The sequence below is a fragment of the Paraburkholderia sediminicola genome, assembly GCF_046027355.1.
Classification (GTDB): Bacteria; Pseudomonadota; Gammaproteobacteria; order Burkholderiales; family Burkholderiaceae; genus Paraburkholderia; species Paraburkholderia sediminicola_B.
Genome location: NZ_JAQQEK010000002.1, coordinates 226,763 through 284,433, shown reverse-complemented (window position 1 = coordinate 284,433; position 57,671 = coordinate 226,763). Strand labels below are relative to the sequence as shown.

The window sequence follows — 57,671 nt, the reverse complement described above, 5'->3', positions numbered from 1 at the left end:
GGCTCGTGCTCGCGCACATGATCATCATCACGCCGTTCGTGATGCGGCTCGTGCTGGCTTCGGTGAGCGGCCTCGACCGCAGCATCGAGCATGCCGCGCACTCACTCGGCGCCGATCCGTGGACCACGTTTCGCCGCATCACCTTCCCGATGATTTTGCCGGGCATCACCGGCGGCTGGCTGCTGGCCTTCATCAACAGCTTCGACGAATTGACGATGTCGATCTTCGTCACCTCGCCGCAAACCGTCACGCTGCCGGTGCGCATGTACATGTACGCGACCGAATCGATCGATCCGATGATGGCGTCCGTCTCCGCGCTGGTGATCTTCATCACCGGTGGCGCGATGCTGCTGCTCGACCGCGTGTATGGTCTGAACCGCATTCTGATCGGCCAGCACTGATGTCTTCCTCCGACCACGCTCTCATGCCGTCCACCTTGCCGCCTACTCACGCTCCCGCGCCGCGCCGCGAGCCGCAATTCATCCGCGTGGCGGAAACGCGGCGCGAAGCGCTGCACTTTTTTCTCGACGGCCAGGAAGTCGCCGCGCTGCAAGGCGATACGCTGCTGACGGCTGTACTGATGCAGCAACGCCGCGTGCGCGAAAGCGAATTCAGCGGCTCGCCGCGTGCGGGCTTCTGTCTGATCGGCGCATGCCAGGACTGCTGGATGCGCACCGAAGACGGCAAGCGCGTGCGCGCGTGCTCGACGCTCGTGACCGAAGGCATGCGCGTGCTCACTCGGCTCGCTGCTGCGGAAGCCGGTGCCGACGCGGCGGGTGAAACCGGAGACGCCCAATGAGCGACGAACGCCGCATCGTGATCGTCGGCGCCGGGCCGGCGGGCGTACGTGCTGCCGAGACGCTGGTCGCGGCTGGCGTGAAGCCGATCGTGATCGATGAAAACGCACGCTGGGGCGGCCAGATTTATCGTCAACCGCCGGCGAACGGCGGCTTCGAACGCTCGAAAAAAACGCTCTACGGTTTCGAAGCGCACAAGGCCGAGGCCTTGCATTCGACCATGGCGGCGCTGCTGCCTCATCTCGACTATCGCCCCGACACGCTCGCGTGGGCCTGCGAAGCGGGCCGCCTCGATACCTTGCATGCGGGACGCGAGCTGCGCGTGCCGTTCTCGCATCTGATCATCGCCAGCGGCGCGACCGACCGCGTGCTGCCGGTGCCAGGCTGGACGCTGCCCGGCGTCTACACGCTCGGCGCGGCCCAGGTCGCCCTGAAGGCGCAAGGCTGCGCGATCGGCCGGCGCGTCGTGCTGGCCGGCACCGGACCGCTGTTGTATCTGGTGGCGTACCAGTACGTGAAAGCCGGCGCGCAAGTCATGGCCGTGCTCGACACGAGCCCATTCTCGCAGCAGGTCGCCGCGGCGCCGAAACTCGCGCGCCTGCCGTCCACTTTCGCGAAAGGCCTGTATTACGTCGGCTGGCTGAAAACGCATGGCGTGCGGATCGAGCGCGACGTGACGCTGGTCGGCATTCGCGGCGTGGAGGGTGTGGAAGCGCTCGAATGGCGCGCGTCGCGTGAAGGTGCGCCGACCGAAACCATTGCATGCGACGCGGTCGGCGTGAGCTTCGGCCTGAAACCCGAAACGCAACTCGCCGATCTCGCGGGCTGCCGTTTCCGTTTCGACGCGACCAATCGTTGCTGGCTGCCTGAAGTGGACCCGGCGGGACGCGGTTCCGTGCGCGGCCTCTATCTTGCCGGCGACGGCGCGGGCATCGCCGGCGCGGACGCCGCCGAACTGGCCGGACGCCGCGCCGCGCTCGCCTTGCTCGACGACCTTGGCATCGCGCATCCACGCGGTCCGGGTATGCCCGACGCGGCTTCGATCGAGCGCAGTCTGAAACGTATCGCGGTATTTCGCGAGGGCATCGAAACAGCCTTCGCGCCGCCGGCCAAATGCGCGTCGCAATGGCCCGACGACATGACCGTGTGCCGTTGCGAAGAGGTCGACGCGGGCACGTTGCGACGCTGCATCCGTGGCGGCGAAGCGAATGAGATCAACCGGCTGAAGGCGCTCACGCGTGTCGGCATGGGCCGCTGCCAGGGACGCATGTGCGGCGAAGCCGCGCTGACCCTGCTCGCCGAGGAAACCGGCAAACCGCTCGACGCGGTGGGCCGCTTGCGCAGCCAACCGCCCGTCAAACCGATTCCGCTCTCGCCGGAGATGGTTGCCGACGACGTCGCTGAAATCCCCGTGGAGGCGCGCGATGAGTGACACATTGCACTACGACGTCGCGATCGCGGGCGGCGGGCTGGTGGGTTCATCGGCTGCGCTGGCGTTGGCGAAGCGCGGCTTGCGCGTGGGCCTGTTCGAGCGGCGCTATTGCGGCGCGCAGGCGAGCGGCGTGAACTACGGCGGCGTGCGCTGCCAGGGACGCCCCGTCGAACAGATGCCGCTCGCGATCCGCGCGCGGCGTATCTGGGACCGCTTGCCGGAGTTGCTCGGCATCGACGGCGAATTCACGGTGTCGGGACATTTGCGCCTCGCTCGCAGCGAAAGCGATCTTGCCGCGCTGCAAACCTGGGCCGATATGGCGCGCGACCATGGACTGCACGCACAACTGATCAGCGGCGCGGCGTTCCGCCAACGCTACCCGTGGCTCGGGCCGGCGGCCGTCGGCGGCTCGCTGTGCGCGACGGACGGTCATGCAAATCCGCGGCTGGTGTCGCCCGCATTCGCGCGCGCCGCGCGGGCCGCGGGCGCGGACGTGCGCGAGCAAACCGAACTCACCGACATTCATCACGACGGCACGCGCTTTCAACTGCGCGCCGGCGACCTGCGCATCAGCGCCGACTGGCTCATCAATTCCGCGGGCGCGTGGGCGAATACGGTGGCGGGTTACTTCGGCGAGACCGCGCCGATGAAACCGATCTACCCGAACATGTGGGTCACCGAACCGCTGCCGCTCTTCATCACGCACAACCTGGGCGTGTATGGCGGCGGCATCTACGCACGGCAAGTGGCGCGCGGCAATTGCGTGATCGGCGGCGGACGCGGGCACGGCGACGGCGAATACGGCCAACCGTCGACGGAAACCACGCGCGCCGTGATGCGCGACGCGTGCGCGCTGCTGCCCGCCTTGCGCGAGGCGCTGCTGATCCGCACCTGGAGCGGCGTGGAAGGCGAAACGCCCGACAGCAATCCGATCATCGGTGCGAGCCGTACCGTGCCGCGTCTGTTGCATGCATTCGGTTTTTCGGGCGGCGGCTTCCTGCTCGCGCCGGGCGTCGGTGAAGTACTCGCCGACCTCGTCGTCGACGGCGCCACCGCCACGCCACTCGACGCTTTTTCGATTGGCCGCTTTGCTGCCGTCGCGACCTCGCCGGTCGCTTAAGTCTTCGTTTTAGTGAACCTCAGGAGCCCCTCAATGAAACTGTTCAAGACGCTCGCGGCGCTGGCCGCATTGTGCGCATTCGGCGCGGCCGCGCCGGCGTGGTCGCAAACCAAGACGATCTACATCGGCATGAACGGCGGTCCGATGGAGAAGGCCTATACGAGCCAGGTGCTGCCTGACTTCGAGAAAGCCAACAATGTGAAGGTGGTCGTGGTGCCGGGCACGTCGTCGGACATTCTCGCCAAGCTGCTCGCCAACAAGGCCAGCCCGCAGATCCACGTGGTGTTTCTCGACGACGGCGTGATGGCGCGCGCGGTCAGCATGGGCGTGTGCAAGAAGCTCGACGACGCACCCGTGCTCAAGGAGCTCTATCCGTTCGCGCGCATGAAGGACGACATGGGCGCGGGCGTTCAGCTCGGCATGACCGGCATTGCCTACAACAAGAAACTGTTCGCTGAAAAAGGCTGGGCGCCGCCGACCTCGTGGATGGATTTCGCCGATCCGAAATACAAGGGCAAGGTGGTGTTCCAGTCGGCTTCGAGCAGCACCTTCGGCCTGCATGGCTTTCTCGCCATCAACCGCTTGATGGGCGGCAGCGAGCAGAACGTGGAGCCGGGCTTCACGAAATGGGCGAGCACGGTCGGACCGAACGTGGTCGAGTACGTGCCGAATTCGGCGAAGATTTCCGAAATGGTCCAGACCGGCGAGGCCGGCCTGTTCCCGTTGACGCCGACCGCCGTGGGTGACCTGGCGGACAAGGGCATTCCCGTCGGCTATGTGAATCCGAAGGAAGGTCCGGTGCTGCTGCTGGTCGACCTGTGCGTGGTCAACAACAACCCTGATCCGCAACTGGCGCAGAAGCTCGCGCAATTCCTGTTGTCCGCGCCGGCGCAAACCAAGGCCGCCGAGGCCGGCCGTCAGATTCCCACCAACCGTCTCGCGAAGATGACGCCGCCCATGCAGCAAAGCCTCGGCAACGTCGACGATCTGGTGCGCAAGGTGACGGTGGTGGATTGGGATACGATCAACGCGCACCGCGCGCAGTGGGATACCCGCTGGAACCGGCAGATCGAGCGCTAAGCGCTGATTGGTTGTGCTTTAAAGAAAACGCGCGCCTTGCAACTGTGCAAGGCGCGCGTTTTTTTGTGCGTGAGCGTGGGTGTCGTTCTAGAAAATCACCGACATCGCCACCGCAAGCCAGATTCCCATCACGCCGACCAAAAACAGATGCCGCGCAATGCGAATCCGGCTATCGCTGCCTTCGGGTTCGACCGGACTCGTCGCGACCCACGGTACGAGCCCGAGGCAGCCGAAACCGATCAGCGCGGACACGAACACGAAGACGTCGGCGACTCGCCACTGTGTCGGTTCATACAAGCCCCAGTAGCCGAGAAAGACGATGCCGATCGAGAAGATCGTGGCCGAAGCGGCGCTGAGTGCGGGCACTGATCCGATTGGACTCGGCATGCTTCACCTCTGATCGTTAGGCTGTTTCGCCATGCCTGCGAAGTCCCGATTCGTGCCCGTGGCATCGCTCAGGACGTCCGGGCCTGCCTCGCTTCATACGTCTTCAGATGACTATAGGCGATACGCAGCAACGACAAGCCGTGCTCGCCCTTTTGCGCGTCGCCGCCGCGCGAAATCAGATCGCCGAGAATATGATCCGCCTCGGTATGCGAATGGTTTTCCACGTCCCGCAACATGGAAGCGGTAAGCGGCGAAGGCGTGAACAGTGTTTGCGTGGCGCGTGCGTCGAAGTCCGGGCCCATCGTGAAACCGTTGTGCTCCGCCACCGCGCGGCACTCGCCCAGCAGATTCTCGATCACGCGCTTGCCGTCCGGCGCAGCCAGAATATCGCCCACCGAACCGCGCATCAGGCACGTGCCGGCTGCCAATGTGGCCAGGAACACCCACTTCTCCCACATGCGCAGCAAAATGTTGTCGCTGACCAGCGCGTCGAAATTCGCGCCGGCCATGGCGTCGGCGATGGCCTGAACACGTTCCGACGTGCCGCCGGCCTGTTCGCCGAAAGTGATCGCGTGGGTGTCGTTCAGATGCACGATATGCTGGTCGGCGTTGAGCGTCGCGGCAATCACGCATTGGCCGCCCAGCACGCGCGCGGCACCGAACTTTTCGTTGAGCACGTCGACATGGCGCATGCCGTTGAGCATCGGCAGAATCAGCGTCGACTCGCCGACCAGCGGCGCGAAGGAATCGATGGCGTCGTCGAGACTGAAGGCTTTGCAGCTCAGCAGCACCAGATCGAACGGTTCGGCGCTGACGCCGGCGAGAATCGTTTGAGGATCGGGCAGCTTGAGATCGCCGCGCACGCTGCTGATGACGAGTCCGTCACGCTTGAGCTTTTCCGCCCGGCCTGGGCGCACGAGGAAGGTCACGTCCTGGCCCGCCGCTGCGAGACGCCCGCCGAAGTAGCCGCCCACGGCGCCCGCCCCTACTACTAGAATTCGCATCTTTGGCCTCTTGATAGATTTCGGTCACGCACTGGCGTCCATGAGCCACGGGTTCAGGAGGAGCTTATGCAGTGCGTGTGCAGAAATGTAGCAAAGATTGAAGATCGGCACCGGCCAGGATTGCCGTGGTCCGGCGTGTTGCATCGCACAGCGGCTTACGTCAGATCAATCGGCATGCCGCTTGTGCCTCCGTTATACGACAGCGTCATTCTCAAAGCGTGCCGCAAATGGTGCGCTCGTAAAGCGCCAGCATGCCCGGCACGTCCACCTCGACACACACTTTGCAGTCGGGCCGGCTATCCCAGGCCGGCGCGGGCACGGGCATGGTCGACGGCTTCTGGATGGTTTGGCCGACCGCGATGCCGTCGGTCAACACTCGCACAGGACCGCTGCGCGTCGTATAGAGTTGCGGCGCCAGCACATAGGCCACCGCCGACGAATCGTGCACATAGATGCCCGCAAGCTCCGCGCTTTGCTCGTGAAACGCCTCGTAGTGACGCGACACTTCCCACACGAACTGACCGGCCACGCCGCCGCGATCGCGCAGCGAATCCAGATACTCGTGGCTCATGATGGTGCGCTGCGTGACGTCCAGCCCGACGATCGCAACCGGCCACGCCGCGCCGAGCACGATATCGGCGGCATCCGGGTCGCCCAGGATGTTGGCTTCCGCCGCGGGCGTGACGTTGCCGAGCACGCCGTCCGTGCCGAACGCGCCGCCCATGATCACCACCTGCTTGACGAGGGAGGCGATCTGCGGATCCTCGTCGAGCGCAAGCGCGAGGTTCGTGAGCGGGCCCACGGCGAGCAGCGTCACTTCGCCGGGATGCGCGCGCACCGTGTCGATGATGAAGCGATGCGCGGGGCGCGCGTCGAGTGCGGCCTGCTCCGTTGTATCCAGTGCGATATTGCCGAGTCCGTTGTCGCCGTGAATCCACGCGAGCGGTTCGGGCGCGGTGCACTTGAGCGGCGCCGCCGCACCCTGCGCGACCGGCACGCCGGCGGCGAACCGTCCGGCGAGAAAGCGCGCGTTGCGCGTGGTCGTCTCGATCGTGGCGTTGCCGAATACGCTCGTCAGACCGAGCAGTTCGATATCCGGATGCAGCGCCTGAAACACGAGCGCCATGGCATCGTCCACGCCCGGGTCGGTGTCGTAGATGACCTTGTGCTTGCTCATAGATAGAACGCGTCCGGCAATTGTTCGCGTGCGGTGGTGTCGCGCGTGGCGCCATGCAGATTGCCGAGGCGGATCGGCAGTTCAGGGCCGCCCAGTTCGATGATCACCTGGCGGCACGCGCCGCACGGCGCGATCGGGCCGTCGGTATCGCCGATCACGGCGAGCGCGGCGAACTGGTCGCGCTGATAACCCGCCGCAATGGCGCTGAAAAACGCGGTACGTTCCGCGCAATTGCACAAACCATACGAGGCGTTCTCGACGTTGCAGCCGTCGAACACCTGGCCATCTTTCGTCAGCAGCGCCGCGCCGACCTTGAATTTCGAATAAGGCGCATAGGCCTTTTCTCGCGCGACGCCCGCGCGTTCCAACAGTTGTTCCATGTTCATCCAGCAATCCTCGATTCAATTCAGCGTAATGAACATGCCCGCAATCGTGGCGCTCATCAGGTTCGAGAGCGTCGCGGCGAGCACGACACGCAGGCCGTAACGCGCGACTTCGGCACGGCGCCCCGGCGCGACGGCGCTAAAACCGCCCGTCAGCACCGCGATCGACGAAAAGTTCGCGAAGCCGCACAACGCAAACGACAGGATAGCAATGGTACGCGGATCGAGCGCCTGCAGACCGGCCGCGGTCACGCTCGCGGCCTCTTTCAGATACGGCGACAGCGACGCATAGGCGACGAACTCGTTAAGAATCACCTTCTGCCCAAGGAAATTGCCGGCGATCGTGGCCTCGTTCCAGGGCACGCCGATCAGATAGGCAAGCGGCGCGAAGATGACGCCGAGCACCGATTGCATCGACAGTTGCGGATGGCCGAACCAGCCGCCGACGCCGCCCACGATCCCGTTGAGCAACGCAATCAGCCCGACGAACGCGATCAGCATCGCGCCGACCATCACCGCGATTTTCAAGCCCACGGTCGCGCCGGAACTCGCGGCTTCGATGATATTGGCGGGACGCTTCTCGTCGAAGTTGAGGTTGTCCAGATGCACCCGGCTCGGTTCGGTGGAAGGGTGAATGATCTTCGCGAACAGCAAGCCGCCCGGCACCGCCATGAACGACGCCGCCAGCAGATACTCGATGCGCACGCCGAGCCCCGCATAGCCCGCCAGCACCGACCCGGCGACGGCCGCCATGCCGCTCGACATCACCGCGAACAACTCGGCGCCGGTCATGTCGCGCGTGAAGGGTTTGACCACCGCGGGCATTTCGCTTTGGCCCAGGAAGATCGTGGTGACCGCGGAAAACGATTCGAGCTTCGACACGCCGAGCAGCTTCTGAAACACCGTGCCGAGCACGATCACGATCCAGCGCATCACGCCGAGGTAGTACAGCACGGAGATCAACGCCGTGACGAAGATGATGGCCGGCAACACGCGCACGGCGAACACGAAACCGCCGTCGCCGAAGACCTGGAACATCCTCGCTTGCACGAGTCCGCCGAACAGGAACTCGATGCCCGCGTTGCCGTAGCCGAGCACATGATTGACGCCGGACGCCGCGCCCGACAGGATCGACTTTCCGACCGGCACGAACAGGATGAACGCGCCGATGCCGATCTGCACCAGCAATGCGCTAATTACAGTCCGTAAGCGGATGGCGCGCCGGTTGGTGGAAAAGATGAAAGCGATCAGTAGCAGTACGGCAATACCGAGGATGTTTCTAACGATCAGTGCCATGTCTCGTGGTGTTCTTGTGAAAGTGGCAGTGATGCTAAACGAAACTGATGCCGGAATAAAAACTTTAAATATGGGACGGCACTCTAGTGCCGAAGAAATGCATCACGGTTGATGCGCTGCGCATTTCAGGAATCGCAGCGAGGTGCATCGACATGTATTTCGCACGCCGACGCACCCTGCTGCTATCGACTCAAACTCACAGCACTTCCAATGCCAGCGCAATACCCTGGCCACCGCCGATGCACAGAGTCACGATGCCGCGTTTGAGGCCATCGCGCCGCATCGAATGAAGCAGGCGCGTGGTCAGCACAGCGCCCGTTGCGCCGATCGGATGGCCATGCGCGATCGCGCCGCCTTGCACGTTGATCAGTTCGTCCGCAATGCCGAGTTTGCGCGCGACCGCGATCGGCACGGCGGCAAACGCCTCATTGATTTCGAAGCGCTCGACATCGTGCAATTGCCAACCGGCTCGCGCCAACGCCATCTCCACAGCCGGCACGGGACCGAGGCCGAACATACCGGGCTCGACCGCGGCGACGCCATAAGACACGAGCCGCGCGAATGGCGCGATGCCACGTGCTTCCGCGAAACCACGCTCGGCCACCAGCATCGCGGCCGCGCCGCTGTTCAACCCGGGCGCGTTGCCTGCGGTAATCGTGCCGTCGGGGCGAAATGCCGGACGCAGTTTCGCGAGCATTTCCACCGTGGTGTCGGGACGCGGCTGTTCATCGCGCGTGAAATGCTGCGGGCCTTTGCGCCCTGCTATTTCCACGCCAATCAGTTCGGCGTCGAAATCGCCGCGTGCCTGGGCTTCGCTGAATCGCTGCTGCGAACGCGCGGCCCAACGGTCCTGGGTTTCGCGCGTGATGTCGAATTGCGCGACGAGGTCTTCCGTGTGCCAGCCGGAATGCTCGCCGGAAAACGCGTCGTTCAGGCCGTCGCGCAACAGGCTGTCGTGGATTTGCGCGTTGCCCATGCGGTAGCCCCAGCGGCCGCCGTCGAGCAGATATGGCGCGCGGTCCATGTTTTCCATGCCGCCCGCCACGGCCGCATCGCCGAGACCCAGCAGAATTTCCTGGGCCGCCGATGCGATCGCCTGCGCGCCCGAGCCGCACACACGATTGACCGTCAATGCCGGCACGGCCACCGGCACACCGCCGCCAATCGAAGCCTGGCGCGCCGGATTCATCTTGTTGCCGGCCTGAATCACATTGCCCATCACGACCGACGCCAACTCAGCCGCGTCGAGCCCGCTGCGGCGCAACGTCTCACGCACGGCAACCGCGCCGATTTCGGTGGCGGGCACGTCCTTCAACGCTCCGCCGAATGCGCCGATCGGCGTTCTCACCGGATTGCAGATCACTACTTCTCGCTGGTTCGCCATCATTTCTCTCCAGTTGGTTCAACACCTCATTGGCCACGCCCGTGCATCAGTCGTTCGGTTAGTTGTTCGACGACACCGCCGTGACCGCGTCAGGCACATCCCAGCCGCCGCCGAGCGACCGGTACAACGCGACCGCCGAGAGCGCATGCTCGCGCTTGGCCTGGTTCAACGACTCCGCGTCACGCAGATACGCCTCCTGCGCGGTGAGCACATCGAGAAAATCCGCCGCGCCGCCCTTGTACAGTTCGCTCGACAAATGCAGCGCCTGGTTCGACGCATCGAGTGCGCCGCCAAGACGTTGCACCTGCACTGCGCCGCTCACCAGATCACTACGGTTGTCCTCGATTTCCTTCAGCGCCTGCAGCATGGTTTGCTGCAGACCGAGTTGCGATTCACGCATGCGGCTTTCGCTCGCGTCGATATTCGCGGTGATGCGGCCCGCGTTGAAGATCGGGCTCGTCGCGTTCAAAGCGGCGCTGAAGAGGTTATCGGTCAACGTCGGCATGCCGAGATAGGACGAGGCCAGCAAGCCGTCGGCGAGATTGAGCCGGAACTGCGGATAGCGCTGCGCTTTCGACACGCCCACTTCCGCCGCGCGCTGTTCGACCGTCGCGTAGGCGGTGCGCACGTCGGGACGCTGCAGGAGCGCTTCCGAGGGCAGCATCTGCGGCACGCTTTGCGCGGGCACCGGAATGTCGCGTGCGTTGGCGAGCAGCAAGCTGTCGACGCTCTCCGGCGTGCGCCCCGAATACACCGCGATCAGACTCAATTGATGCTGCACCGCCGATTGCACGCGCGGAATCTGCGCCTGCAAATCCTGGAGCTGGTTCTGCGCGCGCGCCACGTCCAGTTGCGTCGACAGCCCATAGTGCAGACGCTGCTGCGTGAGCTTCAGCGCACGTGCACGGATCTGCTCGTTATCGCTCAGAATCTGCAACTGCGATTGCGCCCAACGCAGATCGATATACGCTGCCGCGGTATTCGCCGCGAGCGCGAGGCGCACCTCGTTCAATGCCGACTGGCGTCCCGACACTTGCGCCTGCGCCGCCAGCACGGCGAGACGTTCGCCGCCGAACACGTCGGGCGTCCAACTCGCCGTCAGGCCGACACCGGCCTGGCGCACATAGCCGAGCGGCGGCGGCGTGTTCTGACGCGAGTCGGACGCGGTCGCGCTCGCGTTCAACTCAGGCAGCAGAGCCGCGCGATTCTGCTTCGCCAGATCCTGCGCCTGCCTGACGCGCTCCACCGCCGCCTGCACATCGAGGTTGCCGGTCAATACGGATTCGACCAGTTGATGCATGACCGGGTCGCCGAATTGGTCCCACCACGCGTTGGCGCTCACGCTGTCTTGCGGCGCGTCGACATTCCACGCGGCAGGCGCGACGGTCTTCACGGTTTGCGGCAAATCCGCGTGCGTTTCCGGTTGCACCGCGCACGCCGCGAGCGTCAGCAAGGCGGCGCTCGCCAGTACTTTGACAAGGATCGGTTTCATGTTGAATTCCTCAATGGGCATCGGGCGGCGGTGCGGTATTGCCGAACGGGCGCGAGAACAGCACGCTCAGCAGGCCGACCACGAAACAGAGCGACAGGGCGTAAAAGGTGTCGGAGAACGTGAGCACGAGTGCTTCGCGCATCAGCAGCGCGTGCAGTTCGCCGAGCCCGGCGTTGGCCGCGTTCAGCACGTTGCCGCCCACTGCCGCGAAATGCGCGCTTTGCTGCTGCAAGATCGATTCGACCACCGGGCGGCCCACGTTCAGATGTTCATCCAGCCGCTCGTAGTGCAGATTCAGGCGGTCGTTGAGCATCGTGCTGCTCACCGCAATGCCGATCGCGCCGCCCAGGTTACGCATCAGATTGAACAGGCCGCTTGCCGAACGAAGCCTCGACATCGGCAATGAACCCAGCGCCATCGTGACAATGGGTGGAATGCAGAACTGCTGGCCAATGCCGCGCAACGCCTGCGGGATCAGCAACTCCTGCCAGCCCCATTGATTGGTCAGCGGCACATACAGATAACAGCCGACGCCGAACAGCACCAGGCCGAACACCAGCAGGATCCGCATGTCGACGAAGCGCGCGACCATCGAATACGCCACCATCGCGACCAATTGAAAACAGCCGACCGACAGCAACGCCACGCCGATCTGCAACGAATCGAAGCCACGCACACGCGATAAAAACACCGGCGTCAGAAACACCGCGCAGAAAATCCCGATTCCGGTGATGAACGACAGCAGACTGCCAATGCCGAAGTTGCGGATCGCCAACGCGCGCAAATCGACGATCGGCTCTTTGGCGGTGAACGCATGCACGAGGAACAGGAATCCGCAGATCGCCGCTATCCAGGTACACGTCACGATCACGTCGTCGCCGAACCAGTTTTTGCGCGGCCCTTCCTCCAGCACGTATTCGAGGCAACCGAGAAAACCGGACATCAGAAGGATGCCCAAATAATCGCCTTTCTTCAGCAGCGACAGATCGACGTTGTCGAAGTGCACGTACTTCGGCACCATCAGCGTGACGACCAGACCCGGCACCAGGTTCAGATAGAACAGCCAGTGCCACGACCATTGCGACGTGATCCAGCCGCCGATCACCGGACCGACAGTCGGTGCGAGCGTCGCGAGCGCGCTGATGGTGGTGGACGCGATCAGGCGTTCCTTGCCGGGGAACAGCACGAACGCCGTGGTGAACACCGTCGGGATCATCGCGGCGCCGAGCGCGCCCTGCAAACCGCGGAACAGAATCATCGAGTTGATGTCCCACGCGAGACCGCACAACATGCTGGTGATGGTGAAGCCGAGTGCGGAAAACGCGAACACCCAGCGCGTGGAGAACACGCGGGTGAGCCAGCCGGACATCGGGATCACCAGAATTTCAGCGATCAGATAGGACGTCTGCACCCACGAGAGTTCATCCTGGCTCGCGGACAAACCGCCGCCGATATCCTTGAGCGACGACGCAACGATCTGAATATCGAGCGTCGCCATGAAAAACCCGATGCACATCAACGTGAACGCCAGGACTTTGATTCGCTTCGGCAAGTCGGCGGGGTTGGCGAGAACTTGGGTCATGATCGACTCATCCACGCGCCGGCGTGCTGCCGGCGGCATCGAGATGCACTTTCACCGTGGCCGACAGGCCGGGACGCAGGACGCCTTGCATGGCCTTCGGCACATCCAGCCGCACCCGCACCGGCACGCGCTGCACGATCTTCGTGAAGTTGCCCGTGGCGTTCTCGGCGGGCAGCACGCTAAACGTCGCGCCGGTGGCCGGCGCCAGACTTTCCACCACGCCGTGAATCGCAGTGCTCGATGCGTCGAGATCGACATCGACGCTGTCGCCGACGCGCATCTTCTTCAACTGGTCTTCCTTGAAGTTGGCGTCGATCCACAACCCGCTCGACGGCACCACGGTCAGCAGCGACACGCCGGTGTTCGCCAGCAGGCCGACACGCGCCGTGCGATTGCCGACATAGCCGTCGATCGGCGAGCGAATGGTCGTGTACTCCACGTTCAGCGCCGCGACACGCTGGGCGGCTTGCGCCGTGGCGATACGCGCCTCGGCGTCGCCGATCTGCGCATCGAGCACCGCGATCTGACGTTGCGCCGCGATCAGCGCGGCGCCGCTGCGATCGACCGCCGCGCGCGCCTTGGTCAGATCGGCATCCGCGCGTTCGACGACCTGGTTCGATACCGCGTCGTCCTTCACCAGTTCGCGGTAGCGCGTCTGGTCCGCGGCGCTGCGCGTCAATTCGGCGCCGGACGCGCGCACCTCGGCGGCCTGCTCGTTGATGGTGGCGAGTTGCAAGGATTTTTTCGCCTGCAGTTCGGTCACCGCGGCTTGTGCGCTCTGCACTTCCGCCGTGGCTTGGGCAAGCCGCGCGTCATAGTCGCGCGCGTCGAGCCGGATCAGCACCTCGTTCGCATGGACGAACTGGTTGTCGTGCACGAGCACATCCGTGACGAAGCCGTTCACCTTCGGCGCCATCACGGTGACATCGCCGCCCACGTAGGCATCGTCTGTCGTTTCGACGAAGCGGCCGACGAAGAACCAGTACGACGCCGCAAGCGCCAGCACGGCAATGACCGTGATGACCGCGAGCAGCATCCACGGAATGCGACGTGCCGGTTTGGCGGTCTGCGCCGCGCTCGGCGGGGCGATAGTCGATGGAGTAGTGGACATGATGTCGATATGTGCGTATGCACTCGTTACGTTAAGAAAAACGGCGCGTGGATGGCGCCGGCCGTACGTCGCCGTATCCGCGACTTCAGATTGAATCCCGTGTGATGGCGAACAATTCGCCTCGCAATGCAGCCGCGCGCCGTTCGCCGAAACGATGCTCGAATTCGGCTTGCGCGGCATGCCAATGTTCACCGCCTGCCTTGAGACGCGCTTCGCCTGCTGGCGTGAGCGTGATCGTCAGCGCCCGCGCGTCGGCGCCGAGTGTCTCGCTCGACACGAGGCCGTTGCGGCGCAGCGGCTGGATCGTGCGGACCAGGGTGGTGCGTTCCATGCGCATGGCTTCAGCCATTTGCTTCATCGTCATGGGGCCGGTGCGTTTGAGCCGTCCCAGCAGCGAAAACTGCGTAATGGTCAGCCCGACATTCGCCAGGTGCCGGTCGTATATCTGCGAGACATAACGCGCGGCCTGGCGGATGGCAAAGCAGTCGTCGTCGAAAAGCCCTTCCATTGCTGCACTTCCTCGTTAGTGAGTGCGTATGCACATAAACAGGCGGACCGATGCTCGTCAGAACGAGCCGGTGCGCCTCAACTAGCCGGTGATGCTGAAGAGTTCGGCGCGCAACGTTTTGGCGCGCGCATGGCCGAACTTCTTTTCAAACTCGTCCTGCGCGGCGCGCCACGCAATGGCCGCCTGATCGAACGTGGCTTCGCCCTTCTCCGTCAGGCTGAACAGAAAGGTGCGGCCGTCATGTTCCGCCGATTCGGCCACCACCAACCCGTCGCGCTGCAAGGGTTTCATCGCGCGGACCAGCGTGGTGCGCTCCATCACCATCGCGTCGGCCAGATCCACCATGGGCAGATTCGGCATGCGTGCGAGCTTGGCGAGAATCGTGAACTGCGCAGCCGTCAGGCCTACTTCGCCGAGGTGGCGTTCGTAGATTTGCGTGACGTGCCGGGCCGCCTGGCGCAGCGCGAAGCAGTTGCATTCGTCGTAAGAGATGGGACGGTTCATGGTGTGGAGTCTATATGTGCATACGCACAGAGTCAAGTTTGGCTGCGTTGAACAGTGTGTTGCAAAAACCGGTCAGCGGCCAGTTCGAAATCGGACATCTATAAGATAGATGTCTGCTTGCAATTAGGGCAGAAAATGGAAAACGGCTCGCAGCATAACGCGGCGAGCCGTTGTGCTCCATCGGCAACGCAGGGCGATAAGCACGGCAAGCGCGCTCAGAGCAAGCGGTAAGCCAGTCGTGCCGCCGCCCTCGCGGTGCGCTTGTCCTGATCGAGCGACGGGTTGTACTCGGCGATGTCCGCCGCGCGCAGCTTGCCCGAGCCACGCACGCGCTGCACCATCGCCTCGACCACGGACAGAGGCACGCCCAGCGCCGCGGGCGCCGAGACACCGGGCGCGGTGGCAGCAGGAAGCACGTCGAGATCGATGGTCAGATAGACGTCGTCCACTTCGTCCAGCATCAGATCGAGTTCGCGCAACCGCAGGGGCAGGTGCGTTTCCTGCATGTCGACGTCGAGCAGATAGCGCACGGCGAGCCGCTGCGCATGCGCGAACAGCGAAGCCGTGTTGCCCAGATCGTTGATGCCGAAGCAGACATAGTTGAACGGCACGCCACGTTCAGCGCAGTCGTGTGCGATCTGATCGAACGGGGTGCCTGAATTTGCAGGACGCTTTTGACGCAGATCGAAGTGCGCGTCGAAGTTGACGATCAGTAGTTTGCGAGGCGTTGCCGGTTCAGAGGCCTCACACCGCTGCTGATGCAAACGCAAACCGCTATACGTTCCCCACGCCACTTCATGTCCGCCACCGAATACCAATGGCCGGCCACCGCTCGCCAGCACCTCGCTGACCACGCTCGCCAGTTCGGCTTGCGCGCCTTCGAGGTCGCCGTCGTCGCACACTACATCGCCAGCATCGGCGAGCGACACGATCGCCGCCTTCGCCGGCAGGCCCGCCAGCGCCCGCCGCAATTCCTTCGGCGCGTGCGCCGCGCCGATGCGACCCTGGTTGCGGCGCACCCCTTCATCGGACCCGAAGCCGACGATCACGGGCACATCGCCGTGATTACTGGAGGCCCTGTCGAACCTGGAGGCCCTGTCGAACGGCACGACCTGGTTGAAAACACGCCGCGTGTCGCCGGGCTCGCCGTCGTCCGAGCGGCCCGCCCACACCTTGTCATCGAATGGAACTCTCATGCGCGCGACAACACCGCCTGCAGGAAAGCGCGCGTGCGCGGCTGCGAAGGCGCCGAGAAAATCTCCGCCGGCGGACCGGCTTCGACGATCACGCCGCCGTCCATCACCACCACCACGTCGGCGACTTCTTTCGCGAAACCCATTTCGTGTGTGACGACCACCATCGTCATGCCTTCGCTCGCGAGCAGTTTCATCACCTGCAACACTTCGCCGACCAGTTCCGGATCGAGCGCGGACGTCGGCTCGTCGAACAGCATCACGCGCGGCTGCATGGCCAGCGCGCGGGCGATCGCAACCCGCTGCTTCTGCCCGCCCGACAGACTCGCCGGCATGACGTGTGCCTTGTGCGCAAGCCCGACTTTTTCCAGCAACGCGAGCGCGGCCGCTTCAGCTTGCGCCTTGCTGGCACCACGCAGCATGCGCGGCCCGACGGTGATGTTATGCAGCACCGACAGATGCGGAAACAGATTGAACGACTGAAACACCATGCCCACTTCGGTGCGCAGTGCATTCAGAGACCGCTCCTTGAGCATCTCGCCCTGATCGACCAGCCGATGCCCGCAGATATCGATCGTGCCGCCTTCCGCCTGCTCGAGCCCGTTGCAGCAGCGCAGAAACGTACTCTTGCCTGAGCCGCTCGGTCCAATCACCACCACGACCTGCTGCGGCTGAATGTCGAAATCGATGCCGTTGAGCACCGTATGCGAGCCGAACGACTTGGTCAGCCCGCGAATGCTGACAATAGGTTCATTGACGTTGGCCACGGTATTCATTGCACCATCCCTCCTGCGCGCAAACGGCGCTCGACACGATGCAGCGCGTAATTGGTCGCCTGCGTCAACACCAGATACACCAGCGCGATGGCCAGATACACTTCGAGCGACCGGTACGACACGCTGATAATCTTTTGCCCTTCATGCATCAGATCGTCGATCGTCAGCAACGACACCAGCGCCGAGTTCTTGATCAACGCAATGAACTCGTTGCCGAGCGGCGGGATCATCCGTACGACGGCTTGCGGCAGAATGATCGCGCGCATGGCCTGTCCCGACGACATGCCGATGGAACGCGCCGCTTCCATCTGCCCGCGATCCACCGACTGAATCGCCCCACGCACGATCTCCGACACGTAAGCCGCCGAATACAAGCCCAAGCCGAGCATGCCGCACACAAAAGCCGGCAACAGAATGCCGAATTGCGGCAAGCCGAAGAACAGCAGAAAGAGCTGCACGAGCAGCGGCGTGCCGCGGAAGAACGTCAGGTACGCCGTGCACAGGTAATACACAATGCGCCGCTGCGGCGTGAGCCGGCCAATGCCGATCAGAAGGCCCAGCACGCAACTCAGCGCAAGCGAGGCGGCGGTCACTTCGACCGTCACCAGCGCGCCGTGCATGATGTCCGGCCAGCCGGCGATGACCGGCGAAAAATCGAGTTCCATTTCGTTTGCTTAGCCGGTTATTGCGCGGTGGCGCCGAACCACTTCTTGACGATCGCCGCATACGTGCCATCGGCCTTGATCTTCGCGAGCGCGGTATTGAACGCGGCCTTCAGTTGCGGCTCGTCCTTGCGCACGGCAATGCCGTAGGCTTCGGTCGTCAGCGGCTTGTCGAGTACACGGAAACCGCCGCGCGTTTTCACGAGCTGATACGCGGCCGGCTTGCCGGTCACGGCTGCGTCGGCGCGGCCAATGCCCACCAGATCGAACATTTCCTGATTCTTTTCGACTTCGACGCGATTGATCTGCGGGAAGTTATCGCGCAGGAAGTTCACGGACTTGGTGCCCACCTGAACCGAGACTTTCTTGCCGTTCAGTTCAGCCGGCGACTTGATCGGCGAATCGCTCTTCACCAGCACGACGAGGCCACCCGCGTAATACGAGTCGGTGAAATCGACCACTTTCGCGCGTTCGTCGGTGATGTAGATGCCGGAGATCGCTGCGTCGAAACGATGGGCGATCAGCCCCGGAATCAGGCCTTTGAAGTCGATGTCGGTCCATTGCACGCGCTTGCCCATCGCCTTGGCGAGCGCATTCATCAAGTCGACGTCGAAGCCGGTGCGCGCACCGTTCTCGGTGTACTCCATCGGCGGGAAGGTGGCGTCGGTGGCCACGTTCAGCACGTCCGGCGTTTGGGCGGACGCGGCGCCGGAGAAGCCGGCGAAGGTCACTGCAAAAGTGACGCAGGCGAGAGACAACAGTCGTTGCAGCTTCATGGGGTAGGCTCCTTGTGGTTTGTTCGGTTCGTTCGGAATCCGGATTGATTGCCGGTCGCGAGCGGCTTCGTCCAGTCAATCGGTTTGCATATGCTCGGAAATGGCGCGGGCCGTACGTAGCGTCCCGTCGATGAATTGGCTTTCGTGGCCGATGGCGCGCGTGGACGGCGCCATCAGCGTGATCGACGCGCTGCTGCCGACGCCGCGTCCGCTGCGATGAAATATCGGAGCGCTCACGCCCCACACACCCGGATCCACTTCACTGTCGCTGACCGCGTAGCCCTGGGCGCGAATCTGCTCCAGTTCGGCTTCGATCGCGGCGCGGCCGGCCGGGTCGTTGTCGAATACGCTGTCGAGTACTTCGGTGCGCGCCTTGTCGGCCATGAACGCGAGCAACGATTTCGCCGACGCGCCCGCCTTGAGCGGTACGGCACGGCCTTTTTCGAACGAACAGCGCAACGAGTGCTGGCTGTCGACCATCTCGAGGCACATCACCTGATGCTTGACGGCGACCACCAGTCCAATGCTTTCCTGCGAGGCTCGCGCGAGTTGCTGCATCTCGGTGCGGCTCGCTTCGACCAGCAGCGAATTCACATCGAAGCCGAGCGCAAGTTGCAAGCTAATCGGGCCCGGCGCGTAATGCCCCGCGTTTTCCGCGACGAAACCCCAGCGCTTGAGCAAGGCGATCTGACGGTACAAGGTGCTTTGCGCGAGCCCGGTGACAGCAAGCAGGTCCTTCACCGACATGGCCTTGCCGTGACTGGCGAGCGCCGCCAGCACGAGCAACACCCGTTCAGCCCCTGTCACACCTTGTTCCGCATTCACGATGACACCACCCGCAATCCATCACGGACTCAGCATGCCAGAACGTTCTCAAATTTCAAAAATCGGATTCCCGGCGAATGGGAATGGATGACAAGGGTTTTCCCCGAGCGGGGCGAAATGAGGGTGTCGCGACGAACGTGCGACACGTCGAGCGCATTCATCTGGTTAGAAAGAGCTTGCCGCAAGCTCTAAAGCGCAAGCACCGTCACCCCCACTTCCACCCGATGCGCCCCACCACCGAGAATCATCCCGCGCAGCAAGGACACGTCGCTGTAATCGCGGCCGATGGCAAGCGTCACGTGATCCATATCGGCGAGCACGTCATTGGTCGGATCGAGATCGATCCAACCGTTGCCGGGGCAATACACCGACACCCACGCGTGCGACGCATCCGCACCGATCAGCCGCGGCTGTCCCGGCGGCGGATCGTTGCGCAGATAGCCGCTCACGTAGCGCGCCGGCAAACCCAGCGAGCGCAAGCAGCCGATCATCACCTGCGCGAAATCCTGACATACGCCGCTCTTCAATTCGAAAGCGCGTTCGGCGGGCGTATCGAACATCGTCGCGGAAGGCTTGTAGGCGAAGTCTTCGTGAATGCGGTGCATCAGATCGATCGCACCCGCGGCGACCGGCATGCCGGGCGGAAAACTCGGCAATGCATAGTCGCGCAACGACGGCCGCGGCACGATATTCGGCGACGCGAAACAGAACTCGACTTCGGCCCGGAACTGACCGCCGACGCGAAAGCGCAGCGCATCGGCCACGTCGTCCCATTCGGGCGTCGCTTCCGGATCGAGATCGGTCCAGCGCGGCATGAGCGCCACCGTGGTTTCGCTGACGAGCTGCAAGCGCTCGTGCGGCGCATCCAGCGCGAAATACAGCACGTCGTTGCCGAATGCGTCGATCCGGCTATTCAGATACGACGGTTCGGGTTCGATCTTTTCGCTGTGCGAGACCACGCGTTGCCACGAACAGGCAATCGGCCGGATCGTCGCGAGATGCTGCGCGGTCTCCACGTAGGTGGAGTAGCGATAGGTCGTGCGATGCGAGACGGACAGCACGGTGGGCGTGTGCTTCATGACCACACCTGCGAGGCGACCGTGCTGGCATGACTGAAATAGCGCGCGCTGATTTCATGCGCGGCCGCGCCGACAAATCCGCCGATCTGATCGCATACCGCAATCAGATTGGCGTACGTGCCGTTTTCGTCCACCTCGCACAGCGATTCGAGCGTCGGCAACAGATCGGTGGGCGCCATCAACTCAGCGAACGGACGATGCCGCGTGCTGCCCGCCGCCACGGCGATTTCGTCGAGCTTTTTACGCAGGCGCTCATACACGCCGTACATGCCACGCGGATTGGTCGGCTCGATGACCAGCAGGTCGAGCAAGGCCGGCACTTCGAAGCGGCCCGGATAGAGCGAGCGATACGTCAGCGTGCTGTCGAACAACTGCAGCAGCAGATCGAAACCGGCTGGCGTCGAGAGTTGGCCTTTGTCGGCGACCACGCGCAGGAACGAGGTCATCGCGGACACGCGTTCGATGTGGCGGCCCACGAACAGCAGACGCCACGCTTCGTCGCGTGTCATGCGGTCGCCCTGCGCGCCGCTGATTGCCGACAACTGCACCGACAGGTGTTCGAGCGCGTTCATCAGCGTGACGCGGTCGTAACGGTCGTAGCGCTCGCCGCGGCCATTCGCGCTGCCACTACCGTTGCCATTCCCGTTGCCGTTGCTTTGCGACGAAGATGAACCGCCGCCGTAACCCGGCGCCGGCATCAACGTCTGCAACGCGTCGCGGAAGTCGTTGCGCGCCGCGAGAATCGTGCGCCAGTGATCGTTCGACAGACGCCCACGCACTTCCCCATTCGAGCGCGCCTGGGAGGTCAGGTTCTGGCCGATGCTCGCGGTGCCGGTGCTCTCGCTCAGATTGGCGACCAGCGCGCGCTCGAAAGCCTGCGGCGAAGGCGGCGCGAACATGTCGCCGGACTGCACGAGCCCACAATGCATGGCGAGTTCGACCAGGGTCGGAAACATCGCGTCTGCATCGTTGCCTTCCAGCGAGCCGAGGATCAGGCGCAACAGCCGCACGTTGTTTTCAGCGCGCTCGCCATAACGTCCGGCCCAAAACAGGTTTTCCGCCGCGCGGCTCGACACGGTGCGGTGCTTGCGCGCGAGATCGGCGGGCTGCATGGGCGAAGGCAGCAACGTGAAGGTCGAAGTCGGCTGACTCGACAGCACCCACGTATCGACACTGCTGCCGCCGTACTGCATGGACACGGTGGCCTGGCGTTCGGCGGCCATGCGCGTGAAGCCGCCCGGCATCACATGCCAGCCGCCGTTGACGTCCGCAATCGCATAGACGCGCAGCACCGACGGGCGGCGGCCGATGGTGCCGTCCTCGTAACGTGGCGTGCAGGAAAAGCGCTGCGCCTGCTGGATCGTGTAGGTGTCGGGCATGGCTTCGATCCGCTCGCGCCACGTCGACAAGCGCTGCCGCCCCTGCTCCGCGCCGGGCGGCGCATCGCGCCCGGTGACCGGCCAGGTCGGCACGATGAACGCTTCGTCGAGACGCGCGAACGCATGGTCGCGCGCCGCCTCTTCGCCGCACCACCACGTCGCCACGCTCGGCAACACGAGGTCTTCATCGAGCAGCACTTCGGCGATGCCAGGCAGAAAACCGTGCAAAGCCGGCGATTCGACGAAGCCCGAGCCCGGCACGTTCGAGACGATCACGTTGCCTGCGCGCATCACCTGCAACAAGCCGGGCACGCCGATGCTCGAATCGGCGCGCAGTTCGACCGGGTCGCAGAACGCATCGTCCAGGCGCCGCAGCACCACGTGCACGCGTTCGAGACCGGCGAGCGTCTTCAGATAAAGCTTGTCGTCGCGCACGGTCAGGTCTTTTCCCTCGACCAGCGTCACGCCAAGATAGCGCGCGAGAAATACATGCTCGAAGTAAGTTTCGCTGAACGGTCCCGGCGTGAGCAGGGCAATATGCGGCGAATGCTCGGCGTCTTCGCTGTCGTGCCGCATCGTGGCCTGCGCCGCCTGCACGAGTGTCGCGATCAGTTGCGAGTAGGTCGGCGCGAGCCGGCTCACGTGCATGGCGCGGAACGGATCGGCGAACAGCGTCGACACGATCAGGCGGTTTTCCAGCGCGTAACCGAGGCCGGACGGCGCCTCGGTGCGATGCGCCATCACGGTCCAGTCGCCGTCGGGCGTACGTGCCAGGTCGACCGCGACCACTTGCAGAAACTGGCCGCCCGGCGGCGTGTATCCCTTCACTGAGCGCAGATAGCCGGGATGGCCGAAGACGAGCGCCGGCGGCAATTGCCCGCGCTGCAGCAAGGTCTGCGGCCCATAAATATCGGCGACGATCGCGTTGAGCAGATGCGCGCGCTGCGTCACGCCGTGCTCGATATGCGCCCACTCTTCCTCGCTGATCAGGAACGGCAGCAGGTCGAGCGCCCACGGCCTCGGCTCGCCGTTATCCGCGTAGACGTTGTAGCTGATGTCGTTGTCGCGGATCTGCTGCGCGACCGAGGCGAGGTGATCGTCGAGCCGCGCGATGCCGTCTTCGCCGAGCCGCTCGAAGAATTGCCGCCATGGTTCGCGCAGCGCGCCCGAGGCGTCGCGTAACTCGTCCCAATGTCCCTCGTAGGCCGGCAGCAGGCGCAACAGGGACGAAGCGTCCGCGCGCGCCGCGGACGTTTCGAAGGGAAAAGTCGATTGAAAGGCCAAGGTCGTGTCGTTTTAAGAGTGGGCTGGTTTCACCAGTAGCGCAGATCCAGTGTGAACGGAAATTCCAGACTGCGGTGCGGCGCATCGACCGTGAGCGGCCCCGGCGTATGTCCCGACGCGAAGAAGCGCGCGCGCCGCCGGCTTTCCGCCTCGTAGGCGTTGACCGGGAAGGTCTGGTAATTGCGCCCGCCCGGATGAGCGACATGATACTGGCATCCGCCCACCGAGCGGCCGGCCCATGTATCGACCAGATCGAAAGTGAGCGGCGCATCCACGCCGATGGTCGGATGCAGCGCCGACGGCTGCGACCACGCGCGAAAGCGCACGCCGGCCACATATTCGCTGACGCGGCCGGTGGGCTGCAAGGGCACCGGCACGCCGTTGACGGTCAGCACATGGCGGTTGTCGTTCAGCCCGAGCGCGCGCACTTCGAGCCGCTCCACCGACGAATCCACATAGCGCACCGTGCCACCCGGCGAGCCCTCTTCGCCCATCACGTGCCAGGGTTCGAGTGCATTGCGGATCGTCAGCGAGACGCCGTTCACCGTGGTCTCCCCAACCAGCGGGAAGCGGAATTCGAAATGCGGCGCGAACCAGCTGCTGTCGAACGCGTAGCCCGCGCGGTTCAGTTCGCCGAGCACGTCGTCGAAATCCATCTTCACGAAGGTGCCGAGCAGGAAACGGTCGTGCAACTCCGTGCCCCAGCGGGTGAGCCGCTGCGTGTAGGGCGTGTGCCAGAAGCGCGCCACCAGCGCGCGCAGCAGCAGTTGCTGCACCAGACTCATGCGCGCGTGCGGCGGCATTTCGAAACCGCGCAACTCGAGCAGACCGAGGCGGCCGGTCGGACCGTCGGGCGAATAGAGCTTGTCGATGCAGAACTCGGCACGGTGCGTGTTGCCCGTCACGTCGATCAGGATGTTACGCAGCGAGCGGTCGATCATCCACGCCGGCAGGCTCGCGCTGTCGCGGCCGCCGAGCATGTCGATCTGCCGCTGCAATTCGCGGAACGCCACCTCGAGTTCGTAGACCTGGTCGTTGCGTGCTTCGTCGATGCGCGGCGCCTGGCTGGTCGGCCCGATGAACAGCCCGGAAAACAGATACGACAGCGACGGGTGGTTATGCCAGTACGCAATCAGGCTCGCCAGCAGATCGGGACGGCGCAGGAACGGACTGTCGGCGGGCGTCGCGCCGCCGAGCACGAAGTGATTGCCGCCGCCGGTGCCGGTGTGCCGGCCGTCGGTCATGAACTTCTCGCTGCTCAGATAGCTTTCAGCGGCCGACTGATACAGGTATTCCGTGTGGTCGACCAGTTGATCCCAGTTCGCCGCGGGATGAATATTCACCTCGATCACGCCGGGGTCTGGCGTGACCTGCAGCACTTTCAGGCGCGCGTCGCGCGGCGGCGGATAGCCTTCGAGCACCACCTGCATGCGCAACTCGGCCGCCGTCGCCTCGACGGCGGCGAGCAGATCGAGATAGTCGTCGAGTTCCGTGAGCGGCGGCATGAACACATGCAGCAGCGTGCGGCCGCTGCCGAACGCCTCCGTTTCGGCCTTGGGACCGGCCGCGCGTTTCGGGTCGCGCGCTTCGACACAAATCGCCGTACGGATCGTTTCCTTCGACGATTGCCCGCGCGCCGGCGCCGCCTGGTCGCCGGGCTCACGCGCATAGGCCAGCACGCCGCCGCCTGGCATGCCGCTCAGCAACTCCGCCGCCGAGGACGACAACGCCGCCGCGCGCCGCGCATCGGCGGGGCTCATGCTGCGCTGCTCGCCGTCGTATTGCATACGCAACTGCGTGGCCGAACGCAGCGGCACGGGCGGTGCGAACGGATCGTGCGCGTGCTGGTACGGATAATCGGTCTTCGACACCCACGGCAGCGAATCGAGCGGCAAGCGATAACCCATCGGCGAATCGCCCGGAATCAGGAACATGCGCTCGTCGCGGAAAAACCAGCGGCCGCTGACCCATTGCGGCGCCTCGCCGGGCACCTCGCGTTCACGCGCGAGCGGCAGCACAAAGCCGGTCGCACCGCCCAGCCCCGCGTCGAACACGCGGCGCAGGCGCACGCGCTCCAGTTCGTCGTCCAGCCGCGCGTCGAGTGGATCGACGTTGACCGGCAGACGGCGCTCGCGCCACAGGTAGTACCAGACGTCCTCGAAACCGGGCTGGATGCAGTCCGTGTCGAGCGAAAGCTTGGTTGCGAGATGCGCGAGGAAGCGTTGGGCGTCGGCGGCGGTGTAGGTGCCGGGCTCGCGCTCATCCGCGAAGAGCGACGGGTCATGCCAGCAAGGCTCGCCGTCCGCGCGCCAGTACAGCGACATCGCCCAGCGCGGCAATTGCTCGCCCGGATACCACTTGCCCTGGCCGATATGCAGGAAGCCGTTCGCGCCGTAGCGCGAGCGCAGCTTGTCCATCAGCGCGACTGCGTAGCCGCGTTTGGTCGGGCCGAGCGCGTCGGTGTTCCATTCGGCGGCGTCGCGATCGCGCACCGACACGAAGGTCGGCTCGCCGCCCATCGTCAGACGCACGTCCATGTCGGCGAGCTGTCCATCGACCTGCGCGCCCATTTTCAGCACGTCGGCCCACACCGCTTCGCTGAAAGGCTTGGTGACGCGCGGCGTCTCCAATATCCGTTCGATCGACATCGTGTGTTCGAACTCGACCTCGGATTCGTCGACGGCGCCGGAGATCGGCGCCGCGCTGCCCGGCTCGGGCGTGCAGGCGACGGGGATATGCCCTTCTCCCGCCAGCAGCCCGGAGGTCGGATCGAGGCCGATCCAGCCCGCGCCCGGCAGGTAGACCTCGCACCACGCGTGCAGGTCGGTGAAGTCGACCTCGGTGCCGCTGGGGCCGTCGATCGATTTGACGTCCGGCGCGAGTTGCAGCAGGTAGCCGGACACGAAGCGCGCCGCCAGCCCCAGTTGCCGCAAGGTCTCGACCAGCAGCCAGCCGGAGTCGCGGCACGAGCCCGCGGCGCTCACGAGCGTTTCCTCGGGCGTCTGCACGCCAGGCTCCATGCGGATCAGATAGCGGATCTCGCGTTGCAGCCGCTGATTCAGGCCGACGAGGAAGTCGGCGGTGGCGGCCGGTGTGCGGTCGATACTCGCGACGAACTCGGCGAAGCGCGGCGTCATCGGCCGCTTGACGCGGTACGGCGCGAGTTCCAACGCGAGACCGGGCGAGTATTCGAAGGGAAACTGCTCGGCCGAGGGCTCGAGAAAGAAGTCGAACGGGTTGTAGACGGCCATCTCGGCAACCAGATCCACGGTCACCTTGAATTCGCGCGTCTTCTCGGGGAACACGAGCCGGGCCTGATAGTTGGCGAACGCGTCCTGCTGCCAGTTGATGAAGTGTTCGGCCGGCTCGACCCGCATCGAATACGACAGAATCGGGGTCCGGCAATGCGGCGCAGGCCTGAGACGCACGACCTGGGGCGACAGTGAAACCAGCCTGTCGTAACGGTAATGTGTGACATGATGCAACGCGACGCGTATGGACACACCGGACTCCTGGACGAAGGATGGCAGCCCGCCAAAAAGCAAGCTTCATGCCGTTTGTTGAACGCTTGTTGAACAAGTGCGAAAAACCGCGTGCACAACACGTATTGCCCGGATCACCGCCTGCTGTGAAGTTTGCCGCGCTTCGCCGACCGTCCGGTCGATCGAACCAAGCGCCCTTCCACTGCCGTTTTCAAGGCCGCGCACCAAAGCGGCGCAGCACTCATGCACGATCATGCACGTAATGTGCGTTAAACCAGTGACGTCTGGCAAATGCGGCATGAAGATTGCGGCAGGTGTTCTCCCATGACCGCCCTCCCACCTCCCAGGCTCGACCGATGAAAACCTTCCACTGCAATCACTGCTCGCACCTTGTTTTCTACGAAAACGTTCGCTGCGAACGTTGCGAGTCATTGCTTGGCTATGTGCCTGAAGTGGCGGAAATCAGCGCGTTCGAAGATGCCGGCGAAGAACGCTGGCGCAGCCTGCACCCGGGCGCCGAAGGCGCGCTGTTCCGTCAATGCCACAACTATGCCGTCGAAAACGTCTGCAACTGGATGATCCCCGCCGACTCGCCGGACGTACTGTGCCGCGCCTGCCAGCTGACCCTCACGATTCCGAATCTGAGCGCGCCGGACAACCGCCTCTACTGGTATCGGCTGGAGATGGCCAAACGCCGTCTGCTGTACACGCTGGCCGAACTCGGCCTCGACGTGAAGTCGCGCCAGGCCGATCCCGAGCACGGCCTCGCCTTCGAATTCCTCGAGGACGGCGGCGACGGTTCGCGCGTCATGACTGGCCATGATAACGGGCTCATCACGCTGAACATCGCCGAGGCCGACGACGCTTATCGCGAGAAAGTCCGTACCGCGATGGGCGAGCCCTACCGCACCTTGCTCGGCCATTTCCGGCACGAGACCGGGCACTACTACTTCAGCCAGTTGGTGGAGAACAACCCGCGCTGGCTCGAGCCGTTCCGCAAACTGTTCGGCGACGAAAGCGCCGACTACGGCGAGGCGCTGAAGGCCTACTATCGCGACGGCGCGCCGGCCGAGTGGCAGGCGTCGTATATCAGCGCGTATGCCACGATGCATCCTTGGGAAGATTGGGCCGAGACGTGGGCGCATTACATGCTGATCGTCGATGTGCTGGATACGTCGACCTCGTACGGCGTGGCGCTATTACCCGACGACCCGAGCGAGCCGACACTGACCGACCGCACGCCGGTGGAAGACGCAAGCTTCGAGAATCTGATGAAGCGCTGGTTTCCGCTCACTTATGCGCTGAACAGCCTGAACCGCAGTCTCGGCATGCCGGACGGGTATCCGTTCACGCTGGCTGCGCCGGTCGTGGAGAAGCTGCGCTTCGTGCATCGCGTGATCGAAGGGGCCGGCGATAAGTCGCAGCCGAGAGAAGCGGCGACGCCGCCGGGTCAGGCTGCGGTGGTGTCGGCGCAAGAGCCGGCGGCGCAGGCTGAGGTGGCGCAAACGGTGGAAGCGACAACTGGCGCGGCGCCGGGCGAAACAATTGACGCGCCGGCCGCGCAGGCTGAGCCGCAGGCCGCCGAGGTCGTGGTGTCAGCCACAGCGCCGGCAACGCAAGCCGGCGTGCAACCGACGGCGTCGGTCGAGACTTCAGCCGCGCCGCTGCAACCGGTGGACGTGGCGGCTCCGCCGCAGCAACCCGTGGCGTCCGAGCGGCCGTTGCAGCCCGCGCCTATCGCCGCTCAGAGCGCTCCGGCGAAGCGGGCCAGGCGGCGCTAGCCAGGGTTAGCGGAGCGACGGGCCTAGTTGAGGCCAGGCCCGCGGTGCTGCATCTCGGGCACGTTCAGCGCGAGCCATAACCGGTCTCTAGCGCCATGCACGGCGGCGACGGCTACAGCCCGTCCGCGCCTGCCGTACCGTTTGATCATCTCGCGAAGCCTATCCACCCGCCAAAGCCCGCCACACGGCTCATTTCAAGACATCGAGCGATCCCGCCTCGTGATCGCTCCCAACAACCCTTTCTCAAAATAAGACTCTTCCTAGATGCAGCCCGGTCGAATTCTTTGACAATCGCATCCAGTTGGCGACACACGCGGCACGCGCGAATCGCCCTCAGTCGGCGCGACGTGCTTCGCATCAGGCGTCACAACCCGCTATGGGTTGCCAACGCCCCGCCGCCCGCCTCCTTGTCATTGAACATAACGCGCACGCAGAACAACGCAAGCGTTCACCATCGACCCAAGCCATGAGCACCGAATTTTCCCTCGATCGTTTCGAATCCCAGATCCAGTCCCGTGACTACGACGCCGCGCATGAGGAATTCTGCGCGCTACTCAAAACGCTTTCCGACAAGCGCGGCAAGCTCGGCACAGAACCCTTCGCCCGCAGCAATCCGAACTCGCCTGGCGACGAAAACTCGCGGAACACCTTGCAGCGCATCGCCGACGGTTTCACAGCGCTTTTTTCCGCCCCCGAGTACCCGCTCGAAGCGGAAAAAATGAACATCATGTTCTGGGGGCGGCCGTGGATCAACATGATCTTCGCCGTGACATCGTATGGATCGACGGATCACATCGTGCGCAAGCTCCTCGAAAACATCCAGGACAACGACGACGCCCGCGCCGCACTGACCCGCAAGCAACTCGTGCTCTACACCTCAGGCTCGCAATACGATATCGATTTCGCCGACCTGCATCAGCGCGACCCCGTGCTCGCCACGAGCCTCGGCGTTTCGATGGTCGCCGGCGCCGTGCACATTTCGCCCGCCGCGCACGAAAAACGCGAACGTCTGCTCGAATGGCTGCCGGGTGTGCTCGACACCATCGAAGACCTCGACGACTTGCCGACCGGCGCCGTGTGCGGCGCCTACATGCATTGCAGTTATTCGACATCGCCCGACCGGCACGCGATCAAGCACAGCATCAACAGGCTGGTGCGCAAGAAGCTCGACACGCTCGGTCTGCTCGGCCACGAGGCCAGCGTCGCGCGTACACGAATCAGAGGACGCAAGCCGGTGATGCTCGTGGTGCTCGAATGGTTCACGGGCGGTCACTCGATCTATCGAACCCATTCGCGCACCATGCTCGCCGCGCGCAAGCATTTCGAAGTCGTCGCCATCGGCGAGGCACAGCACGTGGACGAAGCGGGACGCGCGATTTTCGACCGCTTCGTCGAATTCGAGCATCCGGAATATATTGGCGACTGCATCCGCCAGATCCAGGAATTCGCCACGCGCGAGAAACCGGACGTGCTCTATATGCCGAGCGTCGGCATGTTCTCGCACACAATCTTTCTGTCGAACCTGCGCGTGGCGCCGCTGCAGATCGCGGGTCTCGGCCATCCCGCCACGATGCACGCGGCGCATATGGACTACGTGAGCGTCGAGGAAGATTTCGTCGGCGACCCGGCATGCTTCAGCGAAAAAATGCTGCGTCTGCCGAAGGATGGCCAACCGTACGTGCCGTCGAAACTGCTCACCAACGTCGTGCCCTCGGTGCCGGAGCGCGGTGATGTGGTCAATATCGGCGTGACTGCCAGCGCGATGAAGATCAATCCGCACTTTCTCGAGGCGTGCAAGGCGATCGTCCACACCGCGCGCGTGCCGGTCAAATTCCATTTCATGACATGCTGGAGCGAAAGCATCGATCTCGCGTACGTCAGAAAGTCAATTTACGCGACGCTGCCGGAGTCGAACGTGGACGTCTACGGCTCGCTCAACTACCCCGAGTATCTGAAGATCCTCAACACGATGGACATGTTCGTGAGCCCGTTCCCGTTCGGCAACACCAACGGCATCGTCGATTCGTTCACGATCGGACTGCCCGGCGTCAATCTGTGCGGGCGGGAAGTGTTCGAGCATATTGATAGCGGCCTCTTCGAGCGCGCGGGTCTGCCGTCGTGGCTGACGGCTCACTCGGTCGACGAATACGTGCGCGCCGCCGCCCGGCTGGCTGAACAGCACGACGAGCGCGAAGCACTGCGCCGGCGTCTGATCGACGAAAAGGCGGTCGAGCGTATCTTCGAGGGACGCCCCGAAACGTTCGGCGAAGGCGTGTTGAAGTTGCTGAATGGTCTCGACAGAAAGTAAGCAGCGTCACAGCATCAAACTGACGGGCCGCGACGGAAGATCTTCCGTCGCGGCCCGTTTCACATCCGCCGAGTCCGGCAAGCGCCGGCTGTCAGTCGATTCAATACGCGACGTAAGGCCCTGTGCCGCCAGGCGTCGGTTGCTGCTCGACGGCGGCGTACACGTTGCGGCCGTAAAAGAACGGCAAGCCCCAGTCGAAGATCGCCGACGTGACGAAAGCCGGTCCCGCCAGCAGCGGCAGCGCCGAATCGCCGCTATACGTCTGCGCTATCGTCGTGGCATTGCCGACGCTGAAATTCACAGCGCTCGTGGCGCCGTTCACGCCCTGGATCATCGCGCTCAGTTGCTCGGTCGACACCGGACAGTAATACGAACTGTTCGGGCTCGCGCAGACCGGTAATGCACTGGTCTGGAAGAACAGGCCGGTCGAGCCGCTGTCCAGAATACTGCGCGAATACGTGATGCCGTTCTGCACGGTCGTGAAGGTTCCATTCGACGGACTCACGCCGATCACCTGCGCGCCGCCGAGCGTATTGTTGGTCTGCGTGCCGATGCCGAACACCAGTTGTCCGGTGACCGACTGCGCGGCGCCCGATACCGTCGGCAGGCTCAGCATCGAGCCGTTGTTGTCGGTGGCGAAGTACGGAATCGGATTGGCCACCTGCAGTTCTTCGGCGAGCGGAATCGACGTGCATGTCGCACCGCTGCAGCCGTAGTACGTGCCGGCCAGCGCCTGCTGCACGCAGTTCGCGCCGCAATCGTGCTTGAACACGCCGATGCCGAGAATGCCGTTGGCCTGCAACGTGGCCGGCGTGTTGCGCGATGCGCCGAAGTTCGCGCAATCGGCGGGTAGCGCTGCGTAGTTCGGGTCGATCACCTGGATCGGCAGCGACGCGGCTTTTTCGCTGGCGATCTGCAAATCGGCGAGCTTGACCGGGCCCCACGTGTAGCCGTCGAAAAACTGCATGCATTCGGCGACCAGATGGCCCGACGCGTCTTTCTGCTGCGGCAGCGTCATCGAAGCAGGCAACTGGGATGCGAATAGGCGCACGCCCCACGACCCGGTATCGACCAGCACGTGGTCGATGGTTTGACATTGCGTCGTGCCCGGCGCGCAGATCGTGAGGCTGACGAACGGCATGTTCGGCACATCGCTCACGCCGGAATCGATCGTCACGCGCACCGCGTTCGCGGCCAGCGATTGCGACGACGGCGAGGTGTTGACCAGGGAGGGACCGGACGAGGAAGTCGAACCGTTGGTGCCGGCCGCGCTGCCCGAACCGCTGGAGCCGCCGCCCCCGCCGCCGCACGCACTGACGAGCAACGCGAGCAGCGCCGCGCAGAGCAAGGTTTTGAACGAAGACATCTGTCGCATATCCGCTCCGTTATTGAATGACGCCGACATCGACGCCTGCGGGCACCGCTTGCGGCAGATAGGCATAACCGGAGAAAGCGCGCAGATGCCCGCCGGAGTACACGACCAGTTCGCTGTTGGAGACCGCGAGTGGTGTGCCGCGGCGCGTCGCGGTGGCGGCGACGTACACGTCGAACGACGTCCCCAGCATGGATTTCAGATCCGGCAGGGTCGGCCCTTCCCACGCAACACCGAACACGATGCCGTTGCGCGCGACGTACTCGCGCACCAGCGTGCCGGACGGCAGCGTCATCAGGTGTACCGAATACGCGCTTTGCGTAGTGGACGTGTGAGCCACTGCGCGCAAGCGGGACTGATCTCCGTCGACGGTGCTGACGTTCTGGCCGAGCGTCGCGTGCGCGGCAAACGACAGCGCACAGCTTGCCCCGAGCATCGCGCGAGCAATGCTTGAATAGAGCATCGGTTTCAAGTGAGTTCCTTCGAGGTGAAACGCTCGTGACCAGGCGTTGAGCCGATCACAAACGGAAACAAGGGGCGCACGCTTCGCCAGTGGTACAGATGCGGCGTTCACACTGGTTGAGCTGCGTGAATGCGTCTACGGAGTGGTGACGCGAAACTTTAGCCATCGCGGCGAGGCGCTGCAATCGTTTGCGGAAGGATTTAAACCTTTCCGCCACGCGGCGTCGTTTTAGCCTGTTTGATATTTCAGGACCAGATCACCAACGGGCGGCGCTTGAGCGAGCGTTCTGGCTTCGTGGCTCGTTCAAAGCGAACAGAAACGCGAACTGTCCAAGGTCCATGCAGAAAAAAATCAATGCGCGCAACATTGCGCGATCAATGTAAGCGGGCGCTGAAAACGTCAGGCAAAATGCCCGTTTTCCTCTGACAATACAAGACGCTAAAAGGCTTTTCGTGTGAAGAGAAAATCGACGCAGTGATCGTGATCCGCAGAACAAAAAAAATGCCGCGGATGACTCGAGGGTCATTCACGGCATCGGTGATTCGAACGTAACGCGTCAGCGATTCGACGCATCAGCGCCCGTTACTTTTTCTGCTGCTGCAAAAGCGACTTAAGCTCCTGCACGTTTTCTTCTACGCGTTTTGCGATCACCGCATACGACTCGGCTTGCGTCTGATACGCCGCTTGCGCCAGTTGCTGCATATCGGCAAGCGACTTGTGCAGACTCTGCTGGATCAACTCGGCGGCTTTGCCCGAAGGCGCGGCACCGCCGGCCGACAACTGGCCCGTCAGCGACTGCAATTCGCTCAGCGTCGAGCGCAACATGTCGGCCTGTTTCTGGGCAAGCGACTGCATGCCCTGGAAGGCCGTCTGATTCGCCTGAACCAGTGCTTCCATGTCCTTGCGTCGCGCTTCCATGATGGCGGGTACGTCGAAACCGGGGAGCTTGAACTGCTCCAACATTTTGGTGAGATCGCCAAACGGATTGGCGGCGTCAGGTCGGTCCATGCGAAATCCTCCTTAACGGTTGAATACTCGCCGGCGGTGCATCGCCGCGCTATGTCTCCGTGACGCATGCACTGGCGGCGTCGCGTGCGCCGCGCGTCCGCCGGAACGGGCTGGTTCTGGGGTCGGACGGCACATCGCTCAATCATGCGCCATCCGGAAACAATGCGCCAGCGGGCACACCCTGGCTCACGCCTTACCCGTCGACGGGATTTGGCGGCCATTGGCCGCGTGGCATGGAAGGCCCGGTAAGTTACAAGACGGCTTCAGTAACCCGACGAATCGGCATGTCGACTATCGTTGCTCATGTGTTGGCGCACTGTAGCGCCGGTTCTGTCTCGATGGGAGCGAGTTCATGAAAAAAGCAATCTTGAGCGCGGCGCTGAGCGCCGGTCTGACTCTGGCCGCGATGGCCGCGTTTGCCCAGGAAGCGCCGCCGCCCGCGGCCCCTCAGTCGCATGGCGAGCCGCAGCGCGGCGACGGGCCGCCGCCGCATGGCCGGATGGGTCCGATGGGTCCGATGGGCCCCGGCTTCGCGGTGATCAACGATCTGGAACAGTTGCGCCGCCTGTACGCGATGAGCGGACATCAAGGCGAAATCATCGCGGTGTATCACGACGTGCTGAACAAGACGCAAGATCCGATGCTGCGTCACTATGTGTATGACTCGCTGGCTCGCGAGCAGTTGAAGCCCGCCAATCCCGATCAGGCGATCGCGACACTGCGCACCAGTCTGTCGGAAGACCTCGCCGCCGCCAACAAGGCGCCGCATGGCGCGCAGGGCGGGATCCCACCGCCGGCTCAGGCGCAGTAAATTCTCGCCACGGCGTCACCACGTAAGCTTCGCCGTGACGCCGCGCATGAACCGCGTGATCAGTCCATGCCGTGCTTCACCGCCGCGCGCCTCGCTAGCTGAGTGACCGTCCGACACGCGCGCCAGGGCGCTTCGCACACAGGCATTTTTTCCTTCGATAAACAGCCGCGCGGCAACTCAAACCGTCGAGTTTCCGATTGGAAGCGCTCCCGCCTGCACCTTGCCTAACCATTCAGCATGCTGCGTTAGCTTTCCCACATTGCCGCTTCACTGACCACTTCTCATCTTCCGTCAGGTGATTAGGATATGAGCACTGCAACCCTGGTGCCCTGGTGAAGAATGCGCTACCCGCTGAACATGGCCGTTGCCGCCGTCCTACTGGTTTTTGTCCTTGGCTGCATCATCAAGCTCGCCTTGAACTGATGGCCGACACGCATGGCATCGCACGCGCCGTTGCACGCGCAGTTGCATGACCTCACGCCGCTGGCCGGCGCGGTCGATTCACATCCGCACATTCTCTCTTTTCCCGCCAGGTCCGCTGACTTTTGCGACACGCAAAAGCCATAAGCGAGGCCACTTCGCGCCGTGACATAGGACGAAATAATTGTTGAATGGAGTTCGGGAAGTGACGCGGCCATACTTCGTTTCGCTGCCGGTGCGTACGAAACAAAACGCATGAGATCAAGGGTGCTTCACGTGCGAGACGTTTCGCCGATGATCAACGATCCTACGGTTGCCCGATCATCGAGAGAACCGTTCGAACATTCCGGCACCGCGTGCCGACGACAGGATCAACATGTTGCCTACTTCAGTGAAATTCCTCAGAAAAAATGCCGCCCGTTTGGCCTGCGTGACGATGGTTTGCTGCAGCGCGCTGCTGACCGGCTGCGCCGGCAGCAGCATCAAGAACCCCAGCGAGGCGAGCACGCCGGTCCAGGTGCGCCCGGACAACATCTATGTCTACACCTTCGACGCCAATCCGGATCAGGTCAAACTGGACGGCGGCATGATGCAGAAGGTGAAGACGCGGCTCGAAGGGTCGTCCGCTGCGCAAAAGCAGGCCGCCGATGCCGCCGAAGTCCGCGAGCAGGTCGCCAACGAAATCGTGCATCAATTGCAGTCGATGGGTCTGCGTGCGATCCGCTCGGACATCCCCGCACCCGCCGATCAGAATGTGCTGCTCGTGCAAGGCAGCTTCGATACGATCGACTCGGGTAATCGCCGTCGCCGCATGTTGATCGGCCTCGGTGCGGGCAAGAGCGAGGTCAGCAGTTCGGTGCAGATTCTGTACAAGCCCGCGGGCGGCGCACCGCGTCTGGTGCAAACCTTCACCGCCAACGCCGACAGCGGCAAGGCGCCGGGTATGGTCGAGACCGCGGGCGTGGGCGCGGCGGCCGGCAGTATCGCGACTTCGGCGGCGGTGGGTGGCGGCTTGCACGCCGTATCCGAAACCAAACGCGCCGGTGTGTCAGCGGACGCGAAGCGCCTCGCCGACGCGGTGGCCAAGCAGATTGGCGAGATCGGCGTGAATGGCGGCTGGCTTTCGACGGAGCACATCAAAGGTTGATAACGCATTGGCCGGTTTGTTGAACCGGAACGATCGTGAACAGCGCGCGGCAGAGCCGGATTTCGATCCCACTCTGCCGTTCGCTTTCTAGGCCTTCGTATAACGCAGCCACACCGCACCGTGTTCCTTTTGTTCAACGGACGTGAGCTTCAAATACGCGGGCGCTTGCCACTTTTCCATCGCCACTTCGAACGAGGAAGGATGTTCGCTGCGGCCATCCACCAGCGGCAAAATCAGCACGCTCACTTCGTCGACGAGACCGGCGTTCACGAACGCCCCGCTCACCTGCGATCCGCCCTCCACGATCAGCTTCTTCACGCCGAGCTCACGCGCCAATGTCTGCACGACCTTGCCGAGATCGATCTCGGTCTTGCCGCCGAACACGTAGGACACGCCGATCGATTGCAGGTAAGCGAGGTAGTCGTCGGCGACCTGTTCGGTCAGCACTTCGATCACGTGCGACTTGAGCGCGGTGTTGCTCTTCCACGCCACGCGGCCCTGCGGATCGATCGAAATCGCGTATTGGTCCGCTTTGCGTTCAACGAAATGGTCGGTGCGAGGCACCGTGCCCTTGGCGAGCCCTTTCGGATAATCCGTGCCGTGCGCAATCTCCTGCATGGTGACGCGCCCGCAGATCCAGCCGTCGGCTTCGAAAGTGGCAGCCGTGTCTTCGTACAGGTCCGACGCATAGTCGAGGTGCCAGCCGTCCGTCAGGCTGCGGCCGTCCAGCGAGGACATCATGTGAGCGACGATATAAGGGTTCATGCGTCAAGCCTCCGTGTCAGGTCAATGAAAAGACCTTGCAGCAAGGGCCGTTCCGCGGATCAGTAGAGGCCGCCGTGATGCGGCGCATGTCGCGCCTCGACCATGGCGCGTAGCGACTCCAGTCCACGGCTGATCCAGCTCTTGACCGTGCCGATCGGCGCATCGAGCGTATGCGCGATCTCCGATTGCGACTGGCCCCGGAAATAGGCGAGCGAGATCGCCTGACGCTGAACCGGCGTCAACCGGCCGAGATAGAAGGACAGACGTTCGGCGTCCAGCGCGAACTCCTGCCAGAAGTTCACGTCGGCGTCGCTCGCGGCGATGCGCTCGTCCAGTTCCTCGACATAGACGCCCGAGTACGGATTGCGCCGCAAATAATCGAGCGCCTGGTTCTTCACAATGGTCGACATCCACGTGGACGGCGAGGCCTTGTCCGGATCATACGAACCGGCGAAGCGCCAGATCTTGATGAAGCCGTCCTGCACCACTTCTTCGGCCGACTCGCTAGTGCGGGTCACACGCACCGCAAGGCCGAACAGCGACGGCGCCGACGCCCGGTACAGCGCCTCGAACGCGCCGGCCTCGTGCCGTGAAACACGCTCGAGCAGCGCCGCGAGATACGCGCTCTTCTGATCCAGAGCGGACGCGCAGAGGGTCGCGTCGGTCGAAGCATCCTGTGACATTGCACATCCTCCGGGACGGTGCGCGCCGTACTACGCCTGATCGGCTTGTGGCGACTGAGGTCCGGCAAACCAGCCCTCTTCCCGCGCGACGCGCTCGAGCGCCGCCTCGACCATCGCGCAAGCCCGGTTGCTGACGTCGCCCAGATAGCGATGCAGCGCGGCGTCCTGCGCCGAGCGCGACGCGCAGGCGTCGCTGTAGCGCTCGAACGCCGACAGCTTCATGACCAGCTCCGCCAGGTGGCGCGGACACTCACACGCGATCGTGGAAGAACGGCCCGCAATGGTTTCCAGTTCGCGGTCGTCGTAGCGACGGCGCACGCGCGACCACACGGCGTCGTCGCCGATGCGCTCCTGCATGCGGACGCGTTCGCACAGGTCGCCGAGCATCTGACGGAATTCCGTCCGGCTGTCGGGCTCGCGATAAAGACGCACGCCCGCCACGCGCAGAATCTCCGCCGCCGGGCCGGTACCGAAGCTGTAGACCACCGCGATCGCCTTCGCGCGGACGGCGTCGCCGAGCGCGATGATCTGCGACGCGATGTCCTCTTGCAGTGAGTCGACGCTGACCAACAGCGCATCGATCGACTCGCGGCGCTCACCGCTCGCGCCGGGGCCCGCGATAGAGAGATCGGCGAACGTGATCAGCTCGTTCACGCCGTAGGGCCGCAAATCGACACCCGACGCCTGGAAACGCTGCGCCAGGCTGCCGCCCACCAAAGCCAACCGCAGATCGACGGACTCGACAAGCGGTATGTCAGCCGCGCCGCCGCTCTCGCGTCCGCTGCGCGCGGCCAGAAACTGCAATTGCTCGCGATCGAGCCGCGCAATCGCGCCGATCGCGTGGCCGCGGCTCACCAGCAGTTTGATCAAACTGAGTCGCTTGACGTCGTCTTCTGTGTAGAGACGCTGGCCTGACGCGGTTTTGGCCGGCCCGACCACGCCGTAACGACGCTCCCAGATCCGCAGGGTCGTGACCGGCATCTTAGCCAGGCGCGCCGCCTCGCCGCTTCTGTAGCCCTGTTGAGCCGGTTGTTGCTCGTAAGATGAAGTCATCGTGAAACCCTAAGTGATCGAATTCTCGATTCAAGCATACTGCATTTCCAACGATACGAAACGATTTAGCGACTCACAATCCCTAATTGAAACGCAATTTTTGATGCACTATGATTTTTAACGTCACTCCCACATTTCGCCTCCTCTACCTGACGACTACCCACGACGCCCGTGCGGCACCGCAAGCGGCCGCCTCGTCCGGCGCCGGACAGCCCTTCCAGCCATCCAGGTCAATGCATCGTGAAGACTTCTGACTCCCGCCCCCATATCGCGGTCGTCGGCGCAGGCATTGCCGGTCTGTCATGCGCCACGACCCTGCGCGCCGCCGGTTGCCGGCTGCGCCTGTTCGACCGGAGCCGCGGCCCGGCCGGCCGCATGAGCGCGCGGCGCGACGGAGACTGGCAGTGCGACCACGGCGCGCAATATTTCACCGCCCGCGACCGCGCGTTTCGGGCCGAAGTCGCGCGCTGGCAGAAAGCCGGGGCCGCAGCGGCATGGCCCGCGCGCCTCGCCGTGCTGGGCACGCCGAGTTCGATGGCGCACACCACGCGCATCGAGCGCTTCGTCGGCACGCCGCGCATGAGCGCGCCGGCACGGTTGCTGGCTGAAACGCTGCCGCTCACCACTGGGTGCACGATCGAGAAAGTGTTGTGCGAGCCGCAAGGCTGGCGGCTCTGGTCGGCCGAGCACGGCGCCATCGACGACAAATTCGATGCGGTCGTGCTCGCCATGCCGGCGCCGCAAGTCGCGCCGCTGCTGCACGCGCCGGCGCCCGAACTCGCGACGATGGCGCGCAGCACCGTGATGCGCGCGTGCTGGGCGCTGATGCTGCGCTTCGACGGCCGTGTGCCGCTGGCGTTCGACGCCGCCTTCGTCAACCACGGACCGCTTCGCTGGATGGCGCGCGACAGCAGCAAGCCCAGCCGCGGCGGTCGGGAAACCTGGCTGCTGCACGCAACCGCGGAGTGGAGCGAAGCGCACCTCGACACGCCGGCCGAGCAGGTGGCGGCCGCCATGCTGGAAGCTTTCCAACGTTGTGGCGGACCGAAGCCCGCGGCGTGGACCGCGCATCGCTGGCGTCACGCGGACGTCGCACCGGACGGCGATCCCACGCCGGGTTATGTATGGCGCGAGGTCGATGGCCTCGGCCTGTGCGGCGACTGGCTAAATGGCGGACGAGTGGAAGGCGCATGGCTGAGCGGCAGAGCGCTCGGGCATGAGATGTTGCGGGCGCTGCAGTCGGTCTAGCGCGTGGGGAGACGCGGCGCCGGGCGCTCGCGTGGAGACAGAATGCGATGTGCCGCCTGCCCCGGCCCATGAATTGGCAGGACAAGCGGCACAATCAACCGGTACAACAGACTCGAAGCGGAAGCTTAGGCGACCTTGTAGCGTTCCAGCCAATGCGCGTAAGGCGCCGGCAACGTCCACGACGGACGTTCGAGGCCAAGCTTTTTCGCCGCATGGTACGGCCAGTGCGGATCGGCCAGATGCGCGCGGCCGACCATCACCAGATCCAGTTGCCCGTCCTTCACCGAACGATCCGCCAATTCCGGCGTATCGATGCCCCACGCCGACGAAACCGGGATGCCGGCCTCGCGGCGCACGCGCTCGGCGATCGGCGCGAGAAACGCCGGCGCCCACGGGATCGCCGCCGTCGGCGTGGAAAAGCCGACGCTGACGCTCAGCATGTCCAGCCCTTCGCGCTTGAAATTCCTCGCCAGTTCAATCGATTCGACCAAGGTTTCCTCGTCACGTCCGTCGTACTCGATCACGCCGAAGCGCGCCGTCAACGGCAGATGCTCCGGCCACACCTTGCGCACCGCCGCCAGCGTTTCGAGCATGAAGCGGCTGCGGTTCTCGAGGCTGCCGCCGTAGGCGTCGTCGCGCTGGTTGGAGTGCGTCGAGAAGAAGCTCTGGCCGAGATAGCCATGCGCGAAATGCAGTTCAAGCCATTCGAAGCCCGCGTCACGCGCACGCTTCGCGGCGGCGACGAAATCTTCGCGGACGCGTGCGATGTCGTCGAGCGTCATGGCTTTCGGCACCTTCGGCAGACCGCCGCCGAACGCGATCGCCGACGGCGCGATGGTTTGCCAGCCGCGGCTGTCGTCGTCGGCGATGTGATCGTCGCCTTCCCACGGACGGTTCGCGCTGGCTTTGCGGCCCGCGTGACCGATCTGGATGCCCGGCACCGCGCCGGCGGCCTTGATCGACGCCACGACCGGCGCGAAAGCCCGCGCCTGCTCGTCCGTCCAGATGCCGGCGCAACCCGGCGTGATGCGGCCTTCGGGCGACACGGCCGTCGCCTCGACGATCACCAGCCCCGCGCCGCCGCGCGCCAGACCCGCCAGGTGGACGCGATGCCACTCGTTGATCACGCCGTCTTCGGCGGTGTACTGGCACATCGGCGGAATGGCGATCCGGTTGCGCAGGGAAACGTCTTTGAGCTTGTAGGGCTGGAACAATGCGGACATCAGGCTAAACTCCTCTGGACTTGCTTGTACGGTAGTTCGATAAACATCGAATAACGAAGTATCGCAGAAACCTTTATCATTTGCAGGATGCGCACTTATAACCACCCCGCCGCCGAGGATTTCGCGCTCGGGCGGCTCTTTCATGCCCTCAGCGACCCGGTCCGCCTGGAGATCGTCCGGCGCCTCGCGTCGGTCGACGAGGCCACCTGCGGCGAACTCGACGGCGGCCGCCCGAAGTCGAGCGTGTCCCATCACTTCCGGATCCTGCGTGAGGCAGGCCTCGTGCGTACGCGCGTGGCCGGCACCGTGCATCAGAATTCGCTGCGGCGCGCGGAACTGGATGCCCGGTTTCCGGGGTTGATGGAGGCGATTCTCAAGCAGATCGTCGAGGAACCGGCGGAGAGCGAGTTGGCTTGAGCCGGAAATCCGCCGCTTGCGCCAACGTGACGCACGCGACGCGATCCAGCGCAGCTATTCCCGCCAGAGCTTTCGCATCAACGCCAGCAGCGCCGTCGGCGCCGTGCCTTTTTGACAATATCCGTCGAAATTGTGACGTGCCTTGCCGGTTTCCTTGACGTGATCCTCGTCGAGCGACGTGAACGCGACAATGCCCAGACTCTGCGTCGGCAGATAGCTGCGTAGCGCGCTCGCGGTTTCATAGCCGTCGCGCTCCGGCATCATGATGTCGAGCACCACGACGTCCGGCACCCAGTCCCGCACGCAGCGCAGCGCCTGCTCGCAGCCATTGGCGGCGCGGGCTTCCACGCCTTCGTAAGAGAGATAGGTGGCGAGCGCCTCGGCGGCGCCGGCGTTGTCGTCGACGACCAGCACGCGCGGCACTTCGTGCAAGACCCGGATCTCACGGGCGCTCCACCTTTGGCAAGTAGCGGGGGTTCGGGGCATGTGTGACAGCTTGCGATAAAAACATCAGCGGGCAGCAAGCGGCGTACCAACGGTCAGTGGAAATGGGCGTCACGACACTGGGGGCGTCGCCTCGAGCGCATCGCGTTCGGCTCCGTCACCGGGCGCGCGCACATGTCGGAGCGACGCCCCGAAGCTCAGCCACAAAACCAGCGAACCGGTCGACACCGCGCCGAGCGCGATGAATGCGGCGGGATAACCGAAACGGTGCGCGAGGATTCCACCCAACGCCGGGCTCAACGCCGCGCCGGCGCCCTGCACCGTCATCGACGCCACGGCGGCAATCGACAGCAAGCCGAACAGCGCGCTCAGGACGAACACCGCGCCGAACCCGTAACGCCAGCCCAGCCAACCCGACAACGCTGCCGCAACGACATTGCCGCCATGATTGGCCACCTGGTTGCGGCCGAACTGCCGGTCGAAACCCTGCTGCCTGACCATGCCCAGCCAGGAACACGCCGAGAAACGGTCCGATGCCGGCTTGCACATCGGCCACGAAGAAATTCAGCGCCTCGAGCGCGCGCTGGGCTTTCACGATGCACCGCGCACGGCGCACCGGTCCCGCGCGCCGCTTGGCGAACGGTTCGAGCGTATCGGCTTCAACATGCGGACGACCTCACTGGCGACGAGTGCCGGGACGGCGGTCAGCCTGGCGCAACTCGTATGCCATCGAGCCGCGAACGCCGCGAGCATGGCCACGCGGCCAGCGGTGACTCAACGTGCTGTCCGGTTCGTGGACAGCGGTTGTCCAGTGGCGCAACAGACGTTCCCACTCGAGGATGCCAATGACGCCGTCACGCACGCCGCTGAACACGGCGGCCCATTCAGGATGACGGTGATCCCGCCATAAGCAGCGCGGATTCATGCATTCGCGCACCGCTCATCACGGATGGCTGTACATCGCATTCCAATCCGCCGCGGACACAGGCGCACGTCCCGCGTCCGACGAACCGCTCATGGTGCCGCCGAAACCTGTCGCCGCGTGCCGTGCCGCCACGCGCGCTTCGGCGGCCTGAATATCGGCCGGATAGTTCGGGTCTTCGCCGCGGGCCGGGTTATAGCCGGCCTGTTCGAGTTCGATCAATTCGGCACGCACTTGCGCACGGGTCACAGGCGAGTTCGACTGAGCGAACACGGCAACGGGTGCTGCAAGGATAGCGGCAACCACAACGGCTTGAATAAGGGACTTCATGATGACGACCTCCAGACTTCGCTTTGTTCTGCTACGAACAGCCCTGTTCGCAATTCAGTGACGACAGTCTAGAAAGATGGGCGCTTGAGAATAAGGGCCGTCCGTGGAGAGGATTGTTCTCGAATGTGGATAGACCGCGCCTGGGCCGTCAAACCGCCGCGCGACGGCCGGCACGTATGCCACGCTATCGGCGCGGAAAAACACACAGATGCATCTTCACGTACAGATTCGGATTCCCGCAGCGATGGCCGGCGTAGTCGATCTGCTCGCCTGGCGCGAGGTCCGCCGGCGCCGTCGTCTTTTGCGCGGAAGTCGATGTATTGGCAGAAGCCGCCGGCTTGCCGCCACCGCTTGCACATCCGGCGAGGCTTGCGGCCAAGACGACCAATAAGGGAGATTTCAGCAACAACGCGCGCATGTTCGCCGCCTGGTCGTTCGTGGAAGAAGATGAGTCATCCTGCTCCGCGAAGATCGCCGCCAGCATCACGCCAATATGACAAAAATCTCATTCAGGCGGCCCCGATTGCCGCTTCATCAATACCGCATGTTCTGACATTTTTCTCATGTTGCGGTCACGATGGCACACCGTCTGCGATTCAAACTGAGCTCATGAATCGCCAACCGGCGGTCGTCACAAAGGAGATTTCAACATGAATGCTGCCAGACTCTTCACACTGTCAGTCGCTGCCATCACGATGATCGGCGCGGCGTCACAAGCTGCGCAGGCGCAAGGCAAGTCTCGCGCGCAGGTGAACCAGGAATTGGTTCAAGCCCAACACGACGGCGTGATCCCAACCAGCAAGGCACAATACCCGGCAGATGCCAACACGATTGCGCGGAACAGGCAGATACACGCAATTTCGTCGCATGCCGGCGAAACAGCGCCCTCGATGGACCAGCATGACACCTTCGCTTCGAACTAACGGCGGCCGCCACCGGGAGCAACATCCCCGGCGGCATGCTTGCACGTCTGTTGCCAATGAACGCGGCGTCCTCAATCCTTGCGCACGGCGCCGCGTGCCACGGGCGTCGTCACGCCGGCACCCAAGCACCCGCGCAGAGGAAAACGCAGCCAGAAACGGGTACGGACATGAGCCTGACTTTCGCAGCCGCACTGACCCGCGTGGCTGTTCATGATCGACTTCACGATGGCGAGGCCAAGCCCCGTCCCCGAGGCCGAACCCCGGCGCGCAGGATCGACTCGATAAAACCGCTCGAAGATGCGCATGAGATGACGAGCTTCGATGCCCGGTCCCGAATCCGACACGCTCAGCGTGGTCGAATCCGGCTCCTCCTTGCAGTCAATCGTAATGGTGCTGCCTTGCGGCGCCTGCGCGAGCGCGTTCGACAGCAGATTGCTGAGCGCGCGCTGGAAGAGCAGCAGATCGGCATGCACCTTCGCCTGCCCCGTCACCTCGATCCTGACCTGCGCATCTTCCGCCATGGTCTCGTAGTAGCCGGCGATGCGTTCAGCCTCCGCGACTGCGTCGAGCGAGCGCAATGACAACGCCGCCTCGGCCTGCTCCGAGCGCGCAAGAAACAGCATGTCCTCGATCATTCGTGACAGTCGCTGATACTCGTCCACGCTCGATTCGATCACGTCCCGATAGTCTTCCGCGCTCCGCGGCTGTGACAACGCAACCTGAGCCGCGGCGAGCAGATTGGTGAGCGGCGTGCGCATGTCGTGTGCAAGATTGGAGGAAAACTGATTCAGCCGCGTGAACGACTCATCGAGCCGCGCCAGCATGCCGTTGAACGCGTACTCCAGCTCTTTCAATTCGCCCGACGCTTCGAGTTCGGGCAAAGGCTGCGCGAGGCGGCTCGTCGACATCGCCTCCGCCTGGGCCACGAGCCTTCGCAGCGGGAGCAAACCGAGCGTGGCGATACCGTAGGCAAACGCGGCAGCCAGAATCACCCCGAACACTTGAATGATGACCGCGGTGGACGCATGCGCCCGCAACAGCAACCGGTCACTGGTGCCGTCGTACTGAAGCGCGACGCGCACCGGCGGCCCGTTCGTGTCGCCGAGCGGTGCCAAGGCGACGAGGTATCGAAGATTCGAGCCGGCGCGTGCGAGAGGGGCGGATGCACGGTCCGCACGCGCGGCAAGAAGCGGCGCATAGGTCTGGAAGCCCGACGTGCTCAAAAGGCGTTGGCCCGTCGCATCGTAGATGGCGAGCGCCATGTTCGGGTGCCCATGCAACAGGTCGATCCACGTCTGCGGATCGCCGGTAATCTCATCGGCGTTCCGACTCGCGGCCAGATGCGTCTGCAGCGCTGCCATCGTGCCGGACATCAGCTCGATCGAGGTCGACTCGAGGCGGCTGCGCAGCGCCTCATACAGCGCAATGCCGCTCAACGCGAGGATCGCCGAGGTCGACAGGATGATGAGAGCGGTGAGCCTCGCCCGCAGCGTTCGCGGCACTACGCGCCTGATCAATTGCCGCCGCACCGGTTTTCCAGCACGTAGCCCATGCCTCTCACGGTGTGAATGAGCTTGGGTTCGTAGGCGTCGTCGACCTTGGAGCGCAGCCGCCTGACTGCCGAATCCACGACGTTCGTATCGCTGTTGAAGTTCATGTCCCACACCTGCGAAGCAATCGTGGCGCGGGGCAGGATTTCGCCTTCCTTGCGCATGAGCAGCCACAGCAGCGTGAACTCCTTGGCGGTCAGCAGGATCACGTCGCCCTGACGGGTCGCCTTGCGCCGCGTCAGATCCAGTTCAAGATCCGCGACCTTGAGCGACGTGGATTCACGTGGCTTGCCGCGCCTCAGGATCGACCTCACGCGCGCGATCAGCTCGACGAAGTCGAACGGTTTCGCGAGGTAGTCGTCGGCGCCGAGTTCCAGTCCCTTGACGCGATCGTCGACGTCGTCGCGCGCGGTGAGAAACAGCACGGGCGTGGGCCGCGTGCGGCGAAGGTTTTGCAGCAGCGTCCAACCGTCCTGTCCCGGCAGCATCACGTCGAGGATCAGCAGGTCGTAGTCTTCCGTCTCCGCCTGATGCTGGCCCGTGACACCGTCTTCCGCCCAATCGACTACGTATCCCGCCTCCGATAGACCTTTGCGAAGATAGGCGCCGGTCTTCGGCTCGTCTTCCACTAACAAAATCCGCATTCACACTACCTCGAAAAAATGCCGAACCGGCGCAGTAACTGGCCGGGCGAAGTTTTCGCCAGCCGGCTCAATGCAGCAGCGCGCCATGAAGACGAATGAGCGGCCCGGTACAGCACGGGCAAAACCAGCAACGTCAGCGCCGTGGACGACAGGATGCCACCAATGACCACCGTTGCCAGCGGCCGCTGCACTTCCGAGCCCGTGCCGGTGGCGAATGCCATCGGCAAAAAACCGAGCGACGCGACGAGCGCCGTCATCAGGACGGGCCGCAGCCGCGTCAGGGCGCCCTCACGGACAGCCGCGTCCAGTTCCATGCCGTCCTCGCGCAGATTTCTGATGAAGGAAATCATGACGAGCCCGTTCAGCACCGCGACACCCGACAGCGCAATGAAGCCGACCGCCGCGGTAATGGAAAGCGGAATATCCCTCAACCACAGCGACAGCACGCCGCCGCTCAACGCGAACGGAATGCCCGTGAACACCAGCAAGCCATCCTTAGCATTATTAAACATGATGAACAGCAGGACAAACACCATGAAGAGCGAAAGCGGCACGACCAGCTTCAGGCGCTCGCTCGCGCTTTGCAACTGCTCGAACTGTCCGCCCCACGACAACCAGTAACCCGGGGGCACCTGAACGTCCTGACGGATCTGCTCGCGCGCGTCGGCCACGAAAGAGCCGACATCGCGTCCGCGCACATTCGCGCTCACCACGACGCGCCGCTTGCCGTCTTCGCGGCTGATCTGGTTGGGACCGGGAGCGACGTCGACCGTGGCCAGCTCGGCGAGCGGCACAAAAGGCGCCTGCGCAAGCGGCACGCTGCCGCTCACCGGCGCGGGAAACGGCAGTGCAATTGGCAGGCGCTTGATCGCTTCGATATCCGAGCGAAGTTCGTCCGGCAAGCGCACGACGATATCGAAACGCCGGTCGCCCTGAAACAGCGTGCCGCTTTTCTGCCCGCCGACCGCGGCCGCGACCGTGTCCTGAATGTCACCCATTGTGACGCCGTAGCGCGCCAGCTTGTCCCGGTCCACGTTGATGGTGAGAACCGGCAAGCCGCTGGTTTGTTCCATCTTCACTTCCGAAGCGCCCGGCACTTTCTGCAATGCCGCCGCGATCTTCTCGCCCGTGCCGCTGAGCACTGCCATGTCGTCGCCGAAGAGTTTCACCGCCACGTCGCTGCGTACGCCGGAAATCAACTCGTTGAAGCGCAGTTGAATCGGCTGAGAGAACTGGTAGCTATTGCCCGGCAGTTCCGCGAGCACCGCTTCGATTTCCTCGACGAGTTTGTCGCGCGACTTGTTCGGGTCCGGCCACTTGTCCGTCGGCTTGAGCATGATGTAGCCGTCGGACAGATTGGGCGGCATCGGATCCGCGGCGATCTCCGCCGTCCCCGTGCGGGCAAACACACGCTCGATTTCCGGAAACCGTTGCTTCAACGTTTTCTCAATAGACTTTTGCATACTGACCGACTGGGACAGACTCGTACCCGGAATGCGCAATGCGGCCACCGCCAGGTCGCCCTCGTTCAGACTCGGGACGAACTCGCTGCCGAGCCGCGCCGCCAGACCGATACTCAGTGTGACGATCAGGGCCGCGCCGGCGAACACGCGTTTCGGGCGCGTCATGAAAGCGGTGAGCAGCGGTTCATAGGCTCGCCTCGCCCAACCCATCAAGCGGTTTTCCTTTTCCTCGACGCGCTTGCCGATAAACAGCGCCACCGCGGCGGGGATGAAGGTGACCGTCAACACCATTGCGGCAGCCAGCGCCATCACGACCGTGACCGCCATCGGGTGAAACATTTTCGCCTCCACGCCGGTGAGCGCGAAAATCGGCAGATAGACCACCATGATGATCAGTTGCCCGAATATCAGGGCGCGCCGCGCTTCCTGCGACGCGCCAAAGACCTCGGCGAAACGCTCCTCGCGGGTCAACGGCCGGCCGGCGAGCGTCTGCGCGTGAGCAAGGCGCCTCACACAGTTTTCGACGATCACGACCGCGCCGTCGACGATGATCCCGAAGTCGAGTGCGCCCAGACTCATGAGGTTGGCGCTCACCTTCGCATTGACCATGCCGGTGAAGGTCATCAGCATCGACAGCGGAATGACGAGCGCCGTGATCAGCGCCGCGCGCATGTTGCCGAGAAAGAGAAACAGCACGACGATCACGAGCACCGCTCCTTCGAGCAGGTTCTTCTTCACTGTCTGCACGGCTTTTTCAACCAGCACGGTGCGGTCATAAACGGGAATCGTGCGCACGCCTGGCGGCAATGTGCGGTTGACGTCCTCCATCTTGACGGAGACCGCCTTGGCGACGGTGCGGCTGTTCTCTCCGATCAGCATGAACACGGTGCCGAGCACGACCTCTTCGCCGTTCGACGTCGCGGCTCCCGTGCGCAATTCACGGCCTATGTCCACCTGTCCGACGTCTTTGATGCGAACCGGCACGCCGCCCACGTTGGTAAGCACGACATTGGCGATATCTTCGACCGAGCGGGCCTGGCCGGGCACCCGCACGAGATACTGCTCGCCGCGTTTTTCGATGTAGCCCGCGCCGACATTGGCATTGTTACGGTCGATAGCGCGCACTACGTCCGCGAGCGTCAAGCCGTAGGACATGAGCTTGGCGGGATTCGGCGCGACCCGGAACTCCTTCACGAAGCCGCCGATGGAATTCACCTCGGTGACGCCCGGCACATTGCGAAGCTGCGGCTTGACGACCCAGTCCTGAAGCTCGCGCAAATCCACGGGCGTGTAGCGGGTTCCGTCCGGCTTGACGGCTGACGCGTCGGCTTCCACCGTCCACAGGTAGATCTCGCCGAGGCCCGTCGACGTCGGCCCCATCGCCGGCGTCGCGCCGGGCGGCAGTTTGTCCTTGGCTTCCTGAATCCGTTCGTTGACGAGCTGACGCGCGAAATAGATGTCGGTGCCGTCCTTGAAGATCACCGTGACCTGAGAGAGGCCGTAGCGGGAGATGGAGCGCGTCTGCGCCAGATTGGGCAGACCGGCCATCGCGGTCTCCACCGGATACGTGATGCGTTGCTCGGCTTCGAGCGGCGAATAGCCCGGCGCCGAGGTGTTGATTTGCACCTGAACGTTGGTGATGTCGGGCACCGCGTCGATGGGCAGCTTCTGATAGCTGTACACGCCCCATCCCGCGACCGCGGCAATGGCCAGCATGACCAGCCAGCGGTGCGCGATGGCGAAGCGAATCAGTCTTTCAAACATGCGGAGGATCCTTGGAAACCGAGGCTCGGGAAAGCGGTCTGCTTAAGGCCGGTCATGGCAGGTCATGGCGTCGGGGCGTCAATGTTCCTCGGCACTGCCTTTCCCGAGTTCGGCCTTCAGGACGAAACTGTTCGCCGCGGCATACTTTTGTCCCGGCCGAAGTCCTTTCACCACTTCGACGATCTTGTCGTCACGGCGTCCCGTCTCGACGCTTTGGGCGACAAAGCCTTTGGGCGACTGCACGAAGACGGCGGACGCACCGTCGATCTCCTGCAACGCGTCGCTCGCCACCGCGAGCGGCACGCTTTGTTTGCCGGCGTCCACCGAGACGTTGACGAACATGCCCGGCCGCCATGCGCCGTCGGGATTCGGCAGCACCACGCGCGCCGGCGCGGTGCGGGTTTGCTCGCCGAGCAGCGCGCCGACGTAGGCAATCGGACCGCTCGACCTCGAGTCGAACGCGGTGGCGCTGACCGTGGCTTCGCGGCCGACACGCACGTCGTTCAGGCGCTGCGCCGGCACCGCCATCTCGGCCCACACCGACGAGAGGTCCGAGAGAACGAACACCTTGGCGTCCGCCGCGATCGACTCACCGGGCGTCGCGTGCTTCTCGACCAGCGTCCCGGCAAACGGCGCGCGCAATTCGTAACGGTTCAAGGCGCCGGCCGATGGCGGAGCATTCAGCGCGGCCAGCTTCGCGCGGGCGTTCTGCGTGGCGATCTCGGCTTCGCGCAACTGCACCTGCGCCTGGAGATAGTCCTGCTCGGCCGAGATGCGCTCCTGCCAGAGCGTCTTTTCGCGCTCGTACGACGTTCGCGCGGCGGCGAGCCGGCGCTCCGCGCTCAGCAGTTCACTTCGTCGATCGGCAAGATCGGTGCTGGCGATGACCGCCAGCACTTGCCCTTTCGCGACTTTTTCGCCGATCGATACATTGACTCGCTCGACGATGCCTGCCACGCGCGGCACGACGTGGGCCGTACGATCCTCATTGAATTTGATCTCACCGGGAAGCTGGAATGTCGTGAGAATCTGCGCGGGACCGACACGGTCGAGGCGAATCTGCGCCGCCTCGATTTGCGCCGCGCTGAGCGCAATTGCGCCATCGGCCCGTGAAAACACGAACGATGCGGATTGTCCGCGCCACTTGAGATGAATGAATGCGTCGAAGACGTGGGGCTTCGCGATCGGTTCGGCGGACGTCAGCTTCTGGCCTGCCGATGCGAATCGCAATGGCTGCATCGAACCGTCGTAGCGCGTCATGGAACCCGACACGGCCAGGTCCTTGTCCGCGGGTTTGCCGTCGACGAAAGGATAGACGACGAGCCGCGCGTCTCCCGGCTTCTCGGACAGGACGACTTCGACGGCAAGCGCGCCGTCTCCGAACACGGTGCCGCCATGCTGGCCGGGCGAAGCTGGCGCGCGGGCCGATGTTTCGACGGCGCCCGAAGCACCTCCAGCATTCGACGACACTCGCGTCAACGCGAATACGGCGAGCGCGACACTCACGCCGCTGAGGGCTACCACAGTGGCGACGATGAGTTTTCTGCGCAGCATGAAAAATCCTTCAAGGTAGACGGGGCGCGCTGTTGCGAAGCGGGACACCGACAAGCCGGCCGATTTCGGCGTAAGCCAGGTGCGCATCGGTCAATGCCTGTACGTATTGCGACTGGACCTGAAACAGCGTGCGCTGCGCATCCAGGACATCGAGGAAGCCGAACTTGCCGAGCTCGTAACCGCGCGACATCGCGTCGAGCGCCTCGCGCGCGGCCGGCAGGACATCGGTTTTCAGGCGCCGCGCCTCGAGGCTCGATCGCTCGTAATTGGCGTACGCCTGAGTCAACTCCAGTTGCAGGCGCGCCTTTTCGCTGTCGAAGTCGGCGCTTGCCTTCTCGGCTTTGTGAACCGATTCGAGCAGAGCACCCTTGTTGTTGTCGAACAGCGGAAGCGGAATGGAGACACCGATCACCGCCTGGTTGTCCGGCACCCCACCGGTCACGACCCGCTTCATGCCTGCGCTGAACGTGATATCGGGAATGCGCTTCGCGCGCTCGACGGCAATGGCGGCGTTGCTCCGAAGCGTCTCGGCCTTCGCGGCGCGCGCAAGCGGCGCGTCGATCAGTTGAGGCAACAGTTCGGTAAGCGGCTCGATCGCCGGCACGCTTTCGATATCGCCGGTCACAGGGCGGCCTCGCACGAGCGGACTGCCCGTCACGTTGGCGAGTTTTTCCGCGGCAACGGTCAACCGCGAGGCCGCATTGCCCTGCTCGATCTGAACACCGGTGGCGGCGACCCGTGCTTTGGTCGCCTCGACCGGCGACACTTTGCCCGCGCGCGCGCGTTTCTCCGCCAGCTCCGCGGATCTCGCCGCGATGTCGGCCGATTCACCCGCGACCTGCAACTGGCGCTGCGCCGCGAGCATTCCGTAAAACGCGGCGATGACGTCCGAGCGCAGAGCCGCGCCGCGTGCATCGAGCGACGCGAGCGCCACTTCGCGTCCATACGAGGCGACGTCCAGCCGCGCCTGACGCTTGCCGCCGAGTTCGACGGTCTGATTGACGAGCGCCGTCGACGTGCGCTCCGTGCGGCCGAACCCTTCCTGCAGCAGCGAGATCTGCGGATTGGGCCGGGCGCCCGCCTGCATGAACGTGCCGCGCGATGCATCGGCGTCGGCGCGCGCGCCGCGCAGCAGCGGGTTGTTCTCGGCGGCGATGCCGAGCGCCTCGTCGAGCGGCAACGCGGAGGCGGCGGACGGCGCAGGCTGTGCGCTCGACGGCAACGTTCTATCGTCTTGCGCAAGAGGCGCATCGGCTTGCGCAAACGCCGGATTCACCGCAGCGATCGCAAGTACGGCAGCAAGGTTGCGGGTGAGCATGGAGGCGTGATGTGTTGACGAGGTGCGACCGATGCTACGGCCCTGCCGGAGTGCCAACATGGCGGAAAAATGAGATTTTTGTCATCTTCGGCAATCAGCGCGGATGGTAGGGGCGGTACAACGGGGCGTCACGGCTAAAAAACGCCAGCCTTGTCATAATGATTGCCCCACCCCAAACCCAGCCCACCCCACGGAGCCCCAATGAATCATCCAACCGCGCAGCCCTCCACCGCCACCGTTCGCCGCGTCGCCTTTCTCGGCCTTGGCGTGATGGGCTATCCCATGGCCGGCCATCTCGCGAAAGCAGGCCTCGACGTGACCGTGTACAACCGCACGGCGTCGAAGGCGCAACAATGGGTATCCGAGTACGGCGGCCGCGCCGCGAGCACGCCGCGTGAAGCGGCAAACGGCGCCGACCTGATCCTCGCGTGCGTCGGCAACGACGACGATCTGCGCAGCATCACGCTCGGCGACGACGGCGCGTTTGCCGGCATGGCGCCCCATACCGCGTTCGTCGATCACACGACGGCGTCGGCGAACGTCGCGCGCGAGCTGGCGGAAATTGCTGGCCAGAAGAGTCTGCATTTCATCGACGCGCCCGTGTCGGGCGGCCAGTCCGGCGCGCAGAACGGCAAGCTGACGATCATGTGCGGCGGCGAGCCCGCCGTCTTCCAGCAGGCGTCACCGGTCCTCGCGCATTACGCGGCGGCCGTCACGCTGATCGGGACCGTCGGCGCCGGGCAACTGGCGAAGATGGTCAACCAGATCTGCATCGCCGGCATGGTGCAGGGACTCTCAGAGGCGATCAACTTCGGCCAGCTCGCGGGCCTCGACATGCCGCTGGTGCTGGAAGTGATCGGCAAGGGCGCGGCGGCCAGCTGGCAGATGGACAATCGCGGCAAGACCATGATCGACGGCAAGTTCGATTACGGCTTTGCCGTCGACTGGATGCGCAAGGACCTCGGCTTCTGTCTCGACGAAGCGAAGCGCAATGGCGCGTCGTTGCCGGTGACGGCGCTCGTCGACCAGTTCTATGCGGACGTGCAGGCGCTCGGCGGCAATCGGTTCGACACGTCGAGCCTGATCTGGCGCTTGCGGGCGCTCAAGGCGGCGAAATAACAGCGGCGGGCGCTGCCTAGGCGCCCGCCTTGCGTGACTTGCATCGCTCAGGTCACTCGCTTCACTTGCGCCACCGCAACGGCCGGCGCAAGTGATGGCGCTCCAGCCGCACCGCCGCCCCCGCGTGCAGGAAAGACGGCATGCCGCCCATTTCCACGCCGGCGGCGCGCTCGCGCTCTTCATCGGCCTCGACAGTCTTGCTGGTGTCGATGAAGAGCGCCGCGACGATACCGACCGCGAGCAGCCCGGCGGAGATATTGAACGGCACGTTGTAGCTGCCGGTCTTCTCGATCAGATAGCCGAACACCACCGGCGACACCATCCCCGCCACGCCAAAGCCTGTGTTCATCATGCCGCCGGCCGTGCCCGCATACTTGCCGGCAATATCGAGTGGCAACGTCCACAGCACAGGGTTGGTGATTTCGAGGAAGAAGAACGAAGCCGACAGGAACCACACAGCCGTGAGCGGATCGGTGGCGGACACCATCGGCAGCAGAAACACGAGCGAGCCGCCCATGCCCACCACCAGCACCGCGCAGCGCGCGAAGCGCAAGCGGCCCGTGATCTTGAAGAGCTTGTCCGACACGACGCCGCCGAGCGTGTCGCCGACCACGCCCGCGAGCAGCGGCAGCGCGGTGAAGAGCGCCAGTTGCTTGAGATCGAATCCGCGCGACTCGCGCAGATAGGACGGCAACCAGGTCAGATAGACCCACAGCAACCAGCCATAGCAGAAGTCGACGAACGTGACGAGCCACATGCGGCGCACCAGTTTGCGCCACGGCGTGGCCGCATGTTTGGCGCGGTCGCAGTCGCCGGCGCGGTAGCCGATTTCCGCGGTTTCCTCGGGCGTGATGCGGCGGTTCTGTTCCGGCGAATTGGTGAACACGAAGAGGTAGAGCACGGTCCACGCGAGGCTCGCGATGCCCAGCAGGATGAACGCGTCGCGCCAGCCGCCGGTGGCCACCACGGCCAGCACGAGCGGCGGCGTGATCGCGCCGCCCAGACGCGCGAAACTGTGCGTGATGCCTTGCGCGAAGCCGCGCTCAGCCACCGGCATCCAGTAGGTGAAGGCGCGCGTCGCGGTAGGAAACGCGCCGCCTTCGCCGACGCCGAGCGCGAAGCGCATCACGACCAGCATGGTGACGCTGCCCGCAAAACCGGTGGCGAGCGTGGCCACGCCCCAGATCAGCGACAACACTGTGAGCACCAGTTTCGGCCCGTACTTGTCGGCGAGCCAGCCGCCGATAATCTGCATCGCCGCATACGGATAAGCGAAGGCCGAGAACACCAGGCCGAGCTGAACGGTCGTGAGGCCCATCTCGTGACGAATCAACGGGCCGGCCACGGCAATGTTCACGCGATCGATGTACGAGATGAAGTACATCAGGCACATGACCGCCAGGATGATATGGCGTGTCTTGACACGCCGGATACGCGTTTCCATGCTGTCTCCTGTCTCTTTTATGTGTATCGATGACGGTCCCAAGCGACCGCCCGATTTACTGGACTGCGACTGCTGACGTGTCTCCACCCGCGCCCTGCCCGCTCGCGGGCGCCGCCGCGTCAGGTGGGCACAAGCTTGAGCCGCTGCACCTTGCCGGAAGGTCCGCGCGGCAGTTCATCGACGAAACGAAACTCCTTCGGCGTCTTGTAGCGTCCGAGTTCGCGCACGCAGTGCTCGCGCAGATCCGCCGGGTCGGGCGCGCTGCGTCCGTCGCTCGTGCGCGGCACCACGAACGCGACGATCTCCTGGCCGTATGCCGGATCGGGCACGCCGACCGCGGCGGCATCGAGCACACCGGGATGACGCAACAACGCTTCGTCGATTTCGCGCGGCGCAATGTTCTCGCCGCCCTTGATGATCAGTTCCTTCGCGCGGCCGTTGATGTAGAAGTAGCCGTCCTCATCGCGATAACCGAGGTCGCCGGTGCGCAGCCAGCCGTCCGGCGTAAAGGCCGCGGCTGTCTCTTCGGGCCGCTTGTAATAGCCGCCCATCACCTGCTCGCCGCGCAACACCAGTTCGCCGCATTCGTTGGCGGCGCACTCACGCCCTTCACGGTCGATCACGCGGGCCTCGCCGCCCGAAGGCAGACCGATGCTGCCGACGCGCCGCCGGTCCGTTTCATACGGATTGCTGAAAACCGGCGCGGCGGTTTCCGTCATGCCCATGGTTTCGATCACGCCGATCCCGAAACGCGCCTCGAACGCGCGATGATGATCGGCGGGCAATGCGGCCGATGCGCTGCGGCAAAACTTCAGCGCCGACAGATCGTAGGTGCAGGCTTCGTCGGCATTGAGCAGATAGGCGACGATCGTCGGCACCACGTTGATCCACGTGCAGGCGTGAAGCGCGACGTCGCGCCAGAACGTGCGGGCCGAGAAGCGCGATGTCATGACCGCCGAGCCGCTGTGGAATAACGGCGCAAGCAGTGTCACGACAAGGCCGTTGATGTGATAGAGCGGCAACGACGCGAGCACGCGATCGTCCGACGTCAGCCGGTGCTCGGCACTGATGTTGCGTGCGTTCGCCATTAGATTGCGATGCGTCAGGAGAACGCCTTTGGGCGTGCCTGTCGTGCCCGAGGTGTACATCAGCAACGCGACGTCGTCCGCTGCGGGCTCGTGCGCCGTTGCGGCGTCTGCCGTCTGCAGCGGCGCGCCGCCGCGCTTCGCGAGCGCTGGCGCCGCGGCAACGCTCGCGCCATGTGCCGTGGCTTCGACTAAAGCAGGTTCACGCTTGGCGAGCGAAGGCGGTTCGGCATCGGCCGGTTCGGTCTGGATCAACGCGATCTCGCGCGTCAGGCCGGCGGCGCGCAGATCGGCGACGGCCGTGCCGATCACAGCCTGGGTGTCACGCGCGGCGAAGATCATCCGCGTATCGGAATGGTCGACGATATAGCGCACCTGCGACGGCTGACATAAAAGATTGAGCGGATTGGCGACCAGCCCGCTGTACATGGCGGCGAGCAACAGACGGGCCGTCTGAATCCCGTTGCCCATGAACACGGAAATGACATCGCCCGGCCGCAGGCCGGCATCTTTGAAGCGTGTCTCCAGCACGCGGCAGTCGTCGCGCAACTCGCGAAACGTCAACACGGTCGCGCGCCGATCAGGGACCGTTGCTTCATCGTCGTCGAGTGCGGCCAGCAGGAAGGGCTTGTCCGGATGCTGCGCGGCGCGCTCGTCGATCAGCGCGCGAAGGGTGGCGGGCGTGTTCATCGGCCGTACCTCGCGAAGAAATCGCCGAGCAGTTCGTCCGTTTCCGGCACGCGCTCTTCGATCGGATAGGCGACCCGCGTGGTGTTCAGATAGTGGCGGAAGCCCAGATTGCCCGAGAAGTTGTTGCGGCCCCACGTGCCACAGCCCATCGACAGCGAAAACGGCAGGCCGTTATCGAAGTTGCCACCGGTGGCGAGGCAATGTGCCTGATTCACGATCACGCGCGCGACGGGCAACGTGACGCCAAGCTGGATCGCTTGCGCGGCATCGCTCGAATGCAGCCCGACCGAATGGCCCGCGCCCATGTATGCGTAGATGCCGCGTACTACCTCGGCTGCGGCATCGAAATCGGCGGAGCGATACACGGCGAGGACCGGCGCGAGTTTCTCGCCGGAAAACGGATAGTCGCTGCCCGCGCCGCTCTCTTCCACCATCAGGAAAGCGGGATGACGCGCGGCGATCTCATCCAGACCCGCCACGCGCGCGATCACCTCGGCGGACTTCGCGGTGCACTGTTCGGACAGTTTGCCGTTGACCCACATCACCGCTTGCAAGCGGGCCTTCTGATCGGCGTCGAGCAGTACGCCGCCGCAAGCGGCCAGTTCGGTCAGCATCGGCTGATAGACGGCGTCTTCGATCACGACGCTGTTTTCGGACGAGCAGCTCGTCGCGTTGTCGAAGGTTTTCGAGCGCAGGATCTTGCGCGCCGCATCATGCAGATCGGCGGATGCGGTGACAATCGAAGCGACATTACCCGCGCCCACGCCGAATGCGGGGGTGCCGCTCGCATACGCCATACGCACGTTCGCCTGCGAGCCGGTGGCCACGACCAGATCGCACTGCCGCATCAGCGCGGCGGTCGCCGCCTTGCTGATCGGCGCGGGCAGCATCTGCACGAGGTCCGGGTCGATACCGGCCTTGGCGAATTGCGCGTGAATGAATTCGATCAACAGCGCGCAAGACGAGTAACCTTTGGGGGACGGCGCGACGATTACTGCATTGCCGCATT

50 protein-coding genes and 2 pseudogenes (2 of these 52 running past the window's edge) are annotated in these 57,671 nt (G+C 64.1%); 14 read left to right on the top strand and 38 right to left on the bottom strand.

The features are described 5' to 3' along the window. The 5 genes in view from PQR42_RS04530 to PQR42_RS04510 are tightly spaced (at most 33 nt apart) and all read left to right on the top strand, a layout consistent with a single transcriptional unit that may run on beyond the window. Positions 1-401 carry the 3' portion of an ABC transporter permease gene (locus tag PQR42_RS04530; protein ID WP_408382704.1) on the top strand. 394 nt of this gene lie to the left of the window's left edge, so 401 of the gene's 795 nt are visible here — the last part of the coding sequence; the start codon falls outside the window, past its left edge; the stop codon is at positions 399-401. Continuing rightward, a complete protein-coding gene (locus tag PQR42_RS04525; protein WP_408382702.1) occupies positions 401-799 on the top strand; it encodes a (2Fe-2S)-binding protein in 399 nt (132 codons plus the stop codon). Before PQR42_RS04530 ends, PQR42_RS04525 begins: the two co-directional genes overlap by 1 nt. Next, entirely contained in the window at positions 796-2,229 is a 1,434-nt protein-coding gene (locus PQR42_RS04520; RefSeq protein ID WP_408382700.1) for an FAD/NAD(P)-dependent oxidoreductase, read from the top strand. Before PQR42_RS04525 ends, PQR42_RS04520 begins: the two co-directional genes overlap by 4 nt. Further along, positions 2,222-3,349, top strand: a complete 1,128-nt coding sequence (locus tag PQR42_RS04515) for an NAD(P)/FAD-dependent oxidoreductase (RefSeq protein ID WP_408205041.1) — start codon at positions 2,222-2,224, stop codon at positions 3,347-3,349. The genes PQR42_RS04520 and PQR42_RS04515 overlap by 8 nt, the downstream gene beginning before the upstream one ends. A 33-nt stretch (positions 3,350-3,382) precedes the next feature. Then, entirely contained in the window at positions 3,383-4,429 is a 1,047-nt protein-coding gene (locus tag PQR42_RS04510) for an ABC transporter substrate-binding protein (RefSeq protein WP_408205040.1), read from the top strand. Between the two features lie 87 nt (positions 4,430-4,516). On the opposite strand, the gene PQR42_RS04505 is transcribed toward PQR42_RS04510, so the two are convergent. The 19 genes from PQR42_RS04505 to PQR42_RS04415 form a co-directional block, all read right to left on the bottom strand. Then, positions 4,517-4,816, bottom strand: a complete 300-nt coding sequence (locus PQR42_RS04505) for a hypothetical protein (protein ID WP_408205039.1) — start codon at positions 4,814-4,816, stop codon at positions 4,517-4,519. A gap of 68 nt (positions 4,817-4,884) precedes the next feature. After that, positions 4,885-5,820: a 2-dehydropantoate 2-reductase gene (gene panE, locus PQR42_RS04500; RefSeq protein ID WP_408205038.1), complete on the bottom strand. Its 936-nt coding sequence runs from the start codon at positions 5,818-5,820 to the stop codon at positions 4,885-4,887. A 211-nt stretch (positions 5,821-6,031) separates the two neighbouring features. Next, positions 6,032-6,997: a nucleoside hydrolase gene (locus PQR42_RS04495; protein ID WP_408382699.1), complete on the bottom strand. Its 966-nt coding sequence runs from the start codon at positions 6,995-6,997 to the stop codon at positions 6,032-6,034. Further along, on the bottom strand, positions 6,994-7,383 hold the full coding sequence (locus PQR42_RS04490; protein ID WP_012426313.1) for a cytidine deaminase: 390 nt from the start codon (positions 7,381-7,383) through the stop codon (positions 6,994-6,996). Before PQR42_RS04490 ends, PQR42_RS04495 begins: the two co-directional genes overlap by 4 nt. Positions 7,384-7,398: 15 nt before the next feature. Next, complete coding sequence (locus PQR42_RS04485; RefSeq protein WP_408382697.1) at positions 7,399-8,676, bottom strand: NupC/NupG family nucleoside CNT transporter; 1,278 nt, start codon at positions 8,674-8,676, stop codon at positions 7,399-7,401. A 196-nt stretch (positions 8,677-8,872) separates the two neighbouring features. After that, positions 8,873-10,060: a thiolase family protein gene (locus PQR42_RS04480; RefSeq protein ID WP_408383023.1), complete on the bottom strand. Its 1,188-nt coding sequence runs from the start codon at positions 10,058-10,060 to the stop codon at positions 8,873-8,875. 58 nt (positions 10,061-10,118) lie between these two features. After that, positions 10,119-11,552 carry an efflux transporter outer membrane subunit gene (locus PQR42_RS04475; RefSeq protein WP_408382695.1) on the bottom strand — a complete coding sequence of 478 codons (1,434 nt, stop codon included), beginning with the start codon at positions 11,550-11,552 and terminating at the stop codon, positions 10,119-10,121. A gap of 10 nt (positions 11,553-11,562) precedes the next feature. Continuing rightward, positions 11,563-13,134 (bottom strand): DHA2 family efflux MFS transporter permease subunit, encoded by a 1,572-nt coding sequence (locus tag PQR42_RS04470; protein ID WP_408205033.1) that lies wholly within the window; start codon positions 13,132-13,134, stop codon positions 11,563-11,565. Positions 13,135-13,141: 7 nt separating this feature from the next. Next, positions 13,142-14,245 carry an HlyD family secretion protein gene (locus PQR42_RS04465; protein ID WP_408205032.1) on the bottom strand — a complete coding sequence of 368 codons (1,104 nt, stop codon included), beginning with the start codon at positions 14,243-14,245 and terminating at the stop codon, positions 13,142-13,144. A gap of 85 nt (positions 14,246-14,330) precedes the next feature. Then, positions 14,331-14,753, bottom strand: coding sequence for a MarR family winged helix-turn-helix transcriptional regulator (locus tag PQR42_RS04460; protein WP_408205031.1), 423 nt, complete (start codon positions 14,751-14,753; stop codon positions 14,331-14,333). A gap of 81 nt (positions 14,754-14,834) precedes the next feature. Then, entirely contained in the window at positions 14,835-15,257 is a 423-nt protein-coding gene (locus PQR42_RS04455) for a MarR family winged helix-turn-helix transcriptional regulator (protein WP_408205030.1), read from the bottom strand. Positions 15,258-15,472: 215 nt separating this feature from the next. Beyond that, a complete protein-coding gene (hutG, locus tag PQR42_RS04450) occupies positions 15,473-16,453 on the bottom strand; it encodes a formimidoylglutamase (protein WP_408382693.1) in 981 nt (326 codons plus the stop codon). Next, positions 16,450-17,226: an amino acid ABC transporter ATP-binding protein gene (locus PQR42_RS04445; protein WP_408205028.1), complete on the bottom strand. Its 777-nt coding sequence runs from the start codon at positions 17,224-17,226 to the stop codon at positions 16,450-16,452. The genes hutG and PQR42_RS04445 overlap by 4 nt, the downstream gene beginning before the upstream one ends. Continuing rightward, positions 17,223-17,891: an amino acid ABC transporter permease gene (locus tag PQR42_RS04440; protein ID WP_408382691.1), complete on the bottom strand. Its 669-nt coding sequence runs from the start codon at positions 17,889-17,891 to the stop codon at positions 17,223-17,225. The genes PQR42_RS04445 and PQR42_RS04440 overlap by 4 nt, the downstream gene beginning before the upstream one ends. 17 nt (positions 17,892-17,908) lie before the next feature. Next, positions 17,909-18,664, bottom strand: coding sequence for a transporter substrate-binding domain-containing protein (locus PQR42_RS04435; RefSeq protein WP_408205026.1), 756 nt, complete (start codon positions 18,662-18,664; stop codon positions 17,909-17,911). Between the two features lie 75 nt (positions 18,665-18,739). After that, entirely contained in the window at positions 18,740-19,489 is a 750-nt protein-coding gene (locus PQR42_RS04430; RefSeq protein ID WP_408382689.1) for an IclR family transcriptional regulator, read from the bottom strand. Between the two features lie 188 nt (positions 19,490-19,677). Further along, positions 19,678-20,568, bottom strand: coding sequence for a transglutaminase family protein (locus tag PQR42_RS04425; RefSeq protein ID WP_408205024.1), 891 nt, complete (start codon positions 20,566-20,568; stop codon positions 19,678-19,680). Continuing rightward, positions 20,565-23,231 carry a circularly permuted type 2 ATP-grasp protein gene (locus PQR42_RS04420; RefSeq protein WP_408382687.1) on the bottom strand — a complete coding sequence of 889 codons (2,667 nt, stop codon included), beginning with the start codon at positions 23,229-23,231 and terminating at the stop codon, positions 20,565-20,567. The genes PQR42_RS04425 and PQR42_RS04420 overlap by 4 nt, the downstream gene beginning before the upstream one ends. 29 nt (positions 23,232-23,260) lie before the next feature. Then, positions 23,261-26,734, bottom strand: coding sequence for a transglutaminase family protein (locus tag PQR42_RS04415; RefSeq protein WP_408493575.1), 3,474 nt, complete (start codon positions 26,732-26,734; stop codon positions 23,261-23,263). A gap of 335 nt (positions 26,735-27,069) precedes the next feature. On the opposite strand from PQR42_RS04415, the pseudogene PQR42_RS04410 reads away from it, so the two are divergent. Next, a pseudogene (locus PQR42_RS04410) lies at positions 27,070-28,152 on the top strand (zinc-binding metallopeptidase family protein); the annotation flags it as partial. A gap of 808 nt (positions 28,153-28,960) precedes the next feature. After that, entirely contained in the window at positions 28,961-30,802 is a 1,842-nt protein-coding gene (locus PQR42_RS04405) for an adhesin (protein ID WP_408493574.1), read from the top strand. A gap of 100 nt (positions 30,803-30,902) precedes the next feature. Here the strand turns inward: PQR42_RS04405 and PQR42_RS04400 are convergent, their stop codons facing one another. The 3 genes from PQR42_RS04400 to phaP form a co-directional block, all read right to left on the bottom strand. After that, positions 30,903-32,177, bottom strand: coding sequence for a DUF3443 domain-containing protein (locus tag PQR42_RS04400; RefSeq protein ID WP_408382684.1), 1,275 nt, complete (start codon positions 32,175-32,177; stop codon positions 30,903-30,905). 10 nt (positions 32,178-32,187) lie between these two features. After that, positions 32,188-32,637: a DUF2844 domain-containing protein gene (locus PQR42_RS04395; RefSeq protein WP_408383021.1), complete on the bottom strand. Its 450-nt coding sequence runs from the start codon at positions 32,635-32,637 to the stop codon at positions 32,188-32,190. A 582-nt stretch (positions 32,638-33,219) separates the two neighbouring features. After that, a complete protein-coding gene (gene phaP, locus PQR42_RS04390) occupies positions 33,220-33,645 on the bottom strand; it encodes a TIGR01841 family phasin (protein WP_408205019.1) in 426 nt (141 codons plus the stop codon). A gap of 352 nt (positions 33,646-33,997) precedes the next feature. Between phaP and PQR42_RS04385 the strand changes: the two genes are divergently transcribed. Then, a complete protein-coding gene (locus tag PQR42_RS04385; RefSeq protein WP_408382682.1) occupies positions 33,998-34,456 on the top strand; it encodes a hypothetical protein in 459 nt (152 codons plus the stop codon). Positions 34,457-35,252: 796 nt separating this feature from the next. Continuing rightward, entirely contained in the window at positions 35,253-36,023 is a 771-nt protein-coding gene (locus PQR42_RS04380) for a DUF4410 domain-containing protein (RefSeq protein ID WP_408382680.1), read from the top strand. An 87-nt stretch (positions 36,024-36,110) separates the two neighbouring features. Here PQR42_RS04380 and PQR42_RS04375 read toward each other — a convergent pair whose 3' ends face one another. From PQR42_RS04375 to PQR42_RS04365, 3 genes are read right to left on the bottom strand one after another with little or no spacing between them, the layout of a single operon-like run. Next, positions 36,111-36,788: a dihydrofolate reductase family protein gene (locus PQR42_RS04375; RefSeq protein ID WP_408205016.1), complete on the bottom strand. Its 678-nt coding sequence runs from the start codon at positions 36,786-36,788 to the stop codon at positions 36,111-36,113. A 59-nt stretch (positions 36,789-36,847) separates the two neighbouring features. Beyond that, the gene (locus PQR42_RS04370; protein ID WP_408205015.1) at positions 36,848-37,471 is read right to left on the bottom strand and encodes an RNA polymerase sigma factor; all 624 of its coding nucleotides are present in this window, start codon (positions 37,469-37,471) and stop codon (positions 36,848-36,850) included. Between the two features lie 30 nt (positions 37,472-37,501). Further along, positions 37,502-38,524, bottom strand: a complete 1,023-nt coding sequence (locus tag PQR42_RS04365) for a MerR family transcriptional regulator (RefSeq protein ID WP_408205014.1) — start codon at positions 38,522-38,524, stop codon at positions 37,502-37,504. 240 nt (positions 38,525-38,764) lie between these two features. On the opposite strand from PQR42_RS04365, the gene PQR42_RS04360 reads away from it, so the two are divergent. Beyond that, entirely contained in the window at positions 38,765-39,772 is a 1,008-nt protein-coding gene (locus PQR42_RS04360; RefSeq protein WP_408382678.1) for an NAD(P)/FAD-dependent oxidoreductase, read from the top strand. Positions 39,773-39,897: 125 nt separating this feature from the next. Here the strand turns inward: PQR42_RS04360 and PQR42_RS04355 are convergent, their stop codons facing one another. Continuing rightward, positions 39,898-40,995: an NADH:flavin oxidoreductase/NADH oxidase gene (locus PQR42_RS04355; RefSeq protein ID WP_408382677.1), complete on the bottom strand. Its 1,098-nt coding sequence runs from the start codon at positions 40,993-40,995 to the stop codon at positions 39,898-39,900. Between the two features lie 87 nt (positions 40,996-41,082). Here PQR42_RS04355 and PQR42_RS04350 point away from each other — a divergent pair, with 87 nt between their 5' ends. Next, the gene (locus PQR42_RS04350) at positions 41,083-41,412 is read left to right on the top strand and encodes an ArsR/SmtB family transcription factor (RefSeq protein ID WP_408205011.1); all 330 of its coding nucleotides are present in this window, start codon (positions 41,083-41,085) and stop codon (positions 41,410-41,412) included. A 54-nt stretch (positions 41,413-41,466) separates the two neighbouring features. On the opposite strand, the gene PQR42_RS04345 is transcribed toward PQR42_RS04350, so the two are convergent. Continuing rightward, positions 41,467-41,898: a response regulator gene (locus PQR42_RS04345; protein ID WP_408205010.1), complete on the bottom strand. Its 432-nt coding sequence runs from the start codon at positions 41,896-41,898 to the stop codon at positions 41,467-41,469. Between the two features lie 69 nt (positions 41,899-41,967). Then, positions 41,968-42,363, bottom strand: a pseudogene (locus tag PQR42_RS04340) (hypothetical protein); the annotation flags it as partial. Here PQR42_RS04340 and PQR42_RS04335 point away from each other — a divergent pair. Continuing rightward, positions 42,356-42,766 (top strand): hypothetical protein, encoded by a 411-nt coding sequence (locus PQR42_RS04335; protein ID WP_408383032.1) that lies wholly within the window; start codon positions 42,356-42,358, stop codon positions 42,764-42,766. The pseudogene PQR42_RS04340 and the gene PQR42_RS04335 overlap by 8 nt on opposite strands. Positions 42,767-42,799: 33 nt before the next feature. Here the strand turns inward: PQR42_RS04335 and PQR42_RS04330 are convergent, their stop codons facing one another. Continuing rightward, positions 42,800-43,108 carry a DUF4148 domain-containing protein gene (locus tag PQR42_RS04330; RefSeq protein ID WP_408382675.1) on the bottom strand — a complete coding sequence of 103 codons (309 nt, stop codon included), beginning with the start codon at positions 43,106-43,108 and terminating at the stop codon, positions 42,800-42,802. A 184-nt stretch (positions 43,109-43,292) separates the two neighbouring features. After that, complete coding sequence (locus tag PQR42_RS04325; protein WP_408382673.1) at positions 43,293-43,592, bottom strand: hypothetical protein; 300 nt, start codon at positions 43,590-43,592, stop codon at positions 43,293-43,295. Positions 43,593-43,758: 166 nt separating this feature from the next. On the opposite strand from PQR42_RS04325, the gene PQR42_RS04320 reads away from it, so the two are divergent. Continuing rightward, positions 43,759-44,031 (top strand): DUF4148 domain-containing protein, encoded by a 273-nt coding sequence (locus PQR42_RS04320; RefSeq protein WP_408205007.1) that lies wholly within the window; start codon positions 43,759-43,761, stop codon positions 44,029-44,031. A 71-nt stretch (positions 44,032-44,102) separates the two neighbouring features. On the opposite strand, the gene PQR42_RS04315 is transcribed toward PQR42_RS04320, so the two are convergent. From PQR42_RS04315 to PQR42_RS04295, 5 genes are all read right to left on the bottom strand, one after another. Then, positions 44,103-45,548 (bottom strand): heavy metal sensor histidine kinase, encoded by a 1,446-nt coding sequence (locus tag PQR42_RS04315; RefSeq protein WP_408382671.1) that lies wholly within the window; start codon positions 45,546-45,548, stop codon positions 44,103-44,105. Continuing rightward, a complete protein-coding gene (gene irlR / locus PQR42_RS04310) occupies positions 45,545-46,225 on the bottom strand; it encodes a heavy metal response regulator transcription factor IrlR (RefSeq protein WP_408205005.1) in 681 nt (226 codons plus the stop codon). Before irlR ends, PQR42_RS04315 begins: the two co-directional genes overlap by 4 nt. Before the next feature lie 5 nt (positions 46,226-46,230). Further along, a complete protein-coding gene (locus PQR42_RS04305) occupies positions 46,231-49,452 on the bottom strand; it encodes an efflux RND transporter permease subunit (protein WP_408493573.1) in 3,222 nt (1,073 codons plus the stop codon). Between the two features lie 78 nt (positions 49,453-49,530). Further along, positions 49,531-51,006 (bottom strand): efflux RND transporter periplasmic adaptor subunit, encoded by a 1,476-nt coding sequence (locus tag PQR42_RS04300; protein ID WP_408382667.1) that lies wholly within the window; start codon positions 51,004-51,006, stop codon positions 49,531-49,533. 10 nt (positions 51,007-51,016) lie between these two features. Then, a complete protein-coding gene (locus tag PQR42_RS04295; RefSeq protein WP_408382665.1) occupies positions 51,017-52,324 on the bottom strand; it encodes a TolC family protein in 1,308 nt (435 codons plus the stop codon). A gap of 201 nt (positions 52,325-52,525) precedes the next feature. Here PQR42_RS04295 and PQR42_RS04290 point away from each other — a divergent pair, with 201 nt between their 5' ends. After that, positions 52,526-53,443 carry an NAD(P)-dependent oxidoreductase gene (locus PQR42_RS04290; protein ID WP_408205001.1) on the top strand — a complete coding sequence of 306 codons (918 nt, stop codon included), beginning with the start codon at positions 52,526-52,528 and terminating at the stop codon, positions 53,441-53,443. A gap of 61 nt (positions 53,444-53,504) precedes the next feature. On the opposite strand, the gene PQR42_RS04285 is transcribed toward PQR42_RS04290, so the two are convergent. The 3 genes from PQR42_RS04285 to sauS all read right to left on the bottom strand — a co-directional run. Next, on the bottom strand, positions 53,505-54,887 hold the full coding sequence (locus tag PQR42_RS04285) for an MFS transporter (RefSeq protein ID WP_408205000.1): 1,383 nt from the start codon (positions 54,885-54,887) through the stop codon (positions 53,505-53,507). A 119-nt stretch (positions 54,888-55,006) separates the two neighbouring features. Further along, positions 55,007-56,662 carry an AMP-binding protein gene (locus tag PQR42_RS04280; protein ID WP_408382663.1) on the bottom strand — a complete coding sequence of 552 codons (1,656 nt, stop codon included), beginning with the start codon at positions 56,660-56,662 and terminating at the stop codon, positions 55,007-55,009. Continuing rightward, positions 56,659-57,671 carry the 3' portion of an acylating sulfoacetaldehyde dehydrogenase gene (sauS, locus tag PQR42_RS04275; protein WP_408382661.1) on the bottom strand. Its footprint extends 433 nt past the window's final position, so only the last 1,013 of its 1,446 coding nucleotides appear in the window; the start codon falls outside the window, past its right edge — the gene reads right to left on this strand; it ends in the stop codon at positions 56,659-56,661. Before sauS ends, PQR42_RS04280 begins: the two co-directional genes overlap by 4 nt.

What these genes read in the sequence shown, in the direction of transcription:
- PQR42_RS04285 (WP_408205000.1), bottom strand. Translation starts at nt 54,887, where the DNA reads ATGGAAACGCGTATCCGGCGTGTCAAGACACGCCATATCATCCTGGCG.
- PQR42_RS04485 (WP_408382697.1), bottom strand. Translation starts at nt 8,676, where the DNA reads ATGGCACTGATCGTTAGAAACATCCTCGGTATTGCCGTACTGCTACTG.
- hutG (WP_408382693.1), bottom strand. Translation starts at nt 16,453, where the DNA reads ATGAGAGTTCCATTCGATGACAAGGTGTGGGCGGGCCGCTCGGACGAC.
- PQR42_RS04305 (WP_408493573.1), bottom strand. Translation starts at nt 49,452, where the DNA reads ATGTTTGAAAGACTGATTCGCTTCGCCATCGCGCACCGCTGGCTGGTC.
- PQR42_RS04325 (WP_408382673.1), bottom strand. Translation starts at nt 43,592, where the DNA reads ATGCTGGCGGCGATCTTCGCGGAGCAGGATGACTCATCTTCTTCCACG.
- PQR42_RS04440 (WP_408382691.1), bottom strand. Translation starts at nt 17,891, where the DNA reads ATGGAACTCGATTTTTCGCCGGTCATCGCCGGCTGGCCGGACATCATG.
- PQR42_RS04490 (WP_012426313.1), bottom strand. Translation starts at nt 7,383, where the DNA reads ATGAACATGGAACAACTGTTGGAACGCGCGGGCGTCGCGCGAGAAAAG.
- PQR42_RS04400 (WP_408382684.1), bottom strand. Translation starts at nt 32,177, where the DNA reads ATGCGACAGATGTCTTCGTTCAAAACCTTGCTCTGCGCGGCGCTGCTC.
- PQR42_RS04365 (WP_408205014.1), bottom strand. Translation starts at nt 38,524, where the DNA reads ATGACTTCATCTTACGAGCAACAACCGGCTCAACAGGGCTACAGAAGC.
- PQR42_RS04445 (WP_408205028.1), bottom strand. Translation starts at nt 17,226, where the DNA reads ATGAATACCGTGGCCAACGTCAATGAACCTATTGTCAGCATTCGCGGG.
- PQR42_RS04395 (WP_408383021.1), bottom strand. Translation starts at nt 32,637, where the DNA reads ATGCTCTATTCAAGCATTGCTCGCGCGATGCTCGGGGCAAGCTGTGCG.
- PQR42_RS04505 (WP_408205039.1), bottom strand. Translation starts at nt 4,816, where the DNA reads ATGCCGAGTCCAATCGGATCAGTGCCCGCACTCAGCGCCGCTTCGGCC.
- PQR42_RS04455 (WP_408205030.1), bottom strand. Translation starts at nt 15,257, where the DNA reads ATGAACCGTCCCATCTCTTACGACGAATGCAACTGCTTCGCGCTGCGC.
- PQR42_RS04425 (WP_408205024.1), bottom strand. Translation starts at nt 20,568, where the DNA reads ATGAAGCACACGCCCACCGTGCTGTCCGTCTCGCATCGCACGACCTAT.
- PQR42_RS04435 (WP_408205026.1), bottom strand. Translation starts at nt 18,664, where the DNA reads ATGAAGCTGCAACGACTGTTGTCTCTCGCCTGCGTCACTTTTGCAGTG.
- PQR42_RS04495 (WP_408382699.1), bottom strand. Translation starts at nt 6,997, where the DNA reads ATGAGCAAGCACAAGGTCATCTACGACACCGACCCGGGCGTGGACGAT.
- PQR42_RS04355 (WP_408382677.1), bottom strand. Translation starts at nt 40,995, where the DNA reads ATGTCCGCATTGTTCCAGCCCTACAAGCTCAAAGACGTTTCCCTGCGC.
- PQR42_RS04335 (WP_408383032.1), top strand. Translation starts at nt 42,356, where the DNA reads ATGCCCAGCCAGGAACACGCCGAGAAACGGTCCGATGCCGGCTTGCAC.
- PQR42_RS04290 (WP_408205001.1), top strand. Translation starts at nt 52,526, where the DNA reads ATGAATCATCCAACCGCGCAGCCCTCCACCGCCACCGTTCGCCGCGTC.
- PQR42_RS04510 (WP_408205040.1), top strand. Translation starts at nt 3,383, where the DNA reads ATGAAACTGTTCAAGACGCTCGCGGCGCTGGCCGCATTGTGCGCATTC.
- PQR42_RS04320 (WP_408205007.1), top strand. Translation starts at nt 43,759, where the DNA reads ATGAATGCTGCCAGACTCTTCACACTGTCAGTCGCTGCCATCACGATG.
- PQR42_RS04525 (WP_408382702.1), top strand. Translation starts at nt 401, where the DNA reads ATGTCTTCCTCCGACCACGCTCTCATGCCGTCCACCTTGCCGCCTACT.
- PQR42_RS04515 (WP_408205041.1), top strand. Translation starts at nt 2,222, where the DNA reads ATGAGTGACACATTGCACTACGACGTCGCGATCGCGGGCGGCGGGCTG.
- panE (WP_408205038.1), bottom strand. Translation starts at nt 5,820, where the DNA reads ATGCGAATTCTAGTAGTAGGGGCGGGCGCCGTGGGCGGCTACTTCGGC.
- PQR42_RS04465 (WP_408205032.1), bottom strand. Translation starts at nt 14,245, where the DNA reads ATGTCCACTACTCCATCGACTATCGCCCCGCCGAGCGCGGCGCAGACC.
- PQR42_RS04480 (WP_408383023.1), bottom strand. Translation starts at nt 10,060, where the DNA reads ATGGCGAACCAGCGAGAAGTAGTGATCTGCAATCCGGTGAGAACGCCG.
- PQR42_RS04370 (WP_408205015.1), bottom strand. Translation starts at nt 37,471, where the DNA reads ATGTCACAGGATGCTTCGACCGACGCGACCCTCTGCGCGTCCGCTCTG.
- phaP (WP_408205019.1), bottom strand. Translation starts at nt 33,645, where the DNA reads ATGGACCGACCTGACGCCGCCAATCCGTTTGGCGATCTCACCAAAATG.
- PQR42_RS04475 (WP_408382695.1), bottom strand. Translation starts at nt 11,552, where the DNA reads ATGAAACCGATCCTTGTCAAAGTACTGGCGAGCGCCGCCTTGCTGACG.
- PQR42_RS04520 (WP_408382700.1), top strand. Translation starts at nt 796, where the DNA reads ATGAGCGACGAACGCCGCATCGTGATCGTCGGCGCCGGGCCGGCGGGC.
- irlR (WP_408205005.1), bottom strand. Translation starts at nt 46,225, where the DNA reads ATGCGGATTTTGTTAGTGGAAGACGAGCCGAAGACCGGCGCCTATCTT.
- PQR42_RS04380 (WP_408382680.1), top strand. Translation starts at nt 35,253, where the DNA reads ATGTTGCCTACTTCAGTGAAATTCCTCAGAAAAAATGCCGCCCGTTTG.
- PQR42_RS04385 (WP_408382682.1), top strand. Translation starts at nt 33,998, where the DNA reads ATGAAAAAAGCAATCTTGAGCGCGGCGCTGAGCGCCGGTCTGACTCTG.
- PQR42_RS04280 (WP_408382663.1), bottom strand. Translation starts at nt 56,662, where the DNA reads ATGAACACGCCCGCCACCCTTCGCGCGCTGATCGACGAGCGCGCCGCG.
- PQR42_RS04330 (WP_408382675.1), bottom strand. Translation starts at nt 43,108, where the DNA reads ATGAAGTCCCTTATTCAAGCCGTTGTGGTTGCCGCTATCCTTGCAGCA.
- PQR42_RS04345 (WP_408205010.1), bottom strand. Translation starts at nt 41,898, where the DNA reads ATGCCCCGAACCCCCGCTACTTGCCAAAGGTGGAGCGCCCGTGAGATC.
- PQR42_RS04350 (WP_408205011.1), top strand. Translation starts at nt 41,083, where the DNA reads ATGCGCACTTATAACCACCCCGCCGCCGAGGATTTCGCGCTCGGGCGG.
- PQR42_RS04405 (WP_408493574.1), top strand. Translation starts at nt 28,961, where the DNA reads ATGAGCACCGAATTTTCCCTCGATCGTTTCGAATCCCAGATCCAGTCC.
- PQR42_RS04470 (WP_408205033.1), bottom strand. Translation starts at nt 13,134, where the DNA reads ATGACCCAAGTTCTCGCCAACCCCGCCGACTTGCCGAAGCGAATCAAA.
- PQR42_RS04460 (WP_408205031.1), bottom strand. Translation starts at nt 14,753, where the DNA reads ATGGAAGGGCTTTTCGACGACGACTGCTTTGCCATCCGCCAGGCCGCG.
- PQR42_RS04300 (WP_408382667.1), bottom strand. Translation starts at nt 51,006, where the DNA reads ATGCTGCGCAGAAAACTCATCGTCGCCACTGTGGTAGCCCTCAGCGGC.
- PQR42_RS04295 (WP_408382665.1), bottom strand. Translation starts at nt 52,324, where the DNA reads ATGCTCACCCGCAACCTTGCTGCCGTACTTGCGATCGCTGCGGTGAAT.
- PQR42_RS04375 (WP_408205016.1), bottom strand. Translation starts at nt 36,788, where the DNA reads ATGAACCCTTATATCGTCGCTCACATGATGTCCTCGCTGGACGGCCGC.